The sequence below is a fragment of the Camelimonas sp. FR25 genome, from assembly GCF_059740505.1.
Genome location: NZ_JCAWFG010000035.1, coordinates 57,672 through 112,320 on the forward strand (window position 1 = coordinate 57,672; position 54,649 = coordinate 112,320).

The following is a 54,649-nucleotide window of genomic DNA, read 5'->3' on the forward strand; positions in this document are numbered from 1 at the left end:
ATGGCATGTTCCCGCAATTGGGCGCGCCCATTGGCTTTATTCTGGCCAATGGCTGCTTCCTCGCCATTGGCGCGGCGCTGACCGAAGAGCAGTTCTTCGCCTGGGGCTGGCGCGTGCCGTTCATTCTCAGCGCACTGCTCGTGATTGTCGGCCTGTATGTGCGACTGAAGATCACCGAAACCCCTGCCTTCCAGAAGACGCTCGACCGCAATGAGCGCGTGCGCGCGCCGGTGGTGAGCGTGTTCCGCGATTACCCGCTGCCGCTGCTGCTGGGCACCGTGGGCGCCATGGCCACCTTCGTGCTGTTCTATCTGATGACGGTGTTCAGCCTGAGCTGGGGCACCACGGCGCTGAAGATTCCGCGCAGCGAGTTCCTGCCGCTGCAGATGCTCGGCGTGGTGTTCTTCGGCCTGTTCATTCCGCTCTCGGCGATCTGGGCTGACCGTTGGGGCCGTCGGCCGATGCTGATCTGGACCTCCATCGCCATCGCCGCCTTCGGCTTCCTGATCGAGCCGATGTTCGGTTCAGGCAATCTGGTGATCATCGGCCTGTATCTGATCGTCGGCCTTGCGCTGATGGGCCTGACCTATGGCCCGATCGGCGCGGCGCTGGCAGAGCTGTTCCCCACCGAGGTGCGCTACACCGGCTCGTCGATGACCTTTAACCTCGGCGGCATTCTCGGCGCCTCGCTGGCGCCGTACATCGCCACCTGGCTGGCGACCAATTACGGCCTGTCCGCCGTCGGCTGGTATCTGACCATCGCCTCGCTGATCACGGCGCTCGCCCTGTGGGTGGCGCAGCGAAAGGTCGCCGACTACAGCCACACCATGGGTCGCGGCTGAGGCTGCGGGCCACGGCGGCGCCAGCGCGCTGGCGCCGCATGCTCCCTGACAAGCGTCACAACAGACAAGGGGGCCTTTCGGCCCCCTTGTCCTTGTTTACAGCCAGACATCCTTGTTTACAGACAGTCCTGGCGCGGCTCAGCGCACGGCGACCGGGGTGAACAGCGCCTGCACCGAGCCGGTGATGCGCGGCGGCGCGAGGATCATCATGAATTCGGAGGCGTTATCCTTGGCCAGGTCCTTCGTCACGATGTTCTCAAGGATATAGACGCCGCGACGGGCGAGCAGCTCCTGGTGGACCGGGAACAGGTCCTTGGTCTCGCCGGGCAGCACTTCCAGCGCGGCGGTGTCGGAGCCGATGGCGACGACGCCGAGGTCAGACAGATATTTGGCGCCATCCATGCCGATGCCTGGCTGCACGGCGATGAACTTCTTGTTGTCCTTGCCGATCATATCCATCCAGCCGGTGTGGAACAGCACCACATCGCCTTCACGGATCTCGACGTTCTGGGCCTTGGCCGCCTCCTTGATCTCCTTGGAGTTGATCGGCGTGCCTTCCTTCAGCATCGGCGTGTTGAAGTGCTTGGTCATGTCGAGCAGCACGCCGCGGGTCACCATCGGTGGGAACTTCTCAAGGCCAAGCTTCTTCAGGCCCTTGATGTCAGAGAATTCATGGCCCTTGTGGCCATTGTAATAGACGTTGTCTATGCCGAGGTGGCCGAGGCCGTCGATATGGGTGCCGGCGCCGTTCCAGCCGACGATCATGTCGTCATTGTAGCTGGCCTTGTTGGGACCAAAGCCGCCCGTGACGCCGCCCTGGGCCGGCTGGACGATCATGATCTCCATCTTGCGCGGCTCATAGGCCGGGGTCTGGGCGTTGGATTCCAGCGCCAGATTGTAGACCTTGCCGTTCTTGACGAGGCCAGCGGCCTTGGCCACCAGCGCCGGGGTCACCAGATTGGCGGCGCCGATCTCATCCTTTGGGCCGTATTTGGACTTGGTCCAGTCGGCGGCGGCGGCCGCGTCGGGCTTTTTCTCGTCATGCGCCAGGGCCGGGCCCGCAGCCAGAACGCCAACGGCCAGCGCCAGCGCCGCGCCAGCCAGTCCGGACCTGTAGTGTCGCCGTGAAAACATCTGCTTCCTCCCAGTTTCCCTTGCCGGCCGGTTCCCAGGCCGTGCGTGCGGCGGACCATCATGGGTCAGCCTGTCCTTGACGGCCTGTGGCCGTTCGCCAGCGCATCGAGGCGCAGGCGATACAGTGCAGCATATCTGAGGCATTCAGCAAGCCAAAGCTGTTACACAGCTTCGTGCGACGCAATCATCAGACCTGCAGCCAAAACAAAACAGGCCGCCCTGCTGTATAGGCAGGGCGGCCTGTAATATCTGTCGCAATTAACCTGGGTTAGCTGCAGCGTGTCAGTGAATACCGTCGCCGCGCAGATAGCCTTCCTTGCGATTGTCCGGCATCAGCAGGCCGACGATCAGCACCAGCACCGCCATGGCGGTGACGTAATAGCCAAACCATTCGGCATGGCCGATGTCCTTGAGCTTCAGCGCGACAAATTCGGCGCTGCCGCCGAACACGGCGTTGGCCACCGCATAAGGGAAGCCGACGCCCATGGCGCGCACCTCGGGCGGGAACAGCTCGGCTTTCACGATGCCGCCAATCGAGGTGTAGAAGCAGATCATCAGCATGCCCATCAGCACGAGCGCGCCGGCGATGAAAGGCGTCGACGCCGTGGCGATGGCGTTGAGCAGCGGCACCGTGCACACAATGCCGAGCACGCCAAAGATGATCACCGAGGTCTTGCGGCCAATGATGTCGGACAGATAGCCGAAGGCCGGCTGCGCCAGCATGAACAGGAACAGCACCGTGGTCATCACCACGCCCGCCGTATAGGTCGGTAGCCCGGTGGTGTTGACCAGATATTTCTGCATATAGGTCGACCAGGTGTAGAACATCAGCGAGCCGCCGGCGGTCAGCCCCAGCACCAGGGCGAAAGCCTTGGGGTGCTCTGCGATCAGGGCGCGCAGCGAACCGGCTTCCTTACGCTCCGACTGGCCCTCCGGCATGGTCTCCGACAGGGTGCGCCGCAGGAACAGCGCGATCAGCGCCGCGCCGGCGCCGATGAAGAACGGCACGCGCCAGCCCCACTCGCGCATGCCCGTCTCGCCAAGCCAGTTGTGCAGCACCAGCACCACCAACGAGGCCAGCAGCTGGCCGCCGATCAGCGTCACATACTGGAACGAGCTGAAGAAACCGCGACGGCCCGCCTTGGCGATTTCCGACATATAAGTGGCGCTGGTGCCATATTCGCCGCCCACCGACAGGCCCTGGATCATGCGGGCCAGCAGCAGCAGCGCCGGGGCCAGCACGCCGACGGTTTCATAGGTGGGCAGCAGGCCGATCATCAGCGAGCCGCCGCACATCATCAGCACCGCAAGGATCATCGAGCGCTTGCGGCCATAGCGGTCGGCGATCAGGCCGAACAGCCAGCCGCCGATCGGCCGCATCAGGAAGCCGATGGCGAACACCGCCGCCGTATTCATCAGCTCTACGGTCGGGTTGCTCTTGGGGAAGAACGCGTGGGCGAAGTAGATCGCCGTGAAGGCGTAAGCGTAGAAGTCGAACCACTCGACCAGATTGCCGGATGACGCGGCGAAAATTGAAAAGACACGTTTGCCATCGGACATGTGCGCAATGTCCGCAGGCGTCAGCGTTTTGGAATGGCTCATGCGGGGCTCCAGGTCGCTCCCCGCGCCAACGCGCGCCGCCGGGTTCGTCCGGCACAAGGGCGGACCACGGCTGGCGGGTGTTGACGGACGGATCGCAGGCACATGACGGGCGCGCCAGGCCGACTGCCCAGCGTCATCATGTGGTTGTAAAGCCGCCTTATTCCCTATTCAGGCAGGTGATTCCAGTAAATTTTTGCTCAACTGCGACGCGGGCCCGGCGAGATCAGGGCGTATGCTCGCGCGGTCACAATAAATTTGGACAATTGACCCACGGTTACATGTGAAATCGATGCCGGGCGCGCACGGTCATGCTCAGGCTTGCATCAGGTCAGCCAGCGCTTGCGCCGGCGATAGCTTTTCACGGCCCGGAAGGATTTGCGATCGCCCTCGGCGACACCGAGGTAGAACTCCTTCACATCTTCATTGGCGCGCAGCATGTCGGCGTCGCCATCCATCACCACCCGGCCAGTTTCGAGAATGTAGCCATAGGTGGCGTATTTCAGGGCCATGTGGGTGTTCTGCTCGGCCAGCAGAAACGACACGCCCTCGCGGACATTGAGATCGCGGACGATTTCGAAGATCTCGCCGACAATCTGCGGGGCGAGGCCCATCGACGGCTCATCCAGCAGCACCAGCGACGGCCGCGACATCAGCGCCCGGCCGATGGCGCACATCTGCTGTTCGCCGCCGGAGGTGTAGCCGGCCTGGGATTTGCGCCGCTCCCGCAGGCGCGGGAAATAGTGATAGACCTTCTCCAGATCGGCGCGGATCGCGGCGGCGCCGTCGCGGCGGGTGAAGGCGCCTGTCAGCAAATTCTCCTCGATCGACAGATGGCCGAAACAGTGCCGGCCCTCCATCACCTGGATGCAGCCGCGGCGCACCAGCTCATTGGGCGTCATCCTATCGACCCGCTCGCCATTGAAGACAACGGAGCCGCGCGTCACTTCGCCCCGCTCGGCCTTCAGCAGGTTGGAAATGGCCTTGAGCGTGGTGGTCTTGCCCGCGCCATTGCCGCCAAGTAGCGCCACCACGCCGCCGCGCGGCGCCTCCAGCGACACGCCCTTCAGCACCAGCGCCACGTGATCGTAGATCACCTCGATATTGTTAACCGACAGCACCAGATCGCGGGCGGCGCCCGCCGTTGCATCGGCTACCGGCGTGGCGTTGGCGGCGTTCTCAGAGCTTCCGGTCATCGTTCTGCTCCCCTTTTGCGTCGCATGCTGGCGCGCCCATCTGGCGCGCAGCGGCCCGTCGTGCGGCGCGCATCGCCGCGCCCCGGAATCAGCCGCCGGGGCGCCGTACGCCATTTGCCAGGCCGCGACGATGCTGACGCATTCGCGACCTGTATGCTCATGCGCACAGCACGGGCTTAAGCAGCGCCCGATGGATCATGCCCATCGGGCGCTGGAATTACTTGCTGTCGCAGGCTTCGGAGCGCTTCGGCCAGCCGGTGTTCTTCTCGACATAGTCTTTCGCCGCCGCCGCCGCGACCGGCCCCACCTTGTCCATCATCGGCTTGATGGCGCCGCCGATCTTGACGAATTTCTCGCCATCCCACTCCTGGACGAAGGTTGCGCCATGGCCATTATGGTCGGCGCAGGTCAGCTTGAGCGGATCGGTGAAGCCTTCCATGCCCAGCTCTTTCAGCCGCTCGGGGGTGAGGTTGATGGCTTCGAGGCCGCGCCTCACGTCTTCGCCCGAGACCGCCTTCTTGCCGGTCAGCTTCTGGGCGTTGCGGATGCCTTCGGCGATCAGCATGGAGTTGTAGACGCCGCGATTGTACAGCACCTCGCCTTCCTTGCCCTTGGCGACCTTGCTCAGCCCCTTGTCGATGACGTTCTTCTGAATGTCCTTGATCACCGGGAAGTCCGTGCCGACGCCGTGCCAGTTGAGCGTGCGGAAGCCCTTGGCCGCAGCGCCAGCCGAGCGGGCGTCATCTTCCGACGGCCACCAGATCGAGACGAAGCGGTTCATCGGATAATTGATGCGGGCCGCCTCCTTGATGGCGGTGGGGTTGAGCGCGCCCCAGCCATACATCACCATGAAATCCGGCTTGTCGCGGCGCACGCCGAGCCATTGCGACGACTGGTTCTGCATGTCGGTGGCGGCCACCGGATACAGCTTCAGCTCAAAGCCGAGATCCTTGGCGAACTGCTCGAACATCGGGATCGGCTCCTTGCCGAAGCCGGCGTCGAGATAGATGTAGCCGATCTTTTTGCCCTTGAGCTTATCGAGGCCGCCGAGCTCATCGCCGATATGCTGGATGATGACCGACAGGCCATCCCAATAGGTGTTTGGCGGGTTGAAGATCCATGGGAAGGTCTGGCCATCCGCCGAGGCCGAGAGGCCATAGGCCATCGACAGCACCGGGATCTTGTCGACGCCGGCGCGCGGGATCAGCGGCAAGGTGATGCCGGTGGACCACGGATTGACCATCACCGGATTGCGGCCCTTCACCGCCTCATAGCATTCGAGGCCCTTCTTGGTGTCGTAGCCGGTCTCGCATTCCTCAATGATGATTTTGGCGCCGCCAATGCCGCCGTCACGCTGGTTCAGCATCTCCAGATAGTCGCGCATGCCATTGGCGATGTGGATGCCGGAGCCGGAGAACGGCCCGGTGCGATAGGTGAACAGCGGCACGAAATTGGCGTCCTTGCCATCCTGTGCCTGGGCCGGGACCATCTGGCCGCCGGCCAGCATGGTCACGCCTAACGCTGCTGAAAGCAGAACCTTGCTCATGTAACCCATGGCTGTCGTCCTCCACGATCGAGGCTGCGCCCCTGTTTTCGGTGATATCGCCGTCTGTCGTCACGCTCCCGGCTCAGGCCCCGATCAGTAAGGGAAGGGCCAGACGCGCAGTTTCTGCTTGATGGTCCGCCAGATGCTGGCGAGCCCGTGCGGCTCCAGAATAAGGAAGCCGATGATCATGGCGCCCACGACCATGAAGGTGATGTGTTCAATGGTGGCGGCGCCGATGCTGAGGCCAAGCGCCGGAAACAGCGCCTTCAGCACGATAGGCAGGCCATAGATCAGCCCCGCGCCGAGAAATGAGCCGATCAGGCTGCCGAGGCCGCCGATGATCACCATGAACAAGATCAGGAAGGACTGGTTGATGGAGAACACGTCTGGCTCGGCCGAGCCGTACCAGAGAAACACCATCAGGGCGCCGGCGACGCCGCAGTAGAAAGACGACACCGCAAAAGCCAGCAATTTGGTGGGCAGCAGACGGATGCCCATCAGTTCGGCGGCGATATCCATGTCGCGCACCGCCATCCAGCTACGTCCCACCCGGCCATGCACGAGATTGGAAGCGATCCAGGTCAGGAACACCACCACCGACAACACCACCAGATAGCGCAGCTCCGGCGTGGCGTGCGGGCCGGTGATCGGCATGCCGAACAGCGTGCGCACCGGGGCCTCGATCGCGCCCGAGACATTGTTGTTGTACAGCCACGGGATGCGGATGAAGCACCATTGCAGGAAGAACTGCGCCGCCAGCGTCGCCACCGCCAGATAGAAGCCCTTGATGCGCAGCGACGGCAGGCCAAAGAACACCCCGACCGCGGCCGAGAAGAACCCCGACGCCAGGATCCAGACGATCAGGTTCACCTCGGGGAAGAAGGTGGTGAGCTTGTAACAGGCGTAGGCCCCCACCCCCATGAAGCCTGCCGTACCGAGCGACAGCTGGCCGGTGTAGCCGGTGAGCAGGTTGAGCCCCAGCGCCGCCAGCGCAAACACCAGCAGCGGGATCATCACCGCGCTGAGCAGGAAGCTGCCGCCAAACACGGGCAGGATGACGAAGGCGATGAACAGGATGACGGCGAGGCCTATCCGGTCCTGGCGGATCGGAAACACCGCCATATCGGCCTTGTAGCTGGTCTTGAACTGGCCGGTTTCGCGATACAGCATGGCGCAGTCCCCTCAGATCCGTTCGATGATCTTTTCGCCGAACAGGCCCTGGGGCCGGAACAGCAGGAAGGCCAGGGCGATGAAATAGGCCAGCCAGGTCTCGATGCCGCCGCCGACCAGCGGCCCCCAGTAGAACTCGCCGAGCTTTTCGCCGACGCCGATGATCAGGCCGCCGACAATGGCGCCGGGCACCGAGGTGAAGCCGCCAAGCACCAGCACGGGCAGCGCTTTCAGCGCGATGATCTCCAGCGCGAACGACACCTCGGAGCGGGCGCCCCACATGATGCCGGTGGCCAGCGCCACCACGCCGGCGGTGAACCAGACGATGACCCAGATCTGGTTGAGCGAGATGCCGACGGACAGCGCCGCCTTGTGGCTGTCGGCGACGGCGCGTAGCGCCCGGCCGATGCGGGTTTTCTGGAAGAACACCGCCAGCGACGCCACCATCAGCGAGGCGATGATGGCGGCGGCGATGTCGATCTTCTGCAACGACACCCGCCCACCCAGCATCTCGACGTCGATGACGCCGCGCGGCAGGCCAAGCTGTTCGGTGATCATCGCCTTGGGATTGCCGCCGAACACCAGCTCGCCGAAGCCAATGAGGAAATAGGTCAGGCCAAAGGTGGCCATGAACAGGATGATGTCGGGCTGGTTGACCAGCGGCCGCAGCACGATGCGCTCGACCCCCACCGCCAGCAGGAACATCACGCCAATGGTCAGCGCCAGCGCCACATAGGCCGGCACGCCTTTTTCATAAAGGCCGACCAGCGTGAGGGCGGCGAACACCACCATGATGCCCTGGGCGAAATTGAACACGCCCGAGGCCTTGAAGATCAGCACGAAGCCAAGGGCGATCAGCGCATAAAGCACGCCCGAGACCAGGCCATCCCACAGCGCCTGCACCAGAAGGTCGGGGGCAGCGCCCATCTGCACGAAGGGGTCGATGAAGACGTTGTAGAGCATGTCCATCGCCATCACCCCTCGTGCGCCACGCCGAGATAGGCGTCGATGACGGCCTGGTTGGCCTTGACCTCATCGGGGGCGCCGTCGGCGATCTTGCGGCCATATTCCAGCACCACCACCCGGTCGGAGAGATCCATCACCACGCCCATGTCATGTTCGATCAAAGCGATGGTGACGCCATAGGCGCTGTTGACGTCGAGGATAAAGCGGCACATGTCCTCCTTCTCCTCCAGGTTCATGCCGGCCATCGGCTCGTCGAGCAGCAGCAGATCCGGCTCCATGGCCAGGGCGCGGCCAAGCTCGACGCGCTTCTGCAGGCCATAGGGCAGCTTGCCGACCGGCGTCTTGCGCACCGCCTCGATCTCCAGGAAATCGATGATCTCCTCGACCACCCTGCGGTGGCGCACCTCCTCCTCCAGCGCCGGTCCATGGCGCCACAATTGCCAGAAGAAGTTGCGCTTCATGTGCAGGGTGCGCCCGGCCATGATGTTGTCGAGGGTGCTCATGCCCTTGAACAGCGCCACATTCTGGAAGGTGCGCGAGATGCCCTGGGCGGCGGCGAAGGAGGGGCGCATGCGCTTGCGCGTCTGGCCGCGGAAGGTGATGCGGCCTTCCTGCGGGTGGTAGAAGCCGTTGATGACATTGAGCATCGAGGTTTTGCCGGCGCCATTGGGGCCGATGATCGCCCGCACCTCGCCCTTGCGGATGTCGAAGGAGACGTCGGAGATCGCCTTGACGCCGCCAAAGCGCAGCGAGACGTTCTCGACAGTAAGCAGCGGCTCGCCAGGCTTCAGCCCGTCATCGGGCCGGGTGAAAATCTGCGGATGCGTCATGACGGCCGCCTTCCCGATGGCGCAGGGGCCAGCTCATGCACGCGGACCCGGGCGGAGAGCTTGCCCTTGCGCCCGTCTTCAAAGGTGACTTCGGTCGTGATGTCGGCCTCGGACGAGCCGTCATAGAGCGCGGCGACCAGCGGCGCGTAGCGTTCGGCGATGAAGCCGCGCCGCACTTTCTGGGTGCGCGTGAGCTCGCCGTCATCCGGGTCGAGCTCCTTGTGCAGGATGATGAAGCGGCGCACCTGGGAGGCGGCCATCGCCGCCTCGGCGGCCAGCATGTCATTGGCGGCGGCGATGTCGCGCCGCAGTAGGTCGGCGACCTGCGGATGCCCGGCCAGCTCCTGATACGAGCCGTAGACGACATTGTTGCGCTCGGCCCAGGCGGCCACGGCGGTCAAATCGATATTGACGAGGCAGGCGACATGCTCCCGCCCATGGCCATAGGCCACCACTTCCTTGATATTGGGGAAGAATTTGAGCTTGTTTTCGATATATTTCGGCGCGAACAGCGCCCCATCGGCCAGCTTGCCGACGTCTTTTGAGCGGTCGATGATCTTCAAATCGCCGTCGGCAGTGATGAAGCCGGCGTCGCCGGTGCGCACCCAGCCATCGGCTGTCATCGCCTCGCGGGTCTTGTCGTCTTCGCGGAAATAGCCAACGAACATGCCGGGCGAGCGGAACTGCACCTCGCCGTCGGAGGCGATGCGCAGGTCAACCCCCGGCGCAGGCGGCCCCACAGTGTCGGGCCGCGCCCGGCCATCGGGCTGGGCGGTGATGAACAAAAAGGCTTCGGTCTGGCCGTAGAGCTGCTTGAGATTGACGCCGAGCGAGCGGTACCAGGAAAACAGCTCGGGCCCGATCGCCTCGCCCGCGGTGTAAGCGACGCGGATCTTGCTGAAGCCGAGGGTGTTTTTCAGCGGGCCGTAGATCAGCAATTCGCCAAGGCCATAGGCCAGCCGCCCCATCAGCGGCGTCGGCCGCCCTTCCAGGATCGCCTCGCCATGGCGGCGGGCCACGGCGAGACATGCGCGATACAGCCATTGTTTGAAGCGCCCCGCATCCTGCATGCGGATGGTGATGCGGGTCAGCAGATTTTCCAGCACCCGGGGCGGGGCGAAATAATAGGTCGGGCCAATTTCCCGCAGGTCCTCGCTCACCGTCTCCGGCGATTCGGGACAGCAGACGCAGAAGCCGGCGGTCATCGCCTGGGCCCATGTCAGATAATGGTCGCCCACCCAGGCCAGCGGCAGATAGGCCAGCACCTCCTCCTGCGGACCCAGCCGGTCGAAGGTGACGGTGGACAGCGCCGCGGCGATGCAACGCTCATGGGTCAGCATCACCCCCTTGGAGCGCCCGGTGGTGCCGGAGGTGTAGAGGATGATCGAGACATCACCGCCCTGCCCCATGGCGACCTGCTCATTGAGCCAGATCTCCCCCTCCTCGGCGAGGCGACGCGCGCCGGCGGCGATCAGCCGGTCGAGATCGTGCAGCCGGCTGTGGTCATAGTCGCGCAGCCCACGCGGCTCGTCATAAACGATGCCCTGCAGCTCCGGCAGCTGGTCGGCGATCTGCAACAGCTTGTCGACCTGCTCCTGATCCTGCACCACCGCGAAACGGGCCCCGGCATGGGCGCAAACGAAGGCCAGCTCATCGGCGACGGCGTCGGCATAGACCGGCGCAGGGATCGCCCCCAGCACATGCGCCGCCAGAACGCTCCAGTACAGGCGTGGCCGGTTGCCGCCGATGATCGAGATGCAGTCGCCGCGCCGGACGCCCAGCTGCGCCAGCCCCGCCGCCATGGCCCGCACCTGGGCGCGGGTTTCGGACCAGCTCCAGCTCTGCCAGACGCCGCGATCCTTGTGCCGCCAGGCGGGACGGTCGCCATGCTCGGCGGCGTTGATGTCGAGCAGGCGGGCGAAGGTGCGACCACGGCCGCCCGCTGTCGAGGTCGCCCAGCTATTGGGGAACGCCGCCGCGCTTGCCGGCGCGGCAGGGTCGCTTCCAGCCTGATCAACGGCTGCCGGCACGCGTTTTCCTCCAGCCCAACGCCTGCTGCCGCAGCTAAACCTGCACAGATGGCGGTTATTTTATGCACGGAAAGACTTGCAGAAAGCTCATGCCCCGACAACACGACCAATTCATGAGGAGTTGCATACTATTGTCCAATTGCCTGCCAGCCTCCGCCATGGGTGTAGCTTGATGTCGGCGCGCGACAACTTTAGTCAATCTATTGACATGTTGTGTCCGCTTCACAGGCGGCCCATCACGACCAGCGTCAGCCACAACCATGCGGCGCACGGTGATCGCCAGCAGGCGGCCTGGCCGCAGCGCTATGGGCCGCGCGGCGTTTCGGGCGCCTGAACATGGCCACAACCGCCCGTTACAGCGCCATGACGCCACGCGCGGCCGTGTGCGACGCGGATCAGCTGCGGCCAGGGTTGTGCAGGCAGGTCGGGCGCGGCCCATCCGGCCACGCCTATCGGATGCACTGCGGGCAGCCGCATTGGACGCGCCGCGCCGGGGCGCTTCTGTTATGCTTGTGGGATGACGTTTCGGATGCGGCTGCTGCGCCAGACCAGATTTCACCTGCCCCTGCTGGCCATGCTGTTGGCCCCAATCGCGCCAGCGCTGGCGCATCCGCACGTCTGGGTGACGGCGAAAGCGGCGCTGGAATTCGATGACAGCGGCAAGGTGGCGGCGATTAACCATCGCTGGACCTTCGACAAGGCGTTTTCCGCTTACGCTACCCAGGGCCTCGACAGGAATGGCGACGGCGCCGTGACGCCGGACGAACTCTCCGGCCTGGCCAAAGAGAACATCGACGGGCTGACCGAGTTCAGCTGGTTCACGCAATTAAAGATCAATGGCGCGAAGACCGCGTTTATTCCGCCGACCGGCGGGGCCATGGCGCTGGTCGACGGACAGCTCGTGCTGAATTTCCGGCTGCCGCTGCAGGAGGCGGCGGCGCCGGGCAAGGCGCTGCTGCTCGACATCTCCGACCCAAGCTATTTCGTCGCCTTCACCATCGCCGAGGGCGACGGCGCCGTGACCCTCGACAAGGGGCCAGCCGGCTGCGTCACCAGCGTCAGCCGCCCCAAGGCGCCGCCGCCGCCGACCCAGAACCTCACCGAGGATTTCTTCAACGCCCTGTCGCCCGCCGCCAACTATGGCAGCCAGTTCGCCAATAAAGTGGTGGTGGCCTGCCCATGAGCACGGTTGCTTCGGAGAATCTACGGCGGGACGAGGTTGGGGCCGCAGAGCTGCAAGGTTTGCCCCGGCGCGCGCGCCTGCGGCGCCTGTCGCTGCAGCTGGCGTTCATGCTCATCGCTCTTGCGCTGACTGCGGGTGGCCTCGCCCTGTTGGCGCTGGCCTTCAGCCACGCCGCGCCGCCGCCGCCGCGCAATCCGTTCGCCAGCGGCATGGTCGAGCCGTCGGCCGCGGGACGCATCGGCGAGACCATCGCCGCCGTGCAGGCGGTGTTCTATCGCGCCCTGACCCAGGGTTTGCAGGATTTGCGCCACAATGGCGCGGCCTTGTGGAGCCTGCTCGGCGTGGCCTTTGGCTATGGCGTGTTTCACGCCGCGGGCCCTGGCCATGGCAAGGCGGTGATCTCGGGATATCTGGTGGCCAATGAGCGCACGCTGGCGCGCGGCGCCATGCTCAGCTGGCTCGCCGCTCTGCTACAGGGCTGCGTCGCCATCGCCATCGCTTTGGTGCTGGCGCTCATCTTTAACGCCACCGCCGCGATGGTGAAGGTCAGCGTCGGCTGGATCGAATGGCTGAGCTTCGCCCTGGTGGCCCTGCTCGGCCTTGTGCTGAGCTGGCGCAAGGCCGGTGCGCTGGCCCGACTGACGCTGCCCGATGGCGCCGCGCCGCCCGACGCCACCTGCGGACCGGAGTGTGGCCACGCCCATATGCCCGACGCCAGCGTCGTGGCCGGCGCCCGCGACTGGCGCGCCATGGCGGGCGTGGTTCTGGCGGCGGGCTTGCGCCCCTGTTCCGGGGCCCTGATCGTGCTGGCTTTCGCCCTGTCGCAGGGCGCGCTGGCGGCAGGCGTGGCGGCGGTTTTCGCCATGGCCGTCGGCACGGCCATCACCACCAGCGCCATCGCCGCCATGGCGGTGTTCGCCAAACGGCTGGCGCTGCGGCTGGCTGGCGGCGGCAGCCCCTCCGGCGCCTGGGCCATGGCCGGGCTGGAGCTTCTCGCCGCAGCCTTCGTGCTCGCCACCGGAATGCTGTTGCTGTTGGGATTGAGCGCCGCTGGCTCCTGAGGCGCGCAGCGTCCTGATCACACCAGGATGCGAAGATGCTGACGCATCCGCATCCTGAAATGCTCAGGCGCCGCACCGGCTTAACCAGATCCCGATGAGTCATACTCACCGGGTTCTGGCATCAGGCGGCGCAGCGCTCGCCGAGCGCCTCGGCCACCCGGCCAGCCAGCTGGATCAGCGAGCGGTCGGAGCCAGCCGGGCCGAGCAGAGACAGGCCAAGTGGGCCGCTGTCGCCATGCAGCAGCGGGATGCTGACCTGCGGGAAGCCGCTGAGGCTCGACGGGCACATCAGCCGCAGGGTGCGATTGCGGAAATCCTCCATCGAGGCTTCGACTTCCGCGAGGAACGGCGGCGGCGACGGCATGGTGGGCAGCACCAACACGGCGCCCTCGCCCAGCAGCTCCGCCAGATGATTGCGGAAACGCGCTGACAGCGCCCGCGATTCGGCCAGCAGGGTCTCGGTGAGGTCCTTGCCCGTGGCGAAGCGATCGGCCAGCGACGGGTTCATCATCGGCGCGTGGCGCTCGATGAAGCCCTTGTGCGTCTCCCACGCCTCCCAGTTCTGCAAATGCCGCAGCGCCCAGCACAGATTGTCGAGATTGGGCGCGGCGACGGCGGTGTCGAAGCAGCCCAGCCGCAGGGCGAGCCTTTGCAACGCCTTGTCCAGCGCCTCCGCCGCCGTGGCGCTGACCAGCGCCAAACAGCCACGGTCGACCAGAAAGCGGGCGGCTCCGGGCAGGGGCGCCGGATCGTCGCCGAGCAGAATCTCGCCGACAGCCCCCAGGGTTTCGGCGCTGCGCGCGAACCAGCCGACCGTGTCGAAGCTCGGCGACAGCGGCTCGACGCCGTCGGTCGACACCCGCCCCCACGTCGGGCGGAGGCCGAAAACGCCGCAATAGGACGCAGGCGCGCGCAGTGAGCCGGCGGTGTCGGTGCCGAGGGCGAAATCTACCTGCCCCGCCGCCACCGCCACCGCCGAGCCAGAGGACGAGCCGCCAGAGATGCGGCCAGGGGCGGCGGGATTAACCGGCGAGCCGAAATGGGCGTTGCGGCCCAGCACGGAATAGGCGAACTCATCAGTCTGGGTCTTGCCGACGAAGCGGGCGCCCGCCGCCAGCAATTGCGCCGCCACCGGCGCGGTCACATCGCGTATCCCCGAGGTCGCCAACTTGATGGGATTGCCACATCCGGTCGGGTAACCGGCGATGTCGATGACATCCTTGACCGCAAAACTCATGCCCGACAGCGGCCCGGCGGCGGCAGCCGCCACAGGCGCATCGGGGTATGGGACAAATGCCCGGAATGGATCATCACGCATGAGCGGTGCTGTTTCCCCTGGGTCCTCGACCGCCATCGCGAAGGTCGCCACGCGTCCTCCGGTCTGCAGCCTCTACCCGCCATCGCGGCGGGATCATCAATACATTCCTGAAGCGCAAAAGACGCCCAGGTCATTCGGTTCGCTCACGCTTGCTGCGCAGTGCGGGCCAACCGCCAACACGCAGTTCGCGTTGAAGGGTGGCGCAACCGGATATTACGGTTGGGGCCAGTCGCCCGGGCGTATTGATCCGCGCGCCATGCGCGATGCATCCCAAATCTGACCCTGCCCCGGCAGGCAGCGCCCGGCGGCGAAGGTGAGGCCGGCGCCGTCGCGCTCAGGCAGCGGGCCCTTTGCGGCCCGATTGCCGATCGGCTCGTCATACGCCCCAGACCGGCCAGCGGTCGCGGCGACGGCATCGTTCACGTCACTCGCGCATCATAGCGGCCTGGGCAAGCGCGCTTAAGTGCCCCGAGCGGACGGCCCCCATGCAGTCACCGCAAGGCGGCGTGCGGCGGCTGGCTGTTGGTCGCTCCTACGGCGTGACGATTTGGGCGCAGGATCCGGGGCGCGGCTCATGGCCCGGGGACCGTCGCGACTTGTGCTGGCGCCCGTTCCCAGGCTAATCAGACTGCATGACAGGCGCCATGTGGCGCAGCTTCCTTCGGAGACACGGTGTGAGCGACAGGACTGCAGGCTCCGGCGCCATCAATTGGCGTAATCTGATCACGCTTGGTTCGCTGACCCTGCTGGTGGGCGTCGAGGTGATCGGCGCCGCCATCGCCGGCGGCTGGGCGCTGGCCGGCCTGCTCGATCTGGGCACGACGCTGGAATATGTGTTCATGGCCGTGTTCGCCGCCATCGCCGTGTGGGGCATGGTGAAGTTTCTGCGCGCTGGCCTCAAGGTCGAGCCGATCCGGCGCTGAGACGCCCAGCTGGCGCGCAACGCAGGTTCAAGGCGGCCCGGTGGCCGCCTTTTGCATGTCTGGGACCATCTGGTCAGGCCCAATCTGGGGGCTGAAGCGTGGAAGTGGCGCGCAGGCGCTGGCCCGGCCATATCGCTGGATCGCGCGCAGTAGGCGCCGCTGATGGATATGGCGGCGCGGCTCAGCGCCGCCAGGGCGTCTCCGGCACGGGGGTCAGCGGCCCGCAGCCGGCGAACCAGCCAAGCAGATTGTCGACGGCCAGTTGCGACATGGCGTTGCGGGTATCGACCGAGGCCGAGCCCACATGCGGCAGCAGCACCACATTATCCATGGCGATCAGCTCCGCCGGCACATGCGGCTCGTCGGCGAACACGTCGAGGCCGGCGGCGGCGATGACGCCATCGCGCAGGGCGGCGATCAGCGCCGGCTCGTCGACCACCGAGCCGCGCGCCACATTGATCAGCACGCCCTGGGGTCCCAGCGCCCGCAGCACCTCGGCATTGACCAGATTGCGCGTCGCCTCGCCGCCAGGCGCCACCACCACGAGGATATCGCAGGCCTCCGCCAGGGCGACAGGATCTGGCCGCCACGGCCACGGCAATGCGGGCCGCTGGCGGCGGCTGTGCCATTCCACCTTCAGGCCAAACGCCGTGCAGCGATGGGCGATCGCCTCGCCAATGCGGCCCAGACCAAGCACACCCACGGTCTTGCCGCGCAGTGAGGCGCTAAGCGGGAACGGCGCGGCGCGCCATTTGCCCTGGCGGACATATTGGTCCGCCTGCGGAAGCCGGCGCACCGTGGCGATCAGCAGCCCGAGGGTCAGATCGGCGACCTCATCGGTCAGCACATCTGGCGTATTGGTGACGATCACCCCACGCGCAGCCGCCGCCGCCACGTCGACGCCGTCATAACCGACGCCGATATTGGCCACGATCTGCAATTGCGGCAGCTGCTCCATCAGCGCGGCGGGCACGCCGCCAAAGCCGGCGACGGCGCGCACGCGCGGCGCGACAGCGGACAGCAGCGCCTGCGCATCGCTTGCGGCGCCCAGATCGTGGACAATGCAGTGCTGCTCGAGCACGGCGCGCGGCGCCGGCATCATCGGACTGACCAACAGAACTTCAGGTCGCAAATTCATACCTCCAGCCAGGCGCCAAGCGTCAGGGCGCCAGCGCGTCAGCGTCACGGAACAGGCGCGCAATTGGCGCGGCCGCTCGCCTTACGGGCGCCATCCACTATTGCAACGCGGGCTGATGCGCCAGGCATGGCAAGACAAGTTATCTGACGCCAAGTCATGGGAGGCCAGGTCATGGGAGGCCAGGTCGTGGGACGCCAGGTGGTCGCCAGCCAAATCCTGCTCCGCCAGATCCTGGCCCGAAAAGTGATGACCTGCGGCGCGGCTGGCCCCAGACGCCTGATGGCTCACGCGTCCACGTCGGCGTCGTCGTCATCCCGCGGCGCATCGGTTGCGGCGGTGAAGTTTTCGGCGGCGCGGCGCAACATCTTGCGCAGCTTCTTGCGATCGCGCCCATCGAACCCGGCCAGCAGGCGTTGTTCGGTTTCCTGCCACAGGCTGGCGATTTCGCTGGCGCGGGCGCGGCCCTCCCGGGTCAGGCGCACGCGCACCAGCCGACCGTCGTGCGAATCGCCATCGACCCGCGCCACCAGGCCCTGCGCGGACAGCCGCGCCACCGCCTTGGACGCCGTGGGCGGCCGCACCCGCAGCAGATCGGACAGGGCGCCCATGGTCATGGTTTCATGCTCGTGCAGCGCCTGCAGCAATTGCTCCTGGCCAGGGAACAGGCCAAGCGCGGCCAGCCGCTCGCCCAGCTCGCCCCGGTGCAGGCGCGCCAGCACGGTCAGCGCCCAGCCGACGCTCTTTGGGATGGCCTTGCCCTTAGCCGACTCTGCTTCCGCGTTCCTGGCCGGCGGTGCGGGCGGCGGCGGCGGGCTTGCGAGCGGCGCTTTCCTGCCCGCTGAAGAGCCGGCTTTGACGACACGGGGCCGGGCGGGCGAGGCGGCGCTTTTCGCAGATCGTTTGCTGGCGGCGACGGGCTCGGCCATAGGGTCCGCGCCCGCTTGTGGGGCTGCGCTGCGTTCTGGCGGCGCTGCGCCGTTCTTCTTGCGGCGGGCCGGCTGCGCGATGGCTGATTGTTTGGCGGTGGCGGGAGCTGCTTTGGCGCGCCCCCTGGAGCTTTTCTCCGCGCTTGTCGCTCTGGCCGTTGCCCTGGCGGCGGCTTTATCAACCGCGCCAGCCAGCTCGGATGGCGCTGCCGACGTTTTGCCAGACGGTGATTTGGCCGGAGGCGCCTTTGCAGACGGCGTCTTTGAAGTCGACGTCCGGGGGGCGCGAGGCGCGGCTGATCCGCTAGCCGCGCGGGCGGTGCTCCTGGCTTTCGCGGGCTTCTCGGCGGCCATAACAACTCCCCTGCGAACGCGGGCGCATAAACTGGCGCACGCCCCCCTTTTGACTTTCACTGGTCGCCTGCACCGGGCGGCTTTCGCCAAAGCGCGGTGGGCGCCAACCATCGCGTTCTGTCCAGACGCCCTTTGACCTGGCGCGCTTTAACCTTGACGCGTTTAGCTGGCCCGTGCAGCGCCTCGGCAGGTCAGAGCGCCGATGCAAATGCATCGTCGCATCGTGCCATGGGGCGCCAGCATCTGCTGCGTGACAGTATTGAGCCGATGACACCCTGGCGCGCCAGCGTCGGGCGTCCATCACGACTGGCCAATATGATCACATTGTCTGCGCTGTGAAAACATTGCGTCGCAAATCAGTGGCTTGTGACCAAAGCTGGCGTGCGGCGCGCCAACTCTGCCCCGAATATCAGGCTCAGCGGGCGACGCCGCGATGGCGTAGCGCCAGCCAGCTCAGGCCAGACAGCGCCGTATGGATGCCGACGCCAGCCAGCGAGATCAGCAGCAAGGCGGCGAACATGCGCGGGATATTCAGCCTGTAGCCGGCTTCAACAATACGCCAGGCCAGGCCGCTACCCTGCCCCGCCGTCCCGGCGGCGATCTCCGCCGCCACCGCCCCAATCAGCGCAAGGCCCCCGGCTATCCGCAAGCCGGCGAAGAAATGCGGCGCCGCTGACGGCGCCTCGAGCCGCAGCAGGCGGCGCCATGGCCCCGCGCCATACAGGCGAAACAAGTCGCGCAAGCCTGGGTCGACCGAAGCGAGGCCGGCGGTGGTGTTGGACAACACCGGAAAGAACGCCACCAGAAAGGCGCAGGCCAGCACCGCGCCGTCTGGCGCCAGCCAGATCAGCAGCAGCGGCGCGATGGCGATCACCGGCGTCACCTGCAACACCACCGCAAACGGATAGAGCGAGGCGGACACCAGCCGCGAGCGCGAGAACAACAGCGCCAGCGCCACGCCGCCAGCCACCGCCAGGCCTAAGGCTTTCGCCGTGGTCGACAAGGTCACCGCCAACGCGGGCGCCAGCGTAGGCCAGTCACGCCACAAGGTCTGCAGCACCAGCAGCGGGCCTGGCAGGATATAGGGCGGGATCTGCCGCCACCGCACCAACGCCTCCCACAAAAGCAGGGCGATCAGCCCGGCCGCCACGGGCGCGATGACGCGCAAGGTTGCGCCGAGCCGGCGCGCCCTGTCTGTATTCTTGCCTGGGTTTCTGCCTGCGTTTTTGCCGGCGTTCATGCAGGTGCTCCGGGGATGGGCGCAACCTTTGGCCGGCTCACGGCAGCGCCATCAGGCCCCCCTGCGCCCTCACTTGCTGCGGCGGCCAGCGCCAATATGTCGGCGCTCTGCCGCGCATAAGCGGCGCTGGCGCGAAAGCCTGGCCCGCGCCCCTCCGGCGCCTCGACCAGCCGCTCGGCGATCACCCGGCCCGGACGCGGCCCCATCACCAGGATGCGATCGGCGAGATAGACGCTCTCCCAACTGGAATGGGTGACGAAGGCCACGGTGAAGCCCAGTTCGGCCCGCAATTGCAACAAATCATCATTGAGCCGGAAGCGGGTGAACTCGTCGAGCGCGGCGAAAGGCTCATCCATCAGCAGCAGGTCGGGCGCGGTGGCCAGGGCGCGGGCGATCGACACGCGCATGCGCATGCCGCCCGACAGCTCATGCGGGAACGCCCGTTCAAAGCCATTCAGCCCCACCAGCCGCAGCATGGCGGCGGCGCGGTCATCGCCCTCGCCCCGCGGCGTTCCGGCCAGATCCAGCGGCAGGCGCACATTGGCGAGCGTGCGTGACCATGGCGTCAGCGTCGGGTCCTGAAAGACAAAACCGATACGACCAGCGGCCTTAAGGGCCGGATCGCGCGCCGCCACCCCGGCTGTCGGCGCCAGCAGCCCGGCCAGCAACCGCAGCGCCGTGGATTTGCCACAGCCGGAGGGACCCAGGATCGCAACGAATTCGCCCTGACGCACGGCGATATTGAGCCCGCTGAGCGCCACGACGCCCGAGCCAAACCGGAGCGAGACATCGCGCAGGCTGACCAGCTCGCGGCCTTCGGCCTGCCCTGTTACACCGGCGTCAGCGGGATCGATCAAGCCCGACGCCCTTGTTGACGAATTGATCGGTGTAGCTGGCGCGCCAGTCGAGGTCCGGCTTGTACAGGCCAGCCTTGACCATGCGGTTGAAGAAGCTCTGCATGCGCGCCTCGGTCATGGCGCCGATGCCAAGCGTCTGCGCGTCGCCGGCGTCGACCAGGCCATATTCCTTCATCCGCGCGATGGAGAAATCGATCTGCTCCTGGGTCATGTCGGGGTTGTCGCGCAGGATCATGGCGTTGGCGGCGGGCTTATCGCCATGCAGATAATTGCGCCAGCCCAGGATCGAGGCGTCGACAAAGCGTTGCACCAGATCGGGATCGGTCTTTACCCGGCCGGCGTGTGCTTCGATCGTGGTGGAATAGGTGTCAAAGCCATGGTCGGCCAGCAGGAAGACATTGGGCTTAAAGCCGCCCTGCTTTTCGACCGCCAGCGGCTCGGAGGTGCCATAGCCCTCATTCACCGCGCCCCTGTCGGCGAGGAAAGGCGCCAGATTATGGGTGTAGGGCCGGGTGTTTTCCTCGCGAAAGCCGTGTTCGGCCTTCAGCCACTGGAAGTAAGACGCGAGCCCCTCGCGCCCGACATAGATGCGGGCGCCCTTCAGATCGTCCCAGCGGTCGAGGCCGACGCCGGGGCGGGACATCAGCACCTGCGGGTCCTTCTGGAAGATCGCCGCCACCACCTTGACCGGCAGCCCCTGCTCCACCGCCGAGAACGGCTGCAACATGTTGCCGCCCATATAAAAATCCAGCCTGCCGGCGGCGAGCAGCAGACGGTTGTTGGCCTGCGGGCCGCCGGGAATGATGCTGACGTCGAGGCCATATTTCGCATAGGTTCCATCGGCCAGCGCCTGATAGAAGCCGCCATGCTCGGCCTGGGCCAGCCAGTTGGTTCCGAAGCGAATTTTTTGCAGCAGGCCAGGCCGGGCGGTCGCAGCGCCTGGGGCGGCGGCCGGTTGCGCCGCCAGCCGCGACGCCGCAGCGAGAAGGACCGGCAGCAGCATCGGGACGAGCAGCGCCCGGCGTCGCGTCACCCCCGCCTGGCCATCATGATGCTTTTGCCCGAGTGGATGCTGCCGCATCCCGGCGTCGCCTGGATCTGTCATGCCCTACCCCCAAATATCCTGGCCGCAGGCGTCGCTTCGCCTGACGGGCGGGCGCTGAGGCGCCTGTGTCGCGTGTGGTAGCCATCATGGCCTGGCCAATGTCGCCGCCCGCTGCGACCAGCGCCTCGCGCGGTGCGTTCCGAAAGCGCGCCGCATGCAGTATCCTTGCGCCAGAATGCGCCGCCGCCTGCGTGCGGGCAATATGATTTCAATGCGGAACAGACTGTGACCCATACCTCGCCTGCGCCTCATCTCCGCAGCCGCCTGTGGCGCGAGATGACCACGGAAGAATTTGGCCAGGCGCGCATGGCCGAGGCCATCGCCGTCCTGCCGCTGGCGGCGGTGGAACAGCATGGTCCGCATCTGCCCACCGGCGTCGACGCCATGATCATGGAGGGCATGATCGCCGCCGTGCGCGCCGAACTGGAGCAGGCGCCGGCCCAGACGCCGCTCACCGTGTTTCTGCCGGTGCAGGAAATCGGCCTGTCGACCGAACACATCGCGTTCGCCGGATCGCTCACCCTCGCGCCCGAAACAGCGATCCGCGCCTGGCGCGAGATCGCCATCGGCGTCAGCCGCGCCGGCTTTCGCAAGCTGGTGCTGGTGTCATCCCATGGCGGCAACAGCCCGGTGATGGATGTGGTGGGCCGGGCCATGCGGGCCGAGGCCAATATGCTGGTGGTGCAGACCTCGTGGCAGCGCTTCGGCTATCCCGATGGCCTGTTCACGGCGGAGGAGATCCGCCATGGCATCCATGGCGGCGATATCGAGACCTCGCTGATGCTGGCCTTCCGGCCCGAGCTGGTGCGCATGGACAAGGCCGACAATTTTGCCTCCGCCGCCCTGGCGCTTGAGCAGGACTATGAACTGCTGCGCGCCGACCGGCCTGCCGGGTTCAGCTGGCTGTCGCAGGACCTGCACCCAGCCGGGGCCATCGGCGACGCCAGCCGCGCCACCAAAGACAAGGGCGAGGCTGCGGCGCGCCACGCTGCGGCGGCCTTCGTGCGCCTGCTCGGCGAGATCCGCCGCTTTGAGCTGGGCGACGGCACGCGCCAGCGCCCGGGGTTTCTCTGAAGCGTTGGGACGCCAGCAAGTCGGACAGCAGCCAGAGCAATATTAAGCAGCGTGTGCAGGTGTAGCAGGGTGCGGGGGTTGCCCGCGCCCTTAATCATTCCTGCGTCCGCCCAAGGACGGCGCGACGCTCAGGGCGCAGGTCAGGGACCCGTGGTCAGGCGGCGTGGGGCAACTCGCTCGCGCCCCATCGAAGCGCGCCGCTTTCACGCGTGGCGACGTCGGCCTCCAGCGGCTGCAGCGGCGCGGCCTGCGGCGCCGCGATCATGCCGCAGGCCCCGGCCAACGCCCCGTCGACCAGTTCGAGCCCAACCAGCCGGCGCTGTTCATAGGCGCCGGGCATGGCGAGGCCCGCCGTCAGCTCAGCCGTGAAACCGAAGCGACGGTAGTAGTCAGGGTCGCCAACCAGCACGATGGCGGCATGGCCGGCGTCGCGGGCGCGGGCGATCGCCTCACGCATCAGCCGGCCGCCAATGCCATCGCCCTGCCGCCCAGGCGCCACCGCCAGCGGGCCAAGCAGCAGCGCCGGGCGATCGCCCGCCAGCACCTGCCACAGCCGCACCGTGCCGACAAGACGCGCCGGGCCATCGGCGTCGAGCGCGCGCGCCGCCAGCGCGAGGCCAGCCGCCGGCTGTTGGCCCTGGCGCAGGCGCTCGCTCGACTTCTGCTTGCGGTCGGCCCCCATGGCCGCATCAAGCAGGGCCTCACGGGCGGCGACGTCGAAAAGGGTTTCATCGCCAATGAAGATCATGGCGCAATTCCTGGCAGTGCGCGGCCCAGCCTTCAGGGCTGGCCGGCGAAGGCGTCATAAGGGGTGAGCCGGCGGTTGCAGCCAGCCGCAGCGGCGGGCCATCAGGCGAATACGCCTGATGGCGGGTATGGGCGTGGATTGGCGCGCCGGCGGCGCCTGCCGTCAGCCTTGCGTCAGATGACGTAGGACTTCAGCGGCGGGAAGCCATTGAACGCCACCGCCGAATAGGTGGTGGTGTAGGCGCCTGTGCCTTCGATCAGCAGCTTGTCGCCGATCTCGATCGAGACCGGCAGCATGTAGGGCTGCTTCTCATACAGCACATCGGCAGAGTCGCAGGTCGGGCCAGCGAGGATGCAGGGCGCCATCTCCGCCGTGTGCTCTCGCTCGGGACGGATCGGGTAGCGGATCGACTCATCCATGGTTTCGGCGAGACCGCCGAACTTGCCGATGTCGAGATAGATCCAGCGCACGTCATCCTGGGCGCTCTTCTTCGACACCAGCACCACTTCCGTCTCGATCAGCCCGGCGTTGCCGACCATGCCGCGACCTGGCTCGATGATCGTCTCGGGGATGCGATTGCCGAAATGTCGTCGCAGCGCCTCGAAGATCGACTGGCCATAGGCTTCCACCGCCGGCACGTCCTTGAGATAGCGCGTGGGGAAACCGCCGCCGAGATTGACCATCGACAGGCCGACGCCGCGTTCGGCGCAGGCGCAGAACACATCGGCGGCCATGGCGAGGGCGCTGTCCCACGCCTCGGTATTGCCCTGCTGCGAGCCGACATGGAACGACACGCCATAGGCCTCAAGCCCCAGCCGGTGGGCATGCTCCAGCACGTCAGGCGCCATGGCCGGGTCGCAGCCGAATTTGCGCGACAGCGGCCATTCGGCGCCAGCCCCGTCGCACAAAACGCGGCAGAACACCCGGGCGTCGGCGATGTCGGCGGCATGCGCCGCGCGGGCGATCTTGTCGACCTCGGCCTCACAATCCACCGCAAACAGCCGCACCCCAAGCGCCAGGGCGCGGGCCACGTCGCGTTCCTTCTTGATGGTGTTGCCAAAAGAGATGCGATCGGCGGTCGCGCCAGCAGCCAGCGCCATCTCCACCTCCTGCACGGAGGCGGTGTCGAAACACGAGCCGAGGCCGGCCAGCATGCGCAGCACTTCCGGCGCGGGATTGGCCTTCACCGCGTAGAACACGCGGGTGTCCGGCAGGGCCGTGGCGAATTTGCCGTAATTGTCACGCACGACGTCGAGGTCCAGCACCATGCACGGACCATCTTCCTGACGTTGACGAAGGAAGTCGCGAATACGCTGGGTCATGAGCGCATCTCCCCGCAAAGCTGAAGGAACGCCTGCGCACGGGCGCAACGGCCCGCAACGGCGACGTTCGGCATGATGCGGATGAAGTAACGCCCTCCGGCGCGCTGTGGAGACGCGACCAGACGGCATATCTTCAACCGACCGTGCTGCCTTGGTTTGGACAGGGAGACCCGGTCCGCACGCGCGGCAATGATGGACAAGCCTCTTCGGTGTCGACCTTTGGAGGGCCGACGAGACCAAAAAAGCCCGCTCCGTCGTTGCTTTAAGCTGCGTCCCCCGTGGAGATTCGGGGTTCGCCGGTTTCGCCTCCGGCTGCCGGTCTGATGTTTGGGGTCCGGTTCAGTGAACCGGGGTCGCCAACGCAGGTATCCTTTCCATGCGTCAGTCGACCCTTTTGACCCCGGGCGGCTGTCCGGCCTCTTGTCCGGATACCCACCAACCGGCACGCGGCCACAGGCACGTGCGAATTTGGGCACGCTAGACATAGGCCTTGCCGCCCCCTGGCGCAAGAAGATTTACGTCCGGTTTACGCTTGCCGACCGCGCCAGTTCGCGCTTGGCGCCAGACCCCGATGAGCATGACTCATCGGGTTCCGGTTAAGCCCGTGCGGCGCCTGAGCATGTCAGGATGCGGATACGTCAGCATCTTCGCATCCCGGTTTCGGTCGTTTTTCAGCCCATATCAGGCGTCATGTGCGGCGAAAGGCGGCGTTTTGGCGATGTCCCATGCTCGTGCGTTGCAAGAGCCGCGATGAGGAGGTCCCCAGGCGGGGAAGCCAGAGCGTGCCCGCAGGCGCCCGCCGCGCAAATTGCCGGGGCCGGCATGCGGGAGGCGCCCTGCCCACGGTCGCGCCGCCACCTCACGGCGCGGCGCCAGCAATTTTCAAGGTTTCGGGATTATGATGCCCGAATCGCCGTTTACAGGTCGCGCACGGGTCGCGCAGCAGCGCGGCGTCGGCGGCGACGCCGGACCGGTCGTAACGTCAACAGTGGGTCAGCATGTCGAATTTTTCGCGCAGAAGCTTTGTTGAGGGTTTGCTCGCCCTGTCGGCCTTCGCCACCGCCAGCGCGGCCATGGCGAAAACACCGCAAGGCGCGCCCCCGGCTGAAGAACCTGCGCGGCCCGACGCCGCCATGAAGGAGGCAGGCCTGAAGCCGTTCGGCTATCAGGACGTGGTCCGCCGGGCCCGCGAGCTGTCGCAGCTGCCCTACGCCGCCCCGGCCTCACAGGCGCCTGAGGCGCTGGCGAAGCTGGGCTTCGACCAGTGGCGCGACATCCGTTTCCGTCCGGAAAAGGCGTTGCTCACCAATTCCGGCACGCCGTTCCAGATGCAGATGTTCCACCTCGGCTTCCTGTTCCAGCAGGCGGTGACGGTGAATGTGGTGCGCGACGGCGTGGCGACGCCAGTGCCCTATTCGCCGCAAATGTTTGACTTCGGCCAGAACAAATTCGCCCGGCCGCTGCCCGTCAATGTCGGCTTCGCCGGCTTCCGCCTGCACTACCCGCTTAACGACCCAAAGGTGAACGATGAGCTGATCTCGTTCATCGGCGCCAGCTATTTCCGCTTCCTTGGCCAGGACCAAGTCTATGGCCTGTCGGCGCGCGGCCTCGCCATCAATTCCGGCGGCGAGGAGGAGTTTCCGGCGTTCCGTGAGTTCTGGGTCGAGGCGCGCAAGGGCGAGGAGAGCCGCATCACCGTGTTTGCGTTGCTCGACGGCCCGTCGATCGCCGGCGCCTATCAGTTCAATATCTACCCGGCGAAATATACCGTCGTCGATGTTGAGGCGACGCTGTTCCCGCGCAAGACCATCGACCGGCTGGGCATTGCGCCCCTGACCTCGATGTTCTTCATCGGTGAGAACGACCGGCGGTTTACCGACGATTACCGGCCGGAGGTGCACGACAGCGACGGTCTGATGATCCATTCTGGCAGCGGCGAGTGGATCTGGCGGCCCCTGCACAATCCGGTGACGCAGCAGATCTCGTCCTTCGTCGAGAATAATGTGCGCGGCTTCGGCCTGATGCAGCGCGACCGGGTGTTCGAGCATTATGAGGATCTCGACATCGCCTATGAGCGGCGCCCCGGCTATTGGGTCGAGCCGCGCAACCCCTGGGGCGAAGGCCGGGTCGAGCTGATCGAATTGCCGACCACCGATGAGACCAATGACAATATCGTCGCCTTCTGGGCCCCGAAGGAGCCGGTGACGGCCGGCCAGCAGCTGATCTACAAATACGCCATCACCTCCTTTGGCCCGACCTCTGGCCTGCATGCCGGCGGTGAGGCGGTGAACAGCTTCCAGTCGGCGCCCCGGGCGCTCGGCTCGTCGGAGCCGCTGAACCCCAACGCCCGCCGGTTGATGGTCGACTTCTCGGGCGGCGAACTGGCCTATTGGCTCAAGGATCCGCAGCGGGTGAAGGTCGACGCCTCCACCTCAGGCGGGCGCATCCTGCGCACCTTCATCGCCCCCAATCCGCGCATCGGCGGCTTCCGCGCCGGCGTCGATGTGGAGGCGCCAGCCGGCCAGACGGTCGACGTGCGCGTCTTCCTGCGCGCCGACAACAAGGCGTTGACCGAAACCTGGATCTTCCCGTGGAAGGCGCCATGAGCAGGCGCAAGTGGGGCATGGCGCCATGACGCCTGGCGAGACGACGCGCGCGCAAGGCAGTGGCGCCGCCAGCTGGGGTGATTTGCTCGGGGGCCGCAATGGCGTGCTGGCGCTGGCGCTGGCCGGCGGCACGGCCCTGCATGCGGTCAATGTCTATATCGCCACAACTATTCTGCCCTCGGTGGTGGCGGATATCGGCGGCATCGATTTTTACGCGTGGAACACCTCGCTGTTCATCATCGCGTCGATCCTGGCCTCCACCGCCTCGCCAACCCTGTTGCGCCGGCTGGGGCCGCGCGGCGCCTATTTCACCAGCGCGGTGATCTTCGCCATTGGCTCCATCGCCTGCGGCTTTGCCCCGACGATGCCATTCATGCTGGCCGGGCGGGTGGTGCAGGGCTTTGGCGGCGGTTTTCTGCTGGCCCTGTCCTACGCCATGGTGCGGCTGGTGCTGGATGAGGCGCTGTGGCCGCGCGGCATCGCGCTGATCTCCGGCATGTGGGGCATCGCCACGCTCATCGGCCCGGCGGTGGGCGGCATGTTCGCCGAGTTCGGCCTGTGGCGCGCCTCGTTCTGGTCGCTGGGGCCGGCGGCGATCCTGTTCGCCGCCATGGCGGTCAGTGTTCTGCCGCCCTCGGACGATGCGCGCGTCGCCCGCCAGCAGGCCAGCGACACCGGCCGCGCGCCAGTCCTGCAAATATTGTTGCTCACGGCGGCGGTGATGGCGATTTCGGCGGGCAGCGTCATGCCCTCAGCCGCCTGGAACGCAGCCGGGGTAGCGGCGGCGGCGGCGCTGGTCTCCATGATGGCGCTGGTCGAGCGTCGCTCGGACCGGCGGCTGCTGCCCACGGGTTCCTTTAACCGTGGCGGAGCGCTGGGCGCGGTTTATCTGTCGATGATGCTGCTCAGCATCATGGTGACCAGCAGCGAGATTTTCGTGCCGCTGTTCTTGCAGGAGCTGCATCACCAGACGCCGCTGGTCGCCGGCTATCTGGCGGCCTCGATGAGCGCCGGCTGGACCATCGGCTCGATCACCGGCTCGGGAGCCACAGGCAACCGCCTGCGCCGTCAGCTGCAGCTGGCGCCATTGCCGGGCCTCGTCGGCATGGCGGCGCTGGCCATCCTCATGCCGCCTGGCGGCTCGGGTTCGTGGCTGTCGCTGCTGCCGATCACCGTGGCGCTGGTGATGGTCGGCCTCGGCGTCGGCCTTGCCTGGCCCCATCTGCTGACGCGGGTGCTGCAACTGGCGCCTGAGGGCGAGGACGCCGTGGCCTCCGCCTCACTGACCACGGTGCAATTGTTCGCCACCGCCTCAGGCGCGGCGCTGGCCGGCATGGTGGTCAATCTCGCCGGGCTTACCAATCCTGGCGGCGTGGCGGGCGTCTCGGCGGCGGCGCTGTGGCTGTTCGTCAGCTTCGCCCTCGCCCCACTGATCTGCCTTGCCAGCGTGCGGGCGGCACTGCGGCGCCCTTAATACCAGAACCCGATGAGCGTTAATCATCGGGTTCTGGCTAAGCCCGTGCGGCGCCTGAGCATTTCAGGATGCGGATGCGTCAGCATTTTCGCATCCCGGTATAAGGCGCGATCGCCTCAGCGGGCAGGGATGCGCCCTGCCCCGCCAGCCCGGCCAGCAGCCGGTCGATGGCGGCGCGCCAGGGCGCCGGATCGTCGCCATGCGCCACAGCCAATGCGGCCCGGTCGTAAGCCGCGGAGAGCAAGGCCGCCAGCTCATTGACCGGCCCCCCGGCCATGCGCCCGGCGGCCATGGCCGCGGCAAGGCCGGTGGCCAATGTCGCCCCGCCATATTCATGATCGATGGCCGCCATGGCGTCGACCCCGAGCGCCGCTGGCGCCTCGACCAGCAGCAGCCGCGCCCGCCCTGGCGCAGTCATGGCCGCCAGAAAGGCGTGACCACCCTGGCGCAGGGCCTCCAGCGGATCACTGATATCAACCGTCGCCACATTGATGGCTGTCGCAACGTCACGCGCCTCGGCCCGCACCACCGCCTCGAACAGCGCGCGTTTGTCGGGGAAATGGTGATACAGGGCGCCGCGCGTCACGCCTGCCGTGGCGACGATGGCTGGCGTGGCCGCTCCGGCATAGCCAGAGGCCACAAACACGCTGCGTGCTGCGGCGATCAGGTTCGCCTGCATATCCTCGGATCGCTGCTGGTTGCTGCGGCGCATGACGTGCTCCATTTACATACATGCAGATTGTATGTTTATGATGATCTCCGTGCAACGAGCAATACGAGGCTTTGCGCCATGTCCAGCATGATATCCCACACTGACGCCGAAACCCGCGCAACTACGCCTGAAAATGCCGAGGCCAGCGCCCCGCTTCGTGACGGCCCGGCCCGCATCACCAGCTTTTACCCGGTGCTGATGACCGCCGACGTCGCCGCGACCGCCGCCTTCTACCAGCGGCATCTGGCCATGAAGCCGCTGTTCGTTTCGGACTGGTATGTCCATCTGCAGCATGGCGACGACGCCACAATCAATCTGGCCGTGATGGATGGGTCGCATGACAGCATCCCGGAATGTGGCCGTGGCCGCAGCATGGGCCTGCTGCTCAATATGGAGGTCGCCGATGTCGACGCCGTCTACGGCAGCTTCAGCGATGCCGGGGCGCAGATCGTCCAGCCCCTGCGCGATGAGGCGTTCGGCCAGCGACACTTTATCGTCGCCGCCCCGGATGGGGTGCTGCTTGATGTGATCACGCCTATCGCCCCCAGCGCCGAGTTTGCGGCTGGCTATGTCGCGGATCAGCACCACGGCTGAAGCGGTTGTGGCGCTGCCGGCGGCGGCCTCATCAGGCTGGACTGACGGCCTTGTGACTGCCGGTCGTCGCTCGCCTTCCTCCAATCCTGGGCTATTGTCAGACTGACCAGCACGCTACGGGAATCGGACGAAGGCGCAAACCGGGCATGGCTCCGCGGCGATGTCGGGGCGTTTTTTGTCAGGACCGCATCGGGGCGAGCAAGTGCGACGCGAGGGCTGTCGCGCCACAATGCGCAAGCGTGGGAGCAGCATGGCCAGTCAGGGACCCAGCAATACCGCCGTGCGCAGCGTGCTGGCGTTCACCTTCGGCCATTGGGGTCGCCAGGGTTGGCTGACGCTGGGCATTGGCGCCAGCGTCTGCCTCGCCACCATCGCCGAGCTGTTCGCGCCCTGGTTCGCTGGCCGGCTGATTGATGCGCTGGGCCAGGGACGCCCTGCGGCCGACCAGGCCATCACCGCCTTCGCCGCCATCACCGCCCTCGGCCTCGCCACGGTGGTCCTGCGGCATCTGGCGTGGTGGGGCATCGTGCCCTTCACCTTACGCATGATGCGCGACGTCAGCGAGGAGAGCTTCGCCCGCATCCAGCGCTTTTCCTCCAGCTGGCACGCCAACGCCTTTTCTGGCTCGGTGGTGCGCAAGATCACCCGGGGCGTCTGGGCGCTGGATTCGCTCAATGACGTGCTGCTGATGTTTTTGTTGCCCTCGGTGGTGGTGCTGGCGGGCGCGGTGGCGCTGTTCACCTGGCGTTGGCCGCTGGTAGGGGCGATGATGGGCGTTGGCGCAGCGTTGTACATCGCGGTCACCATGCTGTTCGCCGTGCGGGTGATCGCCCCGGCGGCGCGCCTGTCCAACGCCTGGGACACCCGGATGGGCGGCGTGATGGCTGACGCCATCGGCGCCAACGCCGTGGTCAAGGCGTTCGGCGCCGAGCATCGCGAGGACGCCCGCCTCGCCCACATCGTCGGCAAATGGCGGCGCCGCACGTCGCGCACCTGGATGCGCTTCACCTGGATCGGCTCTGGCCAGATGGCCATGTTGTGGCTGCTGCGCGCCACAGTCACTGGCGGCGCCCTATGGATGTGGTGGCAGGGCCGCGCCACCGCCGGCGACGTCACTTATGTGCTCACCACTTATTTCCTGCTCAACGGCTATCTCGCCGACATCGGCCAGCATGTGAACCATTTCCAGCGCGCCGTGAACGAGATGGAAGAGTTGGTGCAATTGCACGATGTCGAGCCGGAGGTGAAGGACCGCCCTGGCGCGCCGGAGCTCAAAGTCAGCGCTGGCGAGATTCGCGTCGAGCATGTGGATTTCCGCTACGCCGACCACACCACGCCGCTCTACGCCGACCTGAACGTGACCATCCGGCCAGGGGAACGCATTGGCCTCGTTGGCCGCTCCGGCTCGGGCAAATCCACCTTCGTCAAGCTGATCCAGAGGCTCTACGACGTCACTGGCGGCCAGATTCTGATCGACGGGCAGAATGTGGCGGAGGTGACGCAGCGCTCGCTGCGCAGCCGCATCGCCATCGTGCAGCAGGAGCCAATCCTGTTTCACCGCAGCATCGCCGACAATATCGCCTATGGCCTGCCCGGCGCCTCCATGGCCGCCATCGCCGAGGCGGCGCGGCTGGCCAACGCCGATGGCTTCATCGCGCGGCTGCCGCGCGGTTACGCCACTCTCGTGGGCGAGCGCGGCGTCAAACTGTCGGGCGGTGAGCGCCAGCGGGTGGCCATCGCCCGGGCGTTTCTGGCCGATGCGCCGATTCTGATCCTCGACGAGGCGACGTCGAGCCTCGATTCCGAGTCAGAAGCCCTGATCCAGCAGGCGATGACGCGGCTGATGCAGGGGCGCACGGCGCTGGTCATCGCCCACCGCCTGTCGACGGTGCGCGAGATGGACCGGATCCTGGTGTTCGATCATGGCCGGATTATCGAGCAGGGCCGGCATGACGAGCTCATCGCCCGCCCTGACGGCGTCTATCGCCGGCTGTTCGAGCGCCAGAGCGGCGACGTCGCAGCAGATGGCGCGCGCGACGATGATATCGGCGGCGAAGCCTGATCGATGGCCGGGGGCGCGCAGCTGGCGCTGTCGTCTGGACGCCCGTGTGCGCCATGCCGCGCCTGACGCGGCTGACGCGCCTGCCGCGCCTGTCGCGGCTCGCGCGTCAGGCGGCCGTCCTGGCTCAGAACGCCGGGATATAGAAGCCCTTGTAACGCTGCAGGATGAAATCGCGCGTCGCCGGGCTCTGATAGGCGCTGACCAGCGCCTTGACCCAGGGCTTGTCGGCGTCGGCTTCACGGACGGCGATAATATTGACCCATGGGCCATTGACGTCTTCGCGCGTCAGCGTGCCGTTCTGCGGATCGAGGCCCGCCTCAACGGCGTAATTGCTGTTGATCACCGCGAGGTCGACATCTGGCAGGCTGCGGGCGATCTGGGCGGCGTCGAGCTCCATCAGCTTCAGCTTTTTCGGATTGTCGACAACGTCTCGCACGGTGGCGGCGACGGTGAGGCCATCCTTGAGCTTCAGCACGCCGCGGTCGGCGAGCAGCTTCAGCGCCCGGCCGCCATTGGTCGGATCATTGGGCACGGCGACCAGCCCGCCCTGCGGCACGGCGTCGAGGCTCTTGTGGCGGCTGGAATAGACGCCCATGGGTGAGGTGATGGTCTCGCCCGCCTTCACCAGCTTCCAGCCCTTGTGGCTGGCGATCTGGTTGCGCAGATAGGGCTCGTGCTGGAAGGCGTTGGCTTCGATGTCGCCATCCGCCAGGGCCTGGTTCGGGATAATGTAATCGGAAAACTGCACCAGCTCGATGGTCAGGCCCTGGCCCGCCGCAGCCTTCTTCACCTGCTCCCAGATCTCCACATCGGGTCCAGGCACGACGCCGACGCGCAGCTTTGCAGGCGCCTCCGCCGCCGCCTGCAAGGCGGGGGTTGTGGCGATCATGCCGCCGAGACCGGCGACGCCGGCGGCCAGCGCCAGCAGCTTGCGCCGGTTCAGCCAGCGCGATGGATTGGGGGCATGCATATTGGTCATCTACTCCGGTGGCCGGACGCCCCCCGACGTCGCGGTTTGATGGGTCAGGGCGGGCGCGGCGACAGGCGCATGGCGCCTGCCCCAAAGGTCTCCCCCAAAGGCCTGCCCCAAGGCCTGGCTTTCAGGCCTGCCGTTCAGGCCTGGCGGATGCGCCGGTTGAGGCGGCGGGCGAGATGATCGCCGATGCTCTGCACCCCCTGCACCAACACGATCAGCACAACCACCACCGCCAGCATCACATCTGGCATAAAGCGCTGGTAGCCGTAACGGATGCCGAGATCGCCAAGACCACCGCCGCCGACAGCGCCAACCATGGCCGAATAGCCGATCATCGACACCACCGCGAGGGTGAGCGACAGCACGATTGCGGGAACAGCCTCGGGCAGCAGCACCTTGCGCACGATCTGCAGCGGCGTCGCGCCCATGGCGCGGGCCGCTTCCACCAGCCCCTGATCGACCTCGCGGATCGCGGTTTCGATCAGGCGGGCGATGAAGGGCGTGGCTGCGATGGTCAATGGCACGATCGCCGCTTTGGTGCCGATCGAGGTGCCGACGACAAGGCGCGTGAACGGGATGATCGCCACCACCAGAATGATGAAGGGGGTCGAACGGGCGGCGTTGACAATGAGGCCGATGACGCGGTTGGCCAGGGGCGCGGCGTAGAGCTCGCCCTTGCCGCTGGTGGCGAGGAACACCCCGAGCGGCACGCCGATGGCGGTGGCGATCACCATGGCGACCGCGACCATCCAGATGGTGTCGAGCGTGGCCTCAAGAATAAGCCAGGCGATATCAGCCGACATGACCAAGAACCTCCACGTCCAGCCCATGGCTGGTGAACCATTGCAGCGCCTGGGCCAGCGGCTGGGCGCCGCCTGGCACGCCGAGCACCAGCGTCCCGAATGGACGGCCAGCGACCTCATCAACGGCGCCTGAGAGAATATTGACGTCCAGCCCGTGCGCCCGCGCGAGGCCAGACACCAGCGCGTCGGTGGCGATCGGGCCGCGGAACACCACGCGCATCACCGCCTGATCACCGGGAGCCGGTTCTGACGTCAGCCGCTTTGACAGCCAGCCCGGCAGGGTGCGGCCTGAGGCGTCGGCGAGGAAGGATTTGGTGGTGGCGTGCTGGGGGCGGGTGAAGACGTCATAGACGTCGCCCTGCTCGACGATGCGGCCAGCATCGAGCACCGCCACCTGACGGGCGATGCGCGCCACCACCGACATCTCATGGGTGATCAGCAGGATGGTCAGGCCAAGTTCTGCGTTGATCGAGCCGAGCAGGTCGAGGATCGACTGGGTGGTCTCGGGATCGAGCGCCGAGGTGGCCTCGTCCGACAACAGCACCTTGGGACGGGTGGCCAGCGCCCGGGCGATGCCGACGCGCTGCTTCTGACCGCCCGACAGCTCCGCCGGATAGCGATCGCGCTTGTCGGCGAGGCCGACCAGTTCGAGCAGCGGCTCCACCTGTTTGCGGATCTCGGCCCGTGGCACGCCGGCGATCTCGAGCGGCAGCGCCACATTGTCGAAGGCCGTGCGCGACGACAGCAGGTTAAAGTGCTGGAACACCATGCCAATGGACCGGCGCACCTGGCGCAGCGCCGCCCCCTCCATGGCGGTGACGTCGGCGCCGTCGACCAGCACCTGACCGGAAGTGGCTTTCTCCAGCCCGTTGACCAGACGGATCAGCGTCGACTTGCCGGCGCCGCTGCGACCAATGACGCCCAGCACCGAGCCGCGCGGCACCGCAAGGTCAATATGCTCGAGCGCCACAAAGGCGTCGCCGCCTGCGCGCGGCGGATAGACCTTGCGCACGCCGGCAAGGCGCACCAGCGCACCAGGCGTGGCCGGCGGGTCAGCCACTGGCGTCGAGCCCACAAAGGCGGCTTGCGACTGCATGTTCATCAGGTTCCTCATGTGGCGCGCGCGACGAGCGCCATGTCCGCCAGGCGACGGTGAAAACAACGATGGCGCAGGCGTCGACGCGCGTCCGTGGACGCATTGTCGGACGGCGACGAAGCCGTGACGCCTTTCCCTCCCAACGGCGCACCGATGTGCGCCAGGCTGGTGGTCGCCCACTCCCGTGCTGTTCTCGCCTGCAGCCGGAAGACCTGCTCTCCCGGCGCGTGAGGCGGCGGCGTTCGCTGACGCGCCCGCTTAAATACTCACATAATAATGTTATTTGTCAATAATCACGCTACAGAATGTATTTTTATGATTCAGGCCGGTTTGGAAAATCCCACTGCCGGGACGGACCCGCACGACAGAAACTGTCACGCTCCAGCTTCCGCAAGGTCAGATCAGAGCGACGTCGCCCATGTTTGCAAGCGTCGCCGACGAGGCCGGACAGCGCTCGCAGCGTTGATTGGCATATCCTGAGGGCGGCGGACGCCGCGGCGACCTCATCCGCCTGCCTCGAACGCGGCGCAGATTTTTCTAGCGGGCAATCGTGGCAGATACTAATCACATCGCGAATGATTCTACGGTGGCCGCCTTGTGCAGGCGCGCCACGCGACGCCACGTCGCGGCGCGAGCGGTGGCGATGTCCTCGATGGGGATTGCGCCGCAACGCTGGCGCTGCACTCTGCCCACCGGCGGCGCATGTGTCGCGCTCCAGTCACAGCGTGGCGCCAAGGCCGGCGCCGGATGCCGAGATTTATCGCCGCAGCGCCGCCCGGACGGTTGCGGCGCGCAAGGATAGGTATGGTTATTGCGCCCCGTTACCCGCTGACAGCGCCGCGCGCCACGACGATGCGACGGCGGTTGCTGGGCGTCGCGGCGGCTGTTGGCGCGGCCTGCCTCGCTGGCTGCGCTGTGGGACCTGACTATCAATCGCCCTCCATCAGCCTGCCGAAGGCCTGGAGCGGGACCGGCGCGGCCGCCGCCGCAAGACCCACCGAGCTGGCGCATTGGTGGACACGGCTGGGCGACCCGACGCTCAACCGGCTGGTGGACGGCGCCGTCGCCGGCAATCTCGACGTCGCCACCGCCAAGGCGCGGGTGCGTGAAGCGCGCGCCAGCTATGACCAGGCGGTCGGCGCACTGTTTCCCGAGGCCAATGGCTCTGGCGCCGCCAGCCGGAGCCAGAGCGGCGATTTCCGCCCGGTCAATCGCGTCAATGGCGGCGTCACCGCCAGCTGGGAAGTCGATCTGTTCGGCGCCAACAAGCGCGCCGTCGAGGCCGCTTCCTATGGGCTCGACGCCGCTGGCGAAGATTTGCGCCATACGTTGCTGGCGCTGATTGGCGACGTCGCCAGCAATTACATCGAGGCGCGCGGCTTCCAGGCGCGCATTGATCTGGCCCGGCGCACCGCGAAATCCCAGCGCGAGACCGAGGCGCTGACCCGCACCCGCCTCGCCGCCGGCGGCGCCAGCGCGCTCGACGTCGCCAATGCCGCGGGCCAGGCCGCCAATACCGAGGCCGCCATTCCCGCCCTCGAAACCGGCTTTGCCCAGGCCGTGCACCGGCTGTCGGTGCTGACCGGCCAGCCGCCTTCGGCGCTGGCGGGCGTAATGGCCCGCACGGGCCCCATTCCTAACCCCGCCTGGCGGGTGCGCGTCGGCATTCCCGCCGATGTGCTGCTCAATCGCCCGGACGTGCGCCTGGCCGAGCGCGCTTACGCCCAGGCCACCGCCCGCATCGGCCAGGCCACCGCGGCGCTTTATCCGTCGATCAGCCTCACCGGCGACATCTCGACGGCGGCGGCGCGCCTCGGCGATCTCGGGCGCAGCTCGTCGATCAGCTGGGCGTTTGGCCCTTCGCTGAGCGTGCCGATCTTCAACGCCGGCAAGTTGCGCGCCGCCGTGCAGGCCTCCGAAGCGCAGCGCGACCAGCAGTTTCTGGCGTGGAACGCCGCGGTGCTGGCGGCGCTGGAAGAGGTGGAGAACGCCCTTGTCACCCTCAATCAGGAGGGCGTGCGCATCGCCAAGCTCGGCGTCGCCTCGCGCAATTTCAATGAAGCGATGCGGCTGTCGCGCGACCTTTACCGCTCCGGCAATGTCAGCTTCCTCGACGTGCTGACCGCCGAGCGTTCGGCCTATTCGGCTGACAGCGCCCTGGTCGACAGCCGCATCACCCGCGCCATTGCGTGGGTGCGCCTGAACAAGGCCCTCGGCGGCGGCTGGAACGGCGTGGTCGACGCCTCGCGGCCCGTCATCACCGATCGCAACACCGGCCCCCATTTCATCAACGCGAGCGGACTGCGCCCATGACCCCCACTCCTGGCAAGGGACGCCGCTTTCGCCTGATCGCGCTCGCCGGCATCGCCGTGCTCGCCGCCGCCGGCTACTGGAAATGGAGTTCCGCCGCCACGCCGGAGCGGCCGCAATACATCACCGCGCCCGTTTCGCGCAGCGATGTCGAGGAAACCGTGCTGGCCACCGGCACGCTGAAGCCCGCCAGGCTGGTGGCTGTCGGCGCCCAGGTTAGCGGCCGGGTGATCTCGGTGCGCAACAAGGTCGGCGATGTGGTGAAAAAGGGCGACCTGATCGCCCAGATGGATTCCATCACCCAGGAGAACAAGCTGCGCACCGCCGAGGCGGAGCTGGCCCGGCTGCGCGCCCAGCGCGACGAGAAGCTCGCCAGCCTGAAGCTGTTCGAACAGAGCCTGTCGCGGCAGGAGGCGATGGTGGCGCGCAACGCCATCGCCCGCATCGATTACGACAAGGCGGTGGCCGATGTCGCCACCACCAGGGCCCAGATCGCGGCGCTGGACGCGCAGATCCGTTCAGGTGAGGTGGCGGTCGAGGACGCGCGCGCCAACCTGAATTACACCCGCATCGTCGCGCCGATCGATGGCACGGTGCTGGCCGTCGTCACCCAGGAGGGCCAGACCGTCAGCGCCATGCAATCGGCCCCGACCATCGTCATCCTGGGCCAGCTCGACCGCATGACGGTGAACACCCAGATCTCCGAAGCCGATGTGGTGAAGGTCAAGCCGGGCCAGAAGGTGCGCTTCTCGATCATCGGCGAGCCGGACCGACGGCAGATGGCGACGCTGGAGTCGATCGATCCGGCGCCGGAATCGATCCGCACCGACCAGTTGGTGTCGACCTCCGGCGCCTCCTCCGGCACGACCGCCGCCTCGGCGGTGTATTACAATGGCGTGTTTAATGTGCCCAATCCGGATGGGCGGCTGCGCACCTATATGACCGCCAATGCGCATATCATCCTCGGCCAGGCCAGGGACGCGCTGACCATTCCGTCCTCGGCCCTCGGCCCCGGCTCGCCCGATCGCGGCTATATGGTGCGGGTGCTGGGCAAGAATGGCGCGGTCGAACGGCGCCGCGTCAAAATTGGTCTCAACGACAAGGTCGCCGCCCAGGTGCTGGAGGGGCTGAGCGAAGGCGAGCAGGTCATCACCGGCGACAATGTCGACGGCGACCGGCCCGGCGGCGCCCGCGGCCCAGGCAGCGGCCGTCGCGGCCCGTCCATGAGGCTCTGACCGTGGCCTCGTCCCCGGACATGCCCCCAGACATGCCCCAAGACATGCCCCAAGACATGTCCCGAGACATGCCCCGCGTGGCCCGTGACGCTATGCCCGCCACAGGCGATGCGCCGACGTCCGGCGTGCAAGCCGGGGGCGACCGCGCGACCTCGAAGGGCCAGCCGCTCATCACCCTGACCAGGCTGCGACGGGAATATCCGTCGGGCGACGGCGTGCTGGCGGTGCTGAAGGACGTCGATCTCAGCATTTACGCCGGTGAGATGGTGGCGATTGTCGGCGCCTCGGGCTCCGGCAAATCGACGCTGATGAACATTCTCGGCTGCCTCGACACCCCAAGCTCGGGCAGCTACCGGATTTCTGGCCGCGAGACCGCCGCCCTGTCGCCTGATGAACTGGCGCAGCTGCGGCGCGAGCATTTCGGCTTTATCTTCCAGCGCTACAATCTGCTGCCGGAGCTGTCGGCCGCCGGCAATGTTGAGGTGCCGGCGATCTACGCCGGTCGCCCTCCGGCGGCGCGCAGCGCCCGCGCCGCCAGCCTGCTGCAGCGGCTCGGCATGGGCGACCGTCTCGGCCACCGGCCGGGCCAGCTGTCGGGCGGCCAGCAGCAGCGCGTCTCCATCGCCCGCGCCCTGATGAATGGCGGCGAGGTCATTCTCGCCGACGAGCCCACGGGCGCCCTCGACAGTCACAGCGGCCAGGAAGTGCTGCGGATTCTCGACGAGCTGCACGCGGGCGGCAAGACCATCATCATCGTCACCCACGACATGGGCGTGGCGCGGCGGGCCGAACGTATTATCGAGATCAGCGACGGCATCATCATCTCCGATCGCCCCAATACGCCGGGGCGCGAGCCGGCTCAGGACGCTATGGCCGGCGCTTCGCCTGCCCCTGGACCAGTCAGTGGGCCAGGGGTGGATGCGCCGCAGTTGGTCCCGGTTGACCGGGATCGGCAGAACCTGGCCGGAACGCCGCTGGAACAGACGCCAGAGGTCGCCGCCGATTCATTCGCGAGCGCGCCGGTGATGTCGCCGCTGCGCGCCGCCCTGAGCCGGCTGGGCGAGGCCTTTCGCATGGCGGTGCTGGCCATGGCCGCGCACCGGCTGCGCGCCTTTCTCACCATGCTCGGCATCATCATCGGCATCGCCTCGGTGGTGTGCGTGGTGGCGCTGGGCGAGGGCTCGCGGCAGAAGGTGCTGTCTGACATTTCCGGGCTTGGCACCAACACGCTGGAAGTGTTCGCCGGCCGCAGCTTTGGCGACACCCGCTCGGGCAAGGTCACGACGCTGGTGGTCGACGACGCCGAACAGCTGGCGCGCCAGAACTATGTCGCCGCCGTCACCCCGACGGTGTCGACGTCGCAGAACACCCGCTTCGCCGCCGCCGAGGCCAGCGCGCTGATCAATGGCGTCAGCGAGCAATATTTCGCCGCCAAGGGCGTGAAACTGGTGGAAGGCGCGCTGTTTGACCGTCGCGCCGTGCAGACCTACGCCCAGGATGCGGTGATCGACGAGAACACCCGGCGGGCTTTGTTCGACAAGTTTCCGGGCAGCCCGGTGGGCCAGGTGATCATCGCCGGCAAGACGCCGCTGCGCGTCGTCGGCGTGGTCGGTCGCCAGCAGGGCGGCTTTGGCTCGTCGCAGAACCCGTCGATCTTTGTGCCCTACACCACCGTGCAGGCGCGCATTGTCGGCGGCAGTTCGCTGCGGTCGATCACCGTGCGGGTGCGCGACGACATTCCGATGGATCTGGCGGAAAAGGCCGTGACCCGCTTCCTGGAGCGCCGCCACGGCCAGCAGGATTTCTTTATCATCAACACCGATGACATTCGCCAGACCATCACCGCCGCCACCCAGACGCTGACGCTGCTGATCGCCGCCATTGCGGTGATCTCGCTGATTGTCGGCGGCATTGGCGTCATGAACATCATGCTGGTGTCGGTGTCGGAGCGCGTATCGGAGATCGGCGTGCGCATGGCGGTGGGGGCGCGGCAGAGCGATATCCTGCAGCAGTTCCTGATCGAGGCGGTGCTGGTGTGCCTGATCGGCGGGGTGCTCGGCATCGCCCTCGCCCTCGGCTTCGGCGAGATCTTCAGCCGCTTCAGCACCGATTTCCGGCTGATTTATTCGACCAATTCGATCATCGCCGCCGTCGCGGTGTCATCCATCATCGGCATCGTGTTCGGCTGGTTGCCGGCCCGCAACGCCTCGCGGCTCAATCCGGTGACGGCGCTGGCCCAGGCCTGACGCCAGGATGCGACGATGCTGACGCTCCGCATCCTGACATGCTCAGACGCCGCACGGGCTTGACCAGAACCCGTTCTGTCATGCTCATCGGGTTCTGGTATGACGCAGGCCTTGTGGCCGCGCTCATGGGTTACACTGCGGCGCCATGGCCGGCGCCATTTGCGGCGCGCGCGTGTTTGATCGGTGACGCGACCCGGCAAAACCAATGGGCGCGCCGCAAGAGGCCAGGGCCACGCCCGGCGACAAATGCAAGCGGCAAGCAGCGGAGCAAACATGTCCGACGAACCTCTCCCCGACGCCGCCGCGCCTGTCGATGAAGCGCGCATGGCGGCGCTGCGGGCGCCGGCCGGGCCATTCAGCGACGCCGATCGCGACGCCTTGTGGCGCGGCATTCTCGGTCGCCGCGACGTGCGCAATGAATTTGCGCCGCGCCCGGTGCCCGATGACGTGCTGGCGCGGATCCTGACCGCCGCCCATTGCGCGCCGTCGGTCGGCCTGTCGCAGCCGTGGAACTTCGTCGTGGTGCGGGACGCGGCCAAACGGCGTGAGGTGCATGAGCTGTTCAGCCGCGCCAACGCCGAAGCCGCCAACATGTTCGATGGCCCACGCCAGGCGCTGTATCGCTCGCTGAAGCTGGAGGGCATTCTCACCGCGCCGCTCGGCGTCTGCGTCACCTGCGACCGCTCGCGTGGCGGCAAGGTGGTGCTGGGCCGCACCCATCAGCCGGATGTCGACCTCTACAGCGTCGCCTGCGCCATCCAGAACCTGTGGCTGGCGGCGCGGGCGGAGGGGCTCGGCGTCGGTTGGGTCAGCATTTTCGACACCGAGGAGCTGAAGCCGGTTCTGGGCATTCCCAAAGACATCGTGGTGATGGCCTGGCTGTGCATCGGCTATGTCGACGAGATGTTCACCTCGCCCGAGCTGGAGGCGCGGCGCTGGGGCAGGCGTCTGCCGCTGGAGACCCTGGTGTTCGACGGCGCCTGGGGCGTGGCCGCCGAGGACCTGGCGCCGGCGCTGCGCGACGCCGCGCCGGTGAAGCTCTGACGGCAGGCGGCGATTGCCCCGCCTGCCGCATGGGCGATTGTCGGCAGGCGCGTCGGGCTCGCCATGAGCCCTGGCGCGCAGCTTGCCGCCTGTCTCAGAAGCCGGCTGGCGGCTGGAAGCCGAATACCGCGCCAATGCGGTTCCAGGCATTGATATAGGCCAGCGCCAGAGCCAGCTGACGCAGGCCCTGCTCGCCGATCTGCGCGGCGACTGCGCGGGCCAGCGGGCCGTCGACGCCCGCCGCATGGCCGGAAATCTCCGTCACCGTCTCGGCGTAAGCGAGCACCGCCTTCTCGGCCGCCGAGAAATCATTGGCGTCGCGCCAGGTGGCGACCAGCAGCAGCTTGCGCTGCGATACCTCAAGCTTCTGCGCCGCGACCACATGATGGCCAACGCAGAAGGCGCAGCCATTGATCTGCGAGGCGCGGACGAAGGCCAGCTCGAGCAGGCCACGGTCGATGCCGCTGCCTTCGACGGCGGCGCCCATGGCGCGCAGCCCCTCCAGCACGCCAGGCGCGGCGGCGAAAACATTCGGCAGGGTGTTGGCGGAAGCGTCGCTCATGGTGTGGTCCTGTCAAAATGGCGGCAGGCGCCGGTCATGCCCCGCGCCTGCTGTGCCCGCATTGATGCCGGCGCCCGCATAAGCCTGATGGACCCGGCGCGGCGTCCGGCGGCGTCGCCGCTGTAGAACATGGGCCGGTCAATCAGAACCGGACCGGGCGCAATTTCTCACTTTTCCCGGTCAAATTCTGGTCCAGCTGCCCCAGGGACGCAGGGCCAAGTGGGTCGCAGGGGGACTGGGGCGCAGGGAACTTGGGCGCAGGGTCACGAGGACGCAGGCGCTGCGGCTCAGAACGCCGGCAGGATCGAGCCCTTGAACCGCTCATTGATGAAAGCGCGCACCGGTTCCGAACGGTAGGCGGCGATATATTTGCGGATCGCAGGGTCATCCTTGCGGTCGGCGCGGGCGGCGAACACCAGAGCCCATTCGGAATCGGCCTTCTCCGCGGCAAGGGCGGTTTTCAGGTCGAGGCCGGCGAGATGGGCGTAATTGCTCGACACCCAGGCGATATCCACGTCATCCAGCGACCGCGCCAGCTGGGCGGCGTCGATTTCGCGGAACTTCAGTTTCTTCGGATTGTCGGCGATGTCCTTGATGGTGGCCGCAGCGTCCGCGCCATCGCGCAATTTGATCAGGCCAGCCTGCTGGATCAGGAACAGGGCGCGGGCGCCGTTGGAGGGATCGTTGGGGATGGCGATGCTGGCGCCATCCGGCAGATCCTTCGCGGACTTGTGTCGGCTGGAATACAGGCCGGCCGGAACGACAATAGCCGCCTCCAGCGGCACGATGTTGTAACCGCGCGCCTTGACCTGATTGGCCAGATAGGGCCGGTGCTGGAAGGCGTTGAAGTCGATATCGCCCGATTCAACGGCGGCGTTGGGCAGGTTCCAGTCGGAGAACTCCACCACCTCAACCTTGAGGCCGTCCTTCTCCACCAGCTTCGCCGCCTGCTTGAGGATGTCGCCATAGGGCCCGGCGGAGACGCCGACCTTGAGAGACTTCTGCTCGGCGAGCGCCGCGCCGCCGCCGAGGCCGATGACGCCCAGCGCCGCCACGCCCGCCGCCAGCGACAGCGCCAGCCTGCGCGACACGCCCCGCTGCGTCGCCGGAATTGCAATTGCCTTCGCCACCATGGCCCTGAACCCATCCTGTCTGACCTCAGGCCGCCGCCGGCTGGCGCGGGTGAGGCATGCTGAAATCCGTGGCGAGCCCATGATCTGGCCCGCCCTGAGCAGAACGATAGGAAGCCCCCCGTCGCGCCGGCAAGGCCAGCCGAACAGTTTGAAAAACGCTTTCGCCGCAGATCTGTATGGAGAAATTCGGCGATTGGGACGGGTAGCTCCGTGGAATTTTTTTCTACGATCTGGGCCGCGTCCATCGCGTCAGCGTCGCAGCGGCGTCGTACGCCTCGCCCATGTATCGGTGTTGACGGATCGGAGGCGCTGTGAGAGTTTCAAACCATGATCCACACCCTGCGCGCTCTCCTACGACTTTCCGGCCCGTCCTTCTGAGGAAGGCGGGGTTGTCGTTGCTTGAGGTAGACGCGAGGCGGCCAGCACAGGCCGCCGGTTACAAGGGGTGAAGCGCTGCACGGTCCGACCGGTCGGCGCCCCAGGGATCGCCAGATGATTTCCGACAGTTTCACGTTCATCCGCCGCATTGGCCCTGATCAGCTGATCGCGCCTTGTTGCGCGCGCGTCGCCGCCCCCTCGGGAGGCGCCCGCTGCCCCCCGCGACTTATCGGCGGTCGTCGGGTCTGAGGCGCCCCGGCGGCTGTAACCGCGGACACGTGATGCGCACGGCCCCTTGCGCGGGGCTCCGCAGCCAGACATTCCCAACCATCACCATCTGCAGCCGAGGCCCTGCGTTCACCGCCCGCCCGCTGCCTGCCGTTCTGGACCGATGACATGCTGAGCAACCCGCACACCAAATACCAGCCGTACAATCCTGGCATCCAGCTGAACGACCGCCAGTGGCCGTCGCGCCGCATCGAGAAGGCGCCGCGCTGGCTGTCGAGCGATCTGCGCGACGGCAACCAGTCGCTGGCCAATCCGATGAATGTCGAGAAGAAGACCCGCTTCTACCAGATGCTGGTCGACATCGGCTTCAAGGAGATCGAGGTCGGCTTCGCTTCGGCCTCGCAGACTGACTTCGACTTCGTCCGCAAGCTGATCGATGAGAAGCTGATCCCTGAGGACGTCACCATCCAGGTGCTGACCCAGTCGCGCGCCGATCTGATCAGCCGCACCTTTGAGGCGCTGGAAGGCGCGCACAGCGCCATCGTCCATATCTACAACGCCATTGCGCCGCTGTTCCGCCGCGTGGTGTTCGGTATGGAGAAGCAGCAGATCATCGACCTGGCCATCGCTGGCGTCACCCAGATGAAGGAAGAGGCGGCCCGCCGTCCTGAAACCCGCTGGACCTTTGAGTATTCGCCGGAAACCTTCAGCATGAGCGAGCCTGAGTTCGCGCTGGAGATCTGCGAGCGCGTGCTCGACGTGCTGCAGCCGACCCCGGACAACAAGGTGATCCTCAACCTGCCGGCGACGGTGGAAGTGGCGCTGCCGAATGTTTACGCCGACCAGATCGAGTGGTTCTGCCGCAACATCTCGCGCCGCGACAGCGTGATCATTTCGGTGCATCCGCACAATGACCGCGGCACCGGCGTCGCCGCCGCCGAGCTGGCGCTGCTGGCTGGCGCGGATCGCGTCGAGGGCTGCCTGTTCGGCAATGGCGAGCGCACCGGCAACGTCGACCTGGTCACCCTGGCCATGAACATGTACACCCATGGCGTCGATCCGCAGCTGCGCTTCGAGAACATGCGCCAGGTGGTGGCCACCGCCGAATATTGCAACGAGCTGCCGGTGCACCCGCGCCATCCTTATGCGGGCGAACTGGTGTTCACCGCCTTCTCGGGCTCGCACCAGGACGCCATCAAGAAGGGCTTCGACGCCCACGCCAAGCGCAATGACGGCGTGTGGGAGATGCCTTACCTGGCGCTGGATCCGGCGGACATCGGCGACAGCTATGAGGCGGTGATCCGCGTCAACAGCCAGTCGGGCAAGGGCGGCGTCGCCTGGGTGCTCGAGCAGGACCACGGCCTGAAGCTGCCGCGTCGCCTGCAGGTCGACATGAGCCGCCGCGTGCAGGCCCGCGCCGACGAGACCGGCCTGGAGATGACCTCCGCCGACATCTGGGAGATCTTCCAGGACGCCTACCACCTCAATGCGCCGCAGCGTTACGAGCTGGTGGAATATGAAAACGCCGGCGTGCGCCGGGCTGGCGGCGAGCGCGCCTTCTCGGGCCGCATCCGCGTCGATGGCGAGGAAGTGCAGATCTCGGGCAAGGGCAATGGCCTGATCTCGGGCGCGGTGGACGCCATCAACGCCCGCTTCGGCGTCGGCATTGAAGTGGTGGACTATGACGAGCACGCGCTGCGGCGCGGCGCCGACGCCCAGGCCGCCGCTTACATCGAATGCCGCACCGAGGACGGGCGCAGCGTGTTCGGCGTCGGCGTCGACCCGGACGTGGCCTCCGCCTCGCTGAAGGCCCTGGTCAGCGCGCTGAACGGCCTGTGACGTCAGGCCGCCGCACGGGCCTGATCAGCATCCGATGAGTCATGCTCATCGGATTCGGGTAGGAGCGCGACCGCCTCTGGCAGACCGTTCCGTATGGATGATGACCGGCGCGAGCGTCTCGCGCCGGTTTTGTTTTGGCCGGCCGGCGTTGCGGGCGTCCGGCGACAGGGCTGTAGCCGCAACAGCGCGAGCCGGGATTTGCGGACACGGATTTGAAAGCAGGCCGCGGAGTGCGTCATGCGCGTGGGGGCGGCAGATTGGACGGCGATCGCATCCTCGATCAGGATGTCGCGACAAAGGTATGCGCCATGACCTCCGCCCAGCCCCTGCCCCAGTCCCTGCCCCTGCCCCTCCAGCCCGACATGACGCCTGCCGCTGAAGATGATCCGCGCTGGGCGGCGGTGCTCGCCCGTGACGCCGCCCAGGACGGCGCCTTTGTTTACGCCGTGCGGACCACCGGCGTGTATTGCCGGCCTTCCTGCCCGTCCCGCCACGCCCGGCGCGAGCATGTCGGCTTCTTCGCCGACGGTCCCATGGCGGAAGCGGCTGGCTTCCGGCCGTGCCGGCGCTGCCAGCCAGACGGACCTTCGCTGGCTGAGCGCCATGCAGCGATCATCGCCAAAGCCTGCCGGCTGATCGCCGCCAGCGAAACGCCGCTGACCACCGCCCAGCTGGCCCAGGCTGTCGGCATGAGCGCCTTCGCCTTCCACCGCTGCTTCCGGACGGTGACAGGCGTGACGCCCGCCGCCTGGCGCAATGGCCTGCAGGGCAAGCGCATGCGCGAATTGCTGGCGACGGGTTCGGGCGACATCACCACGGCGATCTATGACGCGGGCTTCAGCTCCTCCAGCCGGTTCTACGAGAAGAGCGCCGGCATGCTGGGCATGACGGCGACAGCCTTCCGCACGGGCGGCGCCAATGAGCATATCCGTTTCTGCATCGCGCAATCGACGCTTGGCGCCGTGCTGGTGGCGGCGAGCGAGCGCGGGGTGTGCAGCATCACCCTCGGCGATGGGCCGCAGGCGCTGGTGGAGGCTTTCCAGGACCGTTTCCCCCACGCCCGCCTGACGGGTGACGACGCGGCTTTTGACCAGCTGGTCGCCCAGGTGATCGCGCTGGTTGAAAGCCCTGCGACGCCGGTTGATCTGCCTCTGGATCTGCGCGGCACCGCGTTCCAGCAGCGGGTGTGGCGGGCGCTGCAGCAGATCCCGGCTGGCGCCACCGCCAGCTACGCCGATATCGCCAACAGCATCGGCCAGCCGCGCGCCATGCGCGCTGTCGCCCGCGCCTGCGCCGCCAATCCGCTGGCGGTGGCCGTGCCCTGCCACCGGGTGATCCGCACTGATGGCGACGTCTCTGGCTATCGCTGGGGCGTGGCGCGCAAGCAGACGCTACTGGCTCGCGAGGCGGAAGCGGCGCAGTCGCGCTGAGGCGAGGAAGGGCCTGGATCGTTCAGCAGCCAGCCCTCGCCACACACGCCTCGGAAACGGCGCAGTGGCGGCGCAGGAACGGCTCCTGGCCGTTGTGGAGCGCCGCATGCCCCCTTTTCTCCACATCCATCCCCAGGAGCGCGCCGGGGATGTGTCGCGTTTCTGCGGGATTCTTCGCCGACTCATGATTGTCGTCGGCAGCGATCGACTCTTTCGCTTGACTCAGGGCCAGCGGAGAGCGCTATAAAGAACAAATGAAGAACATTCCTGGCCGCCCCGCTTATGGCAAACGACTGAAACAACAGTGGTTTCCCCTGTTGCAGCCGCGTGCGCCCGGGCGGGATCCGGCAGGCCACAGCAGAACGGACAATGCCTGTTGCGCGGCCACGCGATCACCCGATCAGCGGCTGGCGCCAGCGTCGCGCGCCGTTGTCGCCGGAGGTAGCGGGACGGCGATGCTGGCGTGGTCGTCAGCCGGTGACGGGGCAAGAGACTGGCGGCCAGGAGACGAGCCGGGCCGCCAGCCAGCCCACAAGCCAGGCGATGATGGATTGGGCGTCGTTGCATCGGGTGGCGACGCGCCAGCCGCCAGGGTCACGCCAACGGACAGGCAGGCGGCGCTGGCGCAACTGAAGGCGGAGCTGGCGACACGCTACGCCGCCCGGCGCTCGCCCGCCCGACCAGATCCGCTGGCCAGCGGCCCTGCCGCCCATGCGGCGCATGGTCCGGGCGCGACGGTGGCCCCCTCAGGAGGGCGGCGGCCGGCTGCGCAAGGGGAGGCGGCGGAGGACATCCAGCAGGCGGCGCTGGAGCGCGACGGGCATCCAGCCTGGCTGCAGCCTGGCGCGCTGCACGACATGTTCGCCGCCAGCGAGGCTGACGGGCCCGCCACCCATGGCTTTGCCGCCGGGCACGCCATTCGCCTCGCCGCGGGCCGGCCAGTGGTCTGGGTGTTCCACGACATGGTGGGGCGGGAGTTAGGACGTCCCCATGGCGAGGGGCTGTCCGACATGGGGCTTGCGCCGGAGCATCTGTTGCTGGTGCGGGCCCGCAACGCCCAGGAATTGCTGGCTGCGACGGAAGAGGCCGCCCGTCATCCGGCGGTCGGCGCGGTGATCGCCAGCCTGTGGGGACCAGCCCAGGCCCTTGATCTCACCGCCAGCCGCCGGCTTGCGCTGGCGGCGGGACGCAGCGGCGTCGCCATATTGTGCGCCCGCATCGCCGCCCGACCGACCCCAGGCGCCGCCTGGAGCCGCTGGTCCGTGCAATCGGCCCCATCGCGCCCGCTGGAAGGCGGCGCGCCGGGACAACCTGCCTACGCCATCACCCTGCTGCGCCACCGTGGCGGCGCAGCCCCTGCAATCTGGACACTGGAGTGGGATCGTGCGCAACGTGCTTTCCGCCAGCCGCCGCCGCTATCTGGCGCTGTGGTTCCCGTTCCTGCCAACCGACCGGTTGCGCCGCATGCAACGCCCGGCGCCGCCATTCTCCCCCTGCGCGTCCCGGGCCACGGCGTCCACCTGCCCGCCGGGCGCAACGTCGCCTGAAGCCGCGGGGAGCGGCGCCGCCGGCGCCATGCCAGCGTCTGCACCTGACCTGTTGCTGGTCACCATCACCACCATCAAGGGCGCCATGCGACTTGCGGCGGTCTCTCCGGAGGCGCAGGCCGCCGGCCTTGCGCCTGGCATGGCGCTGGCCGACGCCCGGGCGCGCCTGCCACATATCGATGCGGTTCCGGAGCAAGCTGATCTGGATGTGGCGTTCCTGAACCGCCTGCGCGACGATTTCGAGCGCTTTACCCCCTTGCTGTCGCCCGACGCTCCCCATGGGCTGGTGCTCGACATCACCGGCTGCGCCCATCTGTGGGGGGGCGAGGCGCCCATGGCGGCCCGGGTGCGCCAGCGCGCCCGCGCCGCTGGCCTGCATGTCTGCTGCGCCCTGGCGGGCGCGCCCCAGGCGGCCCGCGCCCTCGCCCGTTTCTCCGCCGCCGCCCGGGGCGCGCCGCTGATCGTCCCGGGAGGCGGTGAGCGCAAGGCCATCGCCGCACTGCCGGTCGCCGCCCTGGAGCTGCCGGAGCGCGATCTGACCACCCTGCTGCGCGCCGGTCTGAAGCAGGTCGGCGACGTGATGGATCGCGACAGCATCAGCCTCGCCAGCCGGTTTGGCGGCGATTTCCCGACGCGGATCGCCCGGCTCACCGGCGTCGAGGATTCACGCATTACCCCCGTGCGGCCGCCCCCGCCCTGCATGGCGGAGCGGGTGCTGCATGAACCTGTAGCCAGCACCGGGCATATTGAGACGCTGTTACGGCAGCTCCTGCACCAACTGGCGCGACAGTTGGAGAGCCAGGGCATAGGCGGCCTTTGCTTTGAAGCCACGTTCTACCGCACTGACGGGCAGCAGCGTCGCATCGCTGTCCGGCTCAGCAGCCCTGGCCGCGACCCTGGGACAGTGATCATGCTGTTGCGTGAGAAGCTCAACGCCCTGGATGATCCGCTCGACCCCGGCTTCGGCTTTGACCAGATCAGGATCTCCGTCACAGACATGGCCCCGCTCGCGGCGGCGCAACAGGCGCTGTCTGAAGATATTGCGCCGGCAAAGTTCCATGATCTGGCCCAGGCTGATCTTGACCGGCTCACAGACCGTCTCACCGCGCGGCTTGGCGCGCCATCGGTTCTGGGGCTACGCCCCTGTGGCTCGCATCTGCCGGATCGCTCGGCGCAGCTGGTGGTCGCCCAAGGCAGGCCTGACGCCCTTGCGGACACCCCTGGCTGGCGCGAACCGGCGCTGGAAGACCCACCGCTCAGGCCGCTGCACATGTTTCGCCTGCCGCAGCCGGTGGAGGCGGTGGCGGAAGCGCCAGATGGCCATCCGCTGCGCTTTCGCTGGCGCCGCGCCATGCATGATGTGGCCGCAGCCGAGGGCCCTGAGCGCATCGCCGCCGAATGGTGGCGGACGCCCGACCTGCCGGATCGCGACTATTACCGGGTGGAGGACAGCTCAGGCCGGCGTTTCTGGCTATTCCGCGAGGGAATCTATGGCGGCGCCACCCCGCCCTGCTGGTTCATCCACGGGCTGTTCGCATGAATACCGGCGATCAGGACAATGTCGCTTATGCTGAGTTGGCGACCACCAGCAATTTCTCGTTTCTGCGCGGCGCCTCGCACCCGCGCGAGCTGGTGTTGACGGCGCTGCTGCAAGGCCATTGCGGCATGGGGCTGGCCGACCGTAACACGCTGGCCGGCGTGGTGCGGGCATGGAGCGCCCTGCGCGACCTGCGCGCGACGCCTCCGGAGGAATATCCCCACGACCGGATGCTGGCTGAGGAGATCCGCCGCCGCGCCGGCAGCTTCCGGCTGGCCTGCGGCGCCCGGCTGGCGTTCAGCGATGGCGCGCCCGACGTTCTGGCCTATCCACGCAATCTGGCGGGCTGGAGCCGGCTGACCCGCCTGCTCACCCTTGGGGCGCGCCGGACCAGAAAGGGCCAGTGCGACCTGACGTTCGACGATCTGCTCGCCACGCCTGACGACCTGCAGTTCATCATCATGCCGCCCCGCCGTCTGGCGGAAGTGGAGCGCCCCCTGCGCCGTCTCCAGGAGGTCGCGCCACAGGCCGTGTGGCTCGCCGCCACCATGCTGCGCCGCGGCGACGATCGCCGCCGCCTTGCCAGGCTCAGGGCCATGGCGCAGGCGGCCAGCGCCCCCCTCATCGCAGTCAATGACGTGCTGTATCATGGGCCGGCCCAGCGTGACCTGCAGGATGTTCTGACCTGCATCCGGGAGAAGACGACCATCGCCGCCGCCGGCCGCCGGCTTGAGGTCAACGCCGAGCGCTGGCTCAAGCTGCCACGCGAGATGGCGCGCCTGTTTGAGGATGCGCCGGAAGCCATCGACGCCACCCGGCGTTTTATCGGCGGCATCAGCTTCGACCTGTCGGAGATCGCCTATCAATATCCCGACGAGCCGGTTCCGACAGGCTATGACGCGCAGGGCTGGCTGACGGAGCTCACCTGGCGACGGGCGGCGGCGCTATATCCCGCCGGACCATCGCAGAAGCTGCAACGTCTGCTGCATGATGAGCTGAAGCTCATCGCCCAGCTTGGCTTTGCTCCCTATTTCCTTACCGTACATGACATCGTGGAAGAAGCGCGCCGCCGGGGCATCCTGTGCCAGGGGCGTGGCTCTGCGGCCAATTCCGCCGTGTGCTTTGTGCTGGGCGTCACCAGCGTTGATCCGGACAAGCATGAATTGCTGTTCGCCCGCTTCATTTCCGCCGACCGCGGCGAGCCGCCAGACATCGACGTGGATTTTGAGCATGAACGGCGCGAGGAGATCATCCAGTACATCTATGAACGCTATGGCCGCCACCGGGCTGGCATCGCCGCCACCGTCATCCGCTACCGGCCACGCAGCGCCATCCGCGACGTTGGCAAGGCGCTGGGCCTGACCGAAGACATCACCGCCCGCATCGCAGGCAGCCAGTGGGGCAGTTTTGGCAGGGACATTCCCGACAGCCATATCGTGCAGGCGGGGCTCGACCCGACCAATCCGGATATCCGGCGGGCCGTGGCGCTGGCCGGCCGGCTGATCGGCTTCCCGCGCCATCTGTCGCAGCATGTCGGCGGCTTCATCCTCACCCGCGACCGGCTGGATGACCTTGTGCCCATCGGCAACGCCGCCATGCCGGGCCGCACCTTCATCGAATGGGACAAGGACGATATCGACGCCCTGCGTCTGCTCAAGGTCGATGTGCTGGCCCTGGGCATGCTCACCTGCATCCGCAAGGCGTTCACGCTTATCAAACAGCATGTGGGGCGCGCCCTTGATCTGGCGTCTGTTGGCCTCGACCAGCGCCACGAGGTTTACGCCATGCTGCAACGCGGCGAGTCGATTGGCGTGTTTCAGGTCGAAAGCCGGGCGCAGATCAACATGCTGCCACGTCTGAAGCCGAAGGAATTTTATGATCTGGTGATCCAGGTGGCCATCGTGCGGCCAGGGCCGATCCAGGGCGAGATGGTGCACCCTTATCTGCGTCGCCGCGCCGGGCTCGAACAACCCGAGTTTCCCTCACCGGCCCCGCCGCATCCGGCCGATGAACTGCAGAAGGTGCTTGGTCGCACCAAAGGGGTGCCGCTGTTTCAGGAACAGGCCATGCAACTGGCCATGGTCGCGGCCGAATTCACCGGCGCCGAGGCCAATGGCCTGCGCAAGGCCATGGGCACATTTCGCGGTGACGGCACGTTGCACCGCTATGAAGACCGCATGGTCAACCGGATGATCGAACGGGGGTATGACGCAGACTTCGCCCGGCGTTGCTTCGCCCAGATCAGGGGCTTCGGCTCTTATGGTTTCCCGGAGAGCCACGCGGCGGCCTTCGCCCTGCTGGTCTATGTGTCAGCCTGGCTCAAACACTATTACCCGGCGGCCTTCGCCTCCGCCCTGCTGAACAGCCAGCCGATGGGCTTCTACGCGCCTGCGCAGATTATCCGCAGCGCCAGCGATGATAGCGTGCGCATCCTGCCGGTCGACGTGTGCTTCAGCCAATGGGACAACACGCTTGAGCGCACCGGCAAGGCTGATGACGCCGCAAAGGAAGGTCGCGGTGACGCGGGCCTCGCGCTACGCCTTGGCTTCCGCCAGATCCAGGGCTTTCGCGAGACATGGGCCGATGAACTTGTTGCGGCGCGCACCGGCGCCGGCAACGACCTGGAAAGCCTGGCCGCCAAGGCGCAGATCCCCCGCACCGCCTTTCAGTTGCTGGCTGAAGCGGATGCCTGCCGCTCCCTTGGCCTGTCGCGTCGCGAGGCCCTGTGGGCGACCAGGCGGCTGCCCGACGCAGCGCCGCTGCCCCTGTTTCAGCAGGCCAGCGTGCATGATCTGGCGGCGGAGCGGCGCCAACATCTGCCGCCCATGCCACTTGGTGAGCATGTGGCGATTGATTATCAGACCACGGGCCTGTCGCTGAAGGCGCATCCGATGCAGGTGTTGCGACCGATCTTGCGCCAGGAGGGCGTGTTGACCTGTCAGCAGTTCAATGCGGGGCGCAGCGGCGCGTGGGGGCAGGTGGCGGGGGTCGTACTGGTCCGGCAACGGCCCGGCAAGGGTAACGCCATTTTCATTACGCTTGAGGACGAAACCGGCGTCGTCAACGCGGTGCTGTGGACGCGCGTCTTTAGCCAGTTCCGCAAGGAGGTCATGGCCGCGCGTCTCATGCAGATCGCCGGTCGGGTGGAGCGTGGCGACGGCGGCGTTGTGCATCTGATGGCGCAGACCATCACCGACCGATCGCCCCTGCTGCGCCGCCTGTCTGACGACCAGCGCACAGCAACGCCGCCGCCAGCGACGCCCAGCCATCCACGTCTGGTCCGGGTGCTGGCACGGTCGCGCGATTTCCATTGAGCGCGGTCGGCATCGGCTGGAGCCCACGCTCCGTTACAGACAGTCGGCAGAGCACCCGCCTCTGGCTGCCGTCCCCGCCGGCGCCATGCCGAGATTCCGCGCAGGAGCGCCTTACACAATTGAGCGCAGCCGGTTGCGACACAAACTTCACGCCATTAGCCACGCAAGCTGGGGCAGCTCAGGGGCAGGCACATGCAGTCGATGTTCGATCTCACTGGACAGACCGCCTATATCACCGGCGGCGCCAACGGGCTTGGCTTCGCCATGGCCGAAGTGCTGGCAGAGCATGGCGCCCATGTCGTCATCGCCGACAGCAACCCCATTGCAACCGAGAACGCCGTAGCGGCGCTGCTCGGCCAGGGCTATCGAGCTGAGGCGACTGTCGTTGACGTCACCGGATCCACCGCCCTGCGCGCCTCAATTGACGCGGTCGCTGCACGTCACGGACGGCTCGACATCCTGGTCGCCAACGCTGGCCTGTCCGCCGGGCCAGGACCGCTTGCCGGGGGAGGCCTCCATGACGTCGATGCAGGGCGATGGGCGCGCGTGCTGGACACAAATCTCACCGCCACCTTCGAGGCGATCCGCAGCGCCGCGGCCCATATGCGTCAGCGCCAATATGGGCGGATCGTGGTGATCGCCTCGGTTGCTGGCATGCGGGCCGAGCCGATGTGTGGCTACGCCTATGCCGCGTCAAAGGCCGCCCTGCTGAACCTGGTGCGCCAGTGCGCGATGGAATTGTCCCAGGACAGGATCATGATCAACGCCATCTCACCCGGTCCTTTCCGCACAGGTTTCGGCTCAGGGCGGCTGCTGGAAGGAGACGCCTCGGCCTTTGCCAAGGCAGTCATGTTGGGCCGGCTCGGTTCACCTGAAGAAATCAAGGGAGCGGCGCTATTGCTGTGTTCGCCTGCGGCCAGCTTCATGACCGGCGGCAACATTGTGGTCGACGGCGGCACGA

General features: G+C 67.0%; 42 protein-coding genes (1 of these 42 running past the window's edge). 20 read left to right on the forward strand and 22 right to left on the reverse strand.

Going from position 1 to position 54,649, the window contains the following annotated elements; genetic code table 11:
• A protein-coding gene (locus AC6A67_RS04365; protein WP_498035367.1) for an MFS transporter crosses the window boundary here: on the forward strand, positions 1 to 842 show its 3' portion. Its footprint begins 520 nt before the window's first position; the window shows 842 of its 1,362 coding nt (coding positions 521–1,362); its start codon lies beyond the left edge, outside the window; the stop codon is at positions 840 to 842.
• A 138-nt stretch (positions 843 to 980) separates the two neighbouring features.
• On the opposite strand, the gene AC6A67_RS04370 is transcribed toward AC6A67_RS04365, so the two are convergent.
• The 8 genes from AC6A67_RS04370 to AC6A67_RS04405 form a co-directional block, all read right to left on the reverse strand.
• Positions 981 to 1,976: a cyclase family protein gene (locus AC6A67_RS04370; protein WP_498035328.1), complete on the reverse strand. Its 996-nt coding sequence runs from the start codon at positions 1,974 to 1,976 to the stop codon at positions 981 to 983.
• A 282-nt stretch (positions 1,977 to 2,258) separates the two neighbouring features.
• Entirely contained in the window at positions 2,259 to 3,578 is a 1,320-nt protein-coding gene (locus tag AC6A67_RS04375) for an MFS family transporter (RefSeq protein ID WP_498035329.1), read from the reverse strand.
• Positions 3,579 to 3,901: 323 nt separating this feature from the next.
• On the reverse strand, positions 3,902 to 4,771 hold the full coding sequence (locus tag AC6A67_RS04380) for an ABC transporter ATP-binding protein (protein ID WP_498035330.1): 870 nt from the start codon (positions 4,769 to 4,771) through the stop codon (positions 3,902 to 3,904).
• 217 nt (positions 4,772 to 4,988) lie between these two features.
• Entirely contained in the window at positions 4,989 to 6,317 is a 1,329-nt protein-coding gene (locus AC6A67_RS04385; RefSeq protein ID WP_498035368.1) for an ABC transporter substrate-binding protein, read from the reverse strand.
• Between the two features lie 93 nt (positions 6,318 to 6,410).
• Positions 6,411 to 7,487, reverse strand: coding sequence for a branched-chain amino acid ABC transporter permease (locus AC6A67_RS04390; RefSeq protein WP_498035331.1), 1,077 nt, complete (start codon positions 7,485 to 7,487; stop codon positions 6,411 to 6,413).
• A 12-nt stretch (positions 7,488 to 7,499) separates the two neighbouring features.
• Positions 7,500 to 8,456: a branched-chain amino acid ABC transporter permease gene (locus tag AC6A67_RS04395; RefSeq protein ID WP_498035369.1), complete on the reverse strand. Its 957-nt coding sequence runs from the start codon at positions 8,454 to 8,456 to the stop codon at positions 7,500 to 7,502.
• Between the two features lie 5 nt (positions 8,457 to 8,461).
• Positions 8,462 to 9,283 (reverse strand): ABC transporter ATP-binding protein, encoded by an 822-nt coding sequence (locus AC6A67_RS04400; RefSeq protein WP_498035332.1) that lies wholly within the window; start codon positions 9,281 to 9,283, stop codon positions 8,462 to 8,464.
• Positions 9,280 to 11,196, reverse strand: a complete 1,917-nt coding sequence (locus AC6A67_RS04405) for an AMP-dependent synthetase/ligase (protein ID WP_498035370.1) — start codon at positions 11,194 to 11,196, stop codon at positions 9,280 to 9,282. Before AC6A67_RS04405 ends, AC6A67_RS04400 begins: the two co-directional genes overlap by 4 nt.
• Before the next feature lie 634 nt (positions 11,197 to 11,830).
• Between AC6A67_RS04405 and AC6A67_RS04410 the strand changes: the two genes are divergently transcribed.
• Both AC6A67_RS04410 and AC6A67_RS04415 read left to right on the forward strand, forming a co-directional pair.
• Positions 11,831 to 12,496, forward strand: coding sequence for a DUF1007 family protein (locus AC6A67_RS04410; protein ID WP_498035333.1), 666 nt, complete (start codon positions 11,831 to 11,833; stop codon positions 12,494 to 12,496).
• On the forward strand, positions 12,493 to 13,557 hold the full coding sequence (locus AC6A67_RS04415; RefSeq protein WP_498035334.1) for a nickel/cobalt transporter: 1,065 nt from the start codon (positions 12,493 to 12,495) through the stop codon (positions 13,555 to 13,557). The genes AC6A67_RS04410 and AC6A67_RS04415 overlap by 4 nt, the downstream gene beginning before the upstream one ends.
• A gap of 121 nt (positions 13,558 to 13,678) precedes the next feature.
• Here the strand turns inward: AC6A67_RS04415 and AC6A67_RS04420 are convergent, their stop codons facing one another.
• Positions 13,679 to 14,875 carry an amidase gene (locus tag AC6A67_RS04420; RefSeq protein WP_498035335.1) on the reverse strand — a complete coding sequence of 399 codons (1,197 nt, stop codon included), beginning with the start codon at positions 14,873 to 14,875 and terminating at the stop codon, positions 13,679 to 13,681.
• Here AC6A67_RS04420 and AC6A67_RS04425 point away from each other — a divergent pair.
• Positions 14,874 to 15,155, forward strand: a complete 282-nt coding sequence (locus AC6A67_RS04425) for a hypothetical protein (protein ID WP_498035336.1) — start codon at positions 14,874 to 14,876, stop codon at positions 15,153 to 15,155. The genes AC6A67_RS04420 and AC6A67_RS04425 overlap by 2 nt on opposite strands.
• Before the next feature lie 394 nt (positions 15,156 to 15,549).
• A complete protein-coding gene (locus AC6A67_RS04430) occupies positions 15,550 to 15,798 on the forward strand; it encodes a hypothetical protein (protein WP_498035337.1) in 249 nt (82 codons plus the stop codon).
• Between the two features lie 181 nt (positions 15,799 to 15,979).
• Here AC6A67_RS04430 and AC6A67_RS04435 read toward each other — a convergent pair whose 3' ends face one another.
• The 5 genes from AC6A67_RS04435 to AC6A67_RS04455 form a co-directional block, all read right to left on the reverse strand.
• Positions 15,980 to 16,936: a 2-hydroxyacid dehydrogenase gene (locus AC6A67_RS04435; protein WP_498035338.1), complete on the reverse strand. Its 957-nt coding sequence runs from the start codon at positions 16,934 to 16,936 to the stop codon at positions 15,980 to 15,982.
• 284 nt (positions 16,937 to 17,220) lie between these two features.
• The gene (locus AC6A67_RS04440) at positions 17,221 to 17,655 is read right to left on the reverse strand and encodes a MarR family winged helix-turn-helix transcriptional regulator (protein WP_498035339.1); all 435 of its coding nucleotides are present in this window, start codon (positions 17,653 to 17,655) and stop codon (positions 17,221 to 17,223) included.
• Between the two features lie 976 nt (positions 17,656 to 18,631).
• Complete coding sequence (locus AC6A67_RS04445; RefSeq protein ID WP_498035340.1) at positions 18,632 to 19,456, reverse strand: ABC transporter permease; 825 nt, start codon at positions 19,454 to 19,456, stop codon at positions 18,632 to 18,634.
• Positions 19,453 to 20,313 (reverse strand): ABC transporter ATP-binding protein, encoded by an 861-nt coding sequence (locus AC6A67_RS04450; RefSeq protein WP_498035341.1) that lies wholly within the window; start codon positions 20,311 to 20,313, stop codon positions 19,453 to 19,455. The genes AC6A67_RS04445 and AC6A67_RS04450 overlap by 4 nt, the downstream gene beginning before the upstream one ends.
• Positions 20,297 to 21,316 carry an ABC transporter substrate-binding protein gene (locus tag AC6A67_RS04455; RefSeq protein ID WP_498035371.1) on the reverse strand — a complete coding sequence of 340 codons (1,020 nt, stop codon included), beginning with the start codon at positions 21,314 to 21,316 and terminating at the stop codon, positions 20,297 to 20,299. Before AC6A67_RS04455 ends, AC6A67_RS04450 begins: the two co-directional genes overlap by 17 nt.
• A 378-nt stretch (positions 21,317 to 21,694) precedes the next feature.
• On the opposite strand from AC6A67_RS04455, the gene AC6A67_RS04460 reads away from it, so the two are divergent.
• A complete protein-coding gene (locus AC6A67_RS04460; RefSeq protein WP_498035372.1) occupies positions 21,695 to 22,492 on the forward strand; it encodes a creatininase family protein in 798 nt (265 codons plus the stop codon).
• A gap of 154 nt (positions 22,493 to 22,646) precedes the next feature.
• Here the strand turns inward: AC6A67_RS04460 and AC6A67_RS04465 are convergent, their stop codons facing one another.
• A complete protein-coding gene (locus AC6A67_RS04465; protein ID WP_498035342.1) occupies positions 22,647 to 23,240 on the reverse strand; it encodes a GNAT family N-acetyltransferase in 594 nt (197 codons plus the stop codon).
• Positions 23,241 to 23,413: 173 nt separating this feature from the next.
• The gene (locus tag AC6A67_RS04470; protein WP_498035343.1) at positions 23,414 to 24,562 is read right to left on the reverse strand and encodes a type III PLP-dependent enzyme; all 1,149 of its coding nucleotides are present in this window, start codon (positions 24,560 to 24,562) and stop codon (positions 23,414 to 23,416) included.
• Positions 24,563 to 25,560: 998 nt separating this feature from the next.
• Here AC6A67_RS04470 and AC6A67_RS04475 point away from each other — a divergent pair.
• Together AC6A67_RS04475 and AC6A67_RS04480 are read left to right on the forward strand one after the other, a co-directional pair.
• Positions 25,561 to 27,168 carry an OpgD/OpgG family glucan biosynthesis protein gene (locus AC6A67_RS04475; RefSeq protein ID WP_498035344.1) on the forward strand — a complete coding sequence of 536 codons (1,608 nt, stop codon included), beginning with the start codon at positions 25,561 to 25,563 and terminating at the stop codon, positions 27,166 to 27,168.
• A 25-nt stretch (positions 27,169 to 27,193) separates the two neighbouring features.
• Positions 27,194 to 28,642 carry an MFS transporter gene (locus AC6A67_RS04480; RefSeq protein ID WP_498035345.1) on the forward strand — a complete coding sequence of 483 codons (1,449 nt, stop codon included), beginning with the start codon at positions 27,194 to 27,196 and terminating at the stop codon, positions 28,640 to 28,642.
• A 79-nt stretch (positions 28,643 to 28,721) separates the two neighbouring features.
• On the opposite strand, the gene AC6A67_RS04485 is transcribed toward AC6A67_RS04480, so the two are convergent.
• The gene (locus AC6A67_RS04485; RefSeq protein ID WP_498035346.1) at positions 28,722 to 29,354 is read right to left on the reverse strand and encodes a TetR/AcrR family transcriptional regulator; all 633 of its coding nucleotides are present in this window, start codon (positions 29,352 to 29,354) and stop codon (positions 28,722 to 28,724) included.
• A 198-nt stretch (positions 29,355 to 29,552) separates the two neighbouring features.
• Between AC6A67_RS04485 and AC6A67_RS04490 the strand changes: the two genes are divergently transcribed.
• Positions 29,553 to 29,948 (forward strand): VOC family protein, encoded by a 396-nt coding sequence (locus AC6A67_RS04490; RefSeq protein WP_498035373.1) that lies wholly within the window; start codon positions 29,553 to 29,555, stop codon positions 29,946 to 29,948.
• A gap of 250 nt (positions 29,949 to 30,198) precedes the next feature.
• The gene (locus tag AC6A67_RS04495) at positions 30,199 to 32,010 is read left to right on the forward strand and encodes an ABC transporter ATP-binding protein (protein ID WP_498035347.1); all 1,812 of its coding nucleotides are present in this window, start codon (positions 30,199 to 30,201) and stop codon (positions 32,008 to 32,010) included.
• A gap of 124 nt (positions 32,011 to 32,134) precedes the next feature.
• On the opposite strand, the gene AC6A67_RS04500 is transcribed toward AC6A67_RS04495, so the two are convergent.
• From AC6A67_RS04500 to AC6A67_RS04510, 3 genes are all read right to left on the reverse strand, one after another.
• Positions 32,135 to 32,899: a MetQ/NlpA family ABC transporter substrate-binding protein gene (locus tag AC6A67_RS04500; RefSeq protein WP_498035374.1), complete on the reverse strand. Its 765-nt coding sequence runs from the start codon at positions 32,897 to 32,899 to the stop codon at positions 32,135 to 32,137.
• A 224-nt stretch (positions 32,900 to 33,123) separates the two neighbouring features.
• Positions 33,124 to 33,789 carry a methionine ABC transporter permease gene (locus AC6A67_RS04505; RefSeq protein ID WP_498035348.1) on the reverse strand — a complete coding sequence of 222 codons (666 nt, stop codon included), beginning with the start codon at positions 33,787 to 33,789 and terminating at the stop codon, positions 33,124 to 33,126.
• The gene (locus AC6A67_RS04510) at positions 33,779 to 34,891 is read right to left on the reverse strand and encodes a methionine ABC transporter ATP-binding protein (protein WP_498035349.1); all 1,113 of its coding nucleotides are present in this window, start codon (positions 34,889 to 34,891) and stop codon (positions 33,779 to 33,781) included. Before AC6A67_RS04510 ends, AC6A67_RS04505 begins: the two co-directional genes overlap by 11 nt.
• A gap of 798 nt (positions 34,892 to 35,689) precedes the next feature.
• On the opposite strand from AC6A67_RS04510, the gene AC6A67_RS04515 reads away from it, so the two are divergent.
• The 4 genes from AC6A67_RS04515 (at position 35,690) to bluB (ending at position 41,720) form a co-directional block, all read left to right on the forward strand.
• Positions 35,690 to 37,198 (forward strand): efflux transporter outer membrane subunit, encoded by a 1,509-nt coding sequence (locus tag AC6A67_RS04515; RefSeq protein ID WP_498035350.1) that lies wholly within the window; start codon positions 35,690 to 35,692, stop codon positions 37,196 to 37,198.
• Positions 37,195 to 38,430: an efflux RND transporter periplasmic adaptor subunit gene (locus AC6A67_RS04520; protein ID WP_498035351.1), complete on the forward strand. Its 1,236-nt coding sequence runs from the start codon at positions 37,195 to 37,197 to the stop codon at positions 38,428 to 38,430. Before AC6A67_RS04515 ends, AC6A67_RS04520 begins: the two co-directional genes overlap by 4 nt.
• Positions 38,431 to 38,522: 92 nt before the next feature.
• Positions 38,523 to 40,676 carry a MacB family efflux pump subunit gene (locus AC6A67_RS04525; protein ID WP_498035375.1) on the forward strand — a complete coding sequence of 718 codons (2,154 nt, stop codon included), beginning with the start codon at positions 38,523 to 38,525 and terminating at the stop codon, positions 40,674 to 40,676.
• Positions 40,677 to 41,000: 324 nt separating this feature from the next.
• A complete protein-coding gene (gene bluB / locus AC6A67_RS04530) occupies positions 41,001 to 41,720 on the forward strand; it encodes a 5,6-dimethylbenzimidazole synthase (protein ID WP_498035376.1) in 720 nt (239 codons plus the stop codon).
• A gap of 94 nt (positions 41,721 to 41,814) precedes the next feature.
• Here bluB and AC6A67_RS04535 read toward each other — a convergent pair whose 3' ends face one another.
• Together AC6A67_RS04535 and AC6A67_RS04540 are read right to left on the reverse strand one after the other, a co-directional pair.
• A complete protein-coding gene (locus tag AC6A67_RS04535) occupies positions 41,815 to 42,282 on the reverse strand; it encodes a carboxymuconolactone decarboxylase family protein (RefSeq protein WP_498035352.1) in 468 nt (155 codons plus the stop codon).
• A 287-nt stretch (positions 42,283 to 42,569) separates the two neighbouring features.
• Positions 42,570 to 43,415, reverse strand: coding sequence for a MetQ/NlpA family ABC transporter substrate-binding protein (locus AC6A67_RS04540; RefSeq protein WP_498035353.1), 846 nt, complete (start codon positions 43,413 to 43,415; stop codon positions 42,570 to 42,572).
• A gap of 774 nt (positions 43,416 to 44,189) precedes the next feature.
• On the opposite strand from AC6A67_RS04540, the gene leuA reads away from it, so the two are divergent.
• The 6 genes from leuA to AC6A67_RS04570 form a co-directional block, all read left to right on the forward strand.
• On the forward strand, positions 44,190 to 45,860 hold the full coding sequence (gene leuA, locus AC6A67_RS04545) for a 2-isopropylmalate synthase (RefSeq protein WP_498035354.1): 1,671 nt from the start codon (positions 44,190 to 44,192) through the stop codon (positions 45,858 to 45,860).
• Positions 45,861 to 46,168: 308 nt separating this feature from the next.
• The gene (gene ada / locus AC6A67_RS04550) at positions 46,169 to 47,290 is read left to right on the forward strand and encodes a bifunctional DNA-binding transcriptional regulator/O6-methylguanine-DNA methyltransferase Ada (RefSeq protein WP_498035355.1); all 1,122 of its coding nucleotides are present in this window, start codon (positions 46,169 to 46,171) and stop codon (positions 47,288 to 47,290) included.
• Positions 47,291 to 47,841: 551 nt separating this feature from the next.
• Positions 47,842 to 48,837, forward strand: coding sequence for an ImuA family protein (locus AC6A67_RS04555; RefSeq protein ID WP_498035356.1), 996 nt, complete (start codon positions 47,842 to 47,844; stop codon positions 48,835 to 48,837).
• 28 nt (positions 48,838 to 48,865) lie between these two features.
• A complete protein-coding gene (locus AC6A67_RS04560; RefSeq protein WP_498035357.1) occupies positions 48,866 to 50,377 on the forward strand; it encodes a Y-family DNA polymerase in 1,512 nt (503 codons plus the stop codon).
• Entirely contained in the window at positions 50,374 to 53,688 is a 3,315-nt protein-coding gene (locus tag AC6A67_RS04565; RefSeq protein ID WP_498035358.1) for an error-prone DNA polymerase, read from the forward strand. Before AC6A67_RS04560 ends, AC6A67_RS04565 begins: the two co-directional genes overlap by 4 nt.
• Before the next feature lie 192 nt (positions 53,689 to 53,880).
• A partial coding sequence (locus AC6A67_RS04570; RefSeq protein ID WP_498035359.1) for an SDR family NAD(P)-dependent oxidoreductase occupies positions 53,881 to 54,649 on the forward strand: 769 nt, incomplete at its 3' end.

Excerpts from the sequence above, each read along its gene's own strand:
- AC6A67_RS04370 (WP_498035328.1), bottom strand. The coding sequence starts at position 1,976 with ATGTTTTCACGGCGACACTACAGGTCCGGACTGGCTGGCGCGGCGCTG.
- AC6A67_RS04375 (WP_498035329.1), bottom strand. The coding sequence starts at position 3,578 with ATGAGCCATTCCAAAACGCTGACGCCTGCGGACATTGCGCACATGTCC.
- AC6A67_RS04380 (WP_498035330.1), bottom strand. The coding sequence starts at position 4,771 with ATGACCGGAAGCTCTGAGAACGCCGCCAACGCCACGCCGGTAGCCGAT.
- AC6A67_RS04385 (WP_498035368.1), bottom strand. The coding sequence starts at position 6,317 with ATGAGCAAGGTTCTGCTTTCAGCAGCGTTAGGCGTGACCATGCTGGCC.
- AC6A67_RS04390 (WP_498035331.1), bottom strand. The coding sequence starts at position 7,487 with ATGCTGTATCGCGAAACCGGCCAGTTCAAGACCAGCTACAAGGCCGAT.
- AC6A67_RS04395 (WP_498035369.1), bottom strand. The coding sequence starts at position 8,456 with ATGGACATGCTCTACAACGTCTTCATCGACCCCTTCGTGCAGATGGGC.
- AC6A67_RS04400 (WP_498035332.1), bottom strand. The coding sequence starts at position 9,283 with ATGACGCATCCGCAGATTTTCACCCGGCCCGATGACGGGCTGAAGCCT.
- AC6A67_RS04410 (WP_498035333.1), top strand. The coding sequence starts at position 11,831 with ATGACGTTTCGGATGCGGCTGCTGCGCCAGACCAGATTTCACCTGCCC.
- AC6A67_RS04415 (WP_498035334.1), top strand. The coding sequence starts at position 12,493 with ATGAGCACGGTTGCTTCGGAGAATCTACGGCGGGACGAGGTTGGGGCC.
- AC6A67_RS04425 (WP_498035336.1), top strand. The coding sequence starts at position 14,874 with ATGAGCGGTGCTGTTTCCCCTGGGTCCTCGACCGCCATCGCGAAGGTC.
- AC6A67_RS04420 (WP_498035335.1), bottom strand. The coding sequence starts at position 14,875 with ATGCGTGATGATCCATTCCGGGCATTTGTCCCATACCCCGATGCGCCT.
- AC6A67_RS04435 (WP_498035338.1), bottom strand. The coding sequence starts at position 16,936 with ATGAATTTGCGACCTGAAGTTCTGTTGGTCAGTCCGATGATGCCGGCG.
- AC6A67_RS04445 (WP_498035340.1), bottom strand. The coding sequence starts at position 19,456 with ATGAACGCCGGCAAAAACGCAGGCAGAAACCCAGGCAAGAATACAGAC.
- AC6A67_RS04455 (WP_498035371.1), bottom strand. The coding sequence starts at position 21,316 with ATGCTGCTGCCGGTCCTTCTCGCTGCGGCGTCGCGGCTGGCGGCGCAA.
- AC6A67_RS04460 (WP_498035372.1), top strand. The coding sequence starts at position 21,695 with ATGACCACGGAAGAATTTGGCCAGGCGCGCATGGCCGAGGCCATCGCC.
- AC6A67_RS04465 (WP_498035342.1), bottom strand. The coding sequence starts at position 23,240 with ATGATCTTCATTGGCGATGAAACCCTTTTCGACGTCGCCGCCCGTGAG.
- AC6A67_RS04470 (WP_498035343.1), bottom strand. The coding sequence starts at position 24,562 with ATGACCCAGCGTATTCGCGACTTCCTTCGTCAACGTCAGGAAGATGGT.
- AC6A67_RS04475 (WP_498035344.1), top strand. The coding sequence starts at position 25,561 with ATGTCGAATTTTTCGCGCAGAAGCTTTGTTGAGGGTTTGCTCGCCCTG.
- AC6A67_RS04480 (WP_498035345.1), top strand. The coding sequence starts at position 27,194 with ATGACGCCTGGCGAGACGACGCGCGCGCAAGGCAGTGGCGCCGCCAGC.
- AC6A67_RS04485 (WP_498035346.1), bottom strand. The coding sequence starts at position 29,354 with ATGCGCCGCAGCAACCAGCAGCGATCCGAGGATATGCAGGCGAACCTG.
- AC6A67_RS04490 (WP_498035373.1), top strand. The coding sequence starts at position 29,553 with ATGACCGCCGACGTCGCCGCGACCGCCGCCTTCTACCAGCGGCATCTG.
- AC6A67_RS04495 (WP_498035347.1), top strand. The coding sequence starts at position 30,199 with ATGGCCAGTCAGGGACCCAGCAATACCGCCGTGCGCAGCGTGCTGGCG.
- AC6A67_RS04500 (WP_498035374.1), bottom strand. The coding sequence starts at position 32,899 with ATGATCGCCACAACCCCCGCCTTGCAGGCGGCGGCGGAGGCGCCTGCA.
- AC6A67_RS04505 (WP_498035348.1), bottom strand. The coding sequence starts at position 33,789 with ATGTCGGCTGATATCGCCTGGCTTATTCTTGAGGCCACGCTCGACACC.
- AC6A67_RS04510 (WP_498035349.1), bottom strand. The coding sequence starts at position 34,891 with ATGAACATGCAGTCGCAAGCCGCCTTTGTGGGCTCGACGCCAGTGGCT.
- AC6A67_RS04515 (WP_498035350.1), top strand. The coding sequence starts at position 35,690 with ATGGTTATTGCGCCCCGTTACCCGCTGACAGCGCCGCGCGCCACGACG.
- AC6A67_RS04520 (WP_498035351.1), top strand. The coding sequence starts at position 37,195 with ATGACCCCCACTCCTGGCAAGGGACGCCGCTTTCGCCTGATCGCGCTC.
- AC6A67_RS04525 (WP_498035375.1), top strand. The coding sequence starts at position 38,523 with ATGCCCGCCACAGGCGATGCGCCGACGTCCGGCGTGCAAGCCGGGGGC.
- bluB (WP_498035376.1), top strand. The coding sequence starts at position 41,001 with ATGGCGGCGCTGCGGGCGCCGGCCGGGCCATTCAGCGACGCCGATCGC.
- AC6A67_RS04535 (WP_498035352.1), bottom strand. The coding sequence starts at position 42,282 with ATGAGCGACGCTTCCGCCAACACCCTGCCGAATGTTTTCGCCGCCGCG.
- AC6A67_RS04540 (WP_498035353.1), bottom strand. The coding sequence starts at position 43,415 with ATGGTGGCGAAGGCAATTGCAATTCCGGCGACGCAGCGGGGCGTGTCG.
- leuA (WP_498035354.1), top strand. The coding sequence starts at position 44,190 with ATGCTGAGCAACCCGCACACCAAATACCAGCCGTACAATCCTGGCATC.
- ada (WP_498035355.1), top strand. The coding sequence starts at position 46,169 with ATGACCTCCGCCCAGCCCCTGCCCCAGTCCCTGCCCCTGCCCCTCCAG.
- AC6A67_RS04560 (WP_498035357.1), top strand. The coding sequence starts at position 48,866 with ATGCCAGCGTCTGCACCTGACCTGTTGCTGGTCACCATCACCACCATC.
- AC6A67_RS04565 (WP_498035358.1), top strand. The coding sequence starts at position 50,374 with ATGAATACCGGCGATCAGGACAATGTCGCTTATGCTGAGTTGGCGACC.